Source organism: Formosa sejongensis, assembly GCF_033447105.1.
GTDB lineage: Bacteria > Bacteroidota > Bacteroidia > Flavobacteriales > Flavobacteriaceae > Formosa.
This window is the reverse complement of record NZ_JAWQUN010000021.1, coordinates 1-57,671: the sequence shown is the minus strand read 5'-3', so window position 1 is coordinate 57,671 and position 57,671 is coordinate 1. Positions and strand designations below refer to the sequence as shown.

Here is a 57,671-nt window from a genome sequence, read left to right as displayed (position 1 = left end):
ACTTGTACTGATTTAGTTGCTCAGTACAAGTTTAAAACTTCAAGCTGAAATAGAATATAAACTATGATTCAATTCTAATAACTTAAAACCCTTTTAAGTATTTAGTGCTTATTTTTCGTTGAAAACCTGAAATTTAGAAGACTTCAGCTGTATTTAAAGGTTCTTTCTTACACTATAATGTTTTTTAATTTTAAAAACACGAGAGCTCAATTCGAGTGATTTTGAGATTCGAAAAATCGTATCGAGAACCTTTTTAAATAAAAAACTGCTATTCTCGATACAAATTTCACTCATTTTCATTTGTAAAATTCACTCGAATTGACAACTTTTATCAAAATACAGAACGCGTTTTATTAATCTATATTTATACCTCATTTTTTTGATATTCTAGTAATACAATCTGACTTTTAATCCTCAAAAATTTCTGCTTCCAATTAATACTTTTACAACTTATCGCTTGGTACGATTTTCTTCATTAATCACATTTTCTGATGCTGTAGCTTCTCGAACCTCACCCACACTTTTTACGTCTAAATTGGTTGTTCCGTTAAACGTAATAACTTCTGCATCGGTTTGATTATTTAATGTAATATCAGTAGCGTGCATCTTTGCATTTTCATCGAAATTACCATAACCTTCCCAAACAGATAGTTTAATAGCCATGGTGTCTGGAATATATTCTGGAGCTTCTGTTCTTATATTTACTGTATGTCCTGTTCCATTAATTTTAGCCAATAAATTGTTTGCTAGTCCGTCTCTACTATCTAAAATAGTCATGTCTACAGACGCATTTTTAGCATCGGTATACGCAATACAAAAGGCTTCTCCATATTTAGCATCTGCGCTGCAATTTATTAAAACATCTTCGTTACCTACGTTATAGCCAGTAGCAACACAATCACGTACCACACAATCTATAACCATGTCTCCCGAGGTACTCAACCCTGTGCAAATCCCTCTTCGCATCTGCGTTACCGTACAGTTTTTTACGGTTGTGTTTTTGGTTAGATGACCCTTATAATCTGGATACATCCGTATTCCATCTTCACTAAGGGAAATGATTTCTCCAGGTAATATTTTACCATCTTCTGCAACGTTAGTCCCTTCTATATAATTCCCCTTAGCGGCGTAGAAATTCTTATCAAATCCAAAACCAGACGTTTCTGCAAGCATGGCATCGGTAGTACGTAGTAAGCCATCGACCTCACAACCTTCAATAAGCGTGTTTACTGAGCCTTGTAAAAATATACCGTGTCCCATCGCTCTCATATGGACTTTACAACCTAATAACTTTACGTTTTTCGCAGGATAGCCAACGCGAATACCATTCATTTTACGTACATTACTACCACCACTTATACCATATAAATAGCCATAGCCCCAAGGATTTGAGCCTGCTGTTCGCAACTCTACATCTTTTAAAACCACATATTCTCCAACGATATTAAACATTTTGTTCTTACTTTGATGACCGGGTGTATCGCCATACGTTTCAATATACAATCCTTCTAGTGTAATATGTTTTCCTGATATTTCTATCGCACAATACATATCATTACCATCGTCACTTTTAACTAAATCGGTTCGGCTAAACAACTTTGTATCGACCATAAACCGCACACCTTTTAAATCGTAATATGAATTATGCCCTGTGAATTCTAGAAACCTTATTTTTTCAGCGTCATCAATTTGATAATTTCCCGCTTTAAGTTTTACATGAACATTATCTTGATTTAAATACGTCTTAAATTCGGAAAGCGTATTAACTTCTATAACCGTTTTCTTTGTATCAGACGTTTGGGCATGGCCTGACAATCCAAGGGATAATACGATTAGTAAGGTTGTAATATATGTTTTCATAATGAATTGTTTTTTAAGTATGGATTAGCGTGTCCGCTGTTTTTACTAATGTTTCGTTTTTATTTTTTTATGGAAATTATTTTATAGCCTTCAACGTATTATTAACCCCTAAATCTTTAATGTTTCCAACCGATTCACCTGTGACACCAGAACTTTTATCTGATAAAATAAGAGGATATTCAGTTAAATTATGAATTTCAAAATCTGAAGCTTTAAAGTCGTTTTGATTAGGAAGATTACCGTTTAATAATCGGATATTATTTTTATCGCCACCAACCTGAATTTTCAGTCCTTGGTCTACGCCTTGACTAGAACCACGGATTGTAATTTTGTGTTCACTTCCGCCAATATACGCCACATTCCCAGAACCATTGTAATATGGTTCTTCAGAGGATATCAGCGTAATATCTGCATTATACCCTTTATCTCTTTCGTACGTAGATGCATATGCTGGACCATGCGTCACATCCGCTTTACAATTTACCAATTCGCCAGTTCCCAATGAAAATCCATTTTCGCAACCAATAGCCACACAACCTTCTACACGTTTTTTTCCTGTAGCATGAGCAATAGTCACGCCTGTCCTCATATATTTTACTGTGCAATTTAAAACCGTAACATTCGATGTGCCTCGTTTATAAAATTTGCCATCTATAATTGTTTCTCCACCATCGTACGCACGAATACCTGCTTCTCCTGTACTTAACATATAGCCTTTTGGAAGTTTGTAACCCCAAACCGTCATAAAGTCAACATCGAAAGCGGGTCCAGACGTTTCCTTTAGTATATCGTCGGTTTTACGCATTTCGCCTTCTACCACACAACCTTCAATAATTGGGTTATTCGCCGCTTGCATAAAAATACAATGCCCGTAACTTCTATGTGTGAATTTTGAATCTTTTAAATGATTAGACTCTCCGCGCACTAAACATGCACTGTGTTTTTTATGTGGAATTACAGATTTCCCGCCCTTCCCAAACGCATCGCCATAACCATACGGAAAAGAACCTTTAGTTGTGACATTAAATCCTACGACTCTATTATGAGAACCATCGATAACAATATTATTTGCTCTATGTGTTGGGTGGTCGTTAACAGAACCGACATCGACTAGCGTTAAGTTTTTCAACACATTTTTATTGCCTACAATTTGAATCTCGTACACCTGAAACTTTCCAAAGGCTTGAAACACTTTCGTATCGACATTAATGGTCACTCCAGTAAAATCGTAGGTGCTATTATGCCCTTCAAAAAGCAACAAGACTTTACTCGTGTTTTTAATTATAGTTTCCTTGGTGTAGAGTCCGTTTTTAACATCTTCGGCAGTTATGGAATAGACTCCTGGTTTCATTTTTACATGTACATGATCATCATCCAAATACGGTTTTAATTCTTCTAAAGAATTCACCATGGTTTGTGCGTGTAGCTTTACACCTGGAAATACAAATACACCTAAAAGGCATATCATATAAAATTTTAGTATTGAATTTATTTTGAAGTTGACACCTGATTTAGTCATATAAATTTAGCTTTGATTATGAGGTCTAATTCCGAATGATAAAAATACTGAAGCCCTTTGCATTTAAATATAAACTATGGTTCAATCCCTATAAATTATATGCCTAAACCCAAAAAGTGAAGCCATAGGTTTATAAAACCTCTAACTTCACTTTGATAATTTTGAAATCATAATCTGCTTGCCACTAAAAAACAAGGAACCCACAGGTAGTATTTAATCTAATTCTTTTACTTTAATATGTCTATAAATTACTTCTGCATACTCTGCTTGTAAAGCAATAAATCCAGAGGATAAATCTAAACCTCCATAAGTTGCATTAGTAATTTCGTTTATTAAAACACCATTTAAATAGTATTTTGCTGAATCTCCTCGAACTTCTACTAGCACTTGGTTCCATGCTGGTTTTTCTACATTGGTCCACTTTTTAGATCTACTATAATCATGATTTTCAATTTTAATGATTTCTCCTTCTTTTAACACATCACTATGGCAGCCTAAAATATTCCACAAATCTCCCGTATCACCTTCTTGAATTTGGTACTCTAAACTCGGTGGCCAGGCATACGTTCCAACTTGACAATGGTATAATAAACCTGCATCTCTTATTTCATCTAAGCGTGGCGCAAAACGTCGTTCTCCCCATTTAAATTCAAATTTTAAATCGTAAGTACTGTATTCTTTTTTGGTAACAGCAACTCCATAAGGGGCTGCAGTTTCTGTCCATTTATACATTGCTTTTAGTTCCTGATCTTTATATTCGAACATGGCATTTGCTTCTTCTACAGTCGCATCGCCATGAACAATAAAATCATAATTTGGACCAGACTTTTCTGAGTTCACAAAAAGATCTACCCATTCCCCTTTTTTAGACACTCGTATATCATCTAAAGTTCTAATAAGAATGTTTTTATAAGCTACACGACCATGATCGCCTTGTAATCTTAATGGCGCAAGTGCAACCTCTTCGCTTTCTATACCTTCGCGAGTCGCTCCGGTAACTTCTTTATTTTCATGAATTACAGTGCCATTTAAAATCACTTTCTCGAACATGGCATTTTTGATTTTATTACCATTTTCATCGAATCTAGGTGCTCTAAAAATAATATCGTAAGTCTGCCATTCTCCTAAAGGTAAAGTTGCATTTACTCTAGGCGGAATGCCTTCATAGCCTTTTTCATTTTTTGGTTTACTCTCGTCCCAACGTTGATAAATGGCACCACAATCTGAATATTCTAAATCTTCTTTTCCATAACTATCAAATACTTGTATTTCATATCTGCTTTGAAAATAGATACCTGAATTTGAACCTTCAGGTAGTAAAAACTCTATATGCAATTCCATATCTCCAAAAGAGGCCTTAGTTTCTAAATGTGCTGTTTTACCTGTAGCTCCATTTACAAAAGCAGCATCTCCTGTTTCATATTTAAATAATTTAGTGTTTAAGGAATCTACTTCTACAGTTTTTGCAAGAAACCAATCTCCCGTAGGCTGATTAAAATCTTGTAATGACTTGAGTTTAATTTGACCAAATGAGGTATTGATACCCGCAAGTATTAAAGTCAATAAAAAGATAATTTTACTATGTTTCATCTGTGGTTTTTGGCTATTTAGTTTATCAGTTTGTTTAAAGTGCTATTGAAATACTATACTATTTATTATTTTATTTGAGTCACTTTTCCCTCTAATTGAAATTTAGATTCCACCGTTTTCGTTGTATAGGCATCAGAGTCTCCTTTAAATCCGGGTTGCTTTCCTCCTACTGAAACCGTAAACCATCCGGGTTCCATAACTCTGACACCTTTTTTATTAATCATGGATATCTGACGTGGGGCAATAGTAAATTCTACCGTTTTGGTTTCTCCTGCTTTTAAATGCAGACGTTCAAATCCTTCTAATTGACGAATGGGACGAGGCGTAGATCCTTTCTCGTCTGTAACATACAACTGAACAACTTCATCTCCATCTCGAGATCCAGAATTACGAACCTCAACAGACACTTTTACAGATTCATTCATTTTTATTTTTTTAGGCAATTGAAGATTTTTATAATCAAAACTGCTATAACTTAATCCATAACCAAACGGATATAAAGGTTCACCCTCAAAATATCTATATGTACGCCCTTCCATATCGTAATTTTCAAAATCCGGTAATTGATCCACAGATTTATAATAGATATTTAACCGTCAGACTGAACACGTTTCAGCATCTCATTATTATTAAAATCTGAGATTCAAAAAGTGAGACTCTGAACCAAGTTCAGAGTTTCACTTTTTAATAAACATTACAACTTCACAACTACATCTGAACCATTAAAAGTAACGTTCTGATTTTTTCCTCCAACCATTTCAACAACTAAATCTATCGGTGTTTTAGAAAAATCTAAATACGCGCCATCTCCTTTAACAATATCCAGTGTTTTATTGGCTTCTGAATAGCTAAATTTCACTTCTGAATAGGTTCCGTTTTCATAATCGTAAGATGCATTATCATCCATATATAAGGTATATGTTGCATCTTTTCCTGGATAGATTTTTAGACGTAAAGGTTCGTCTGATTCCTCTGTTGCGTATTGCACTTTTGGTCCGATTGGAATGATGCTTCCTGCCTTTACAAATAGAGGTGTTTCATCTAAATCTGCTTTTACGGAAATTTCCTTACCACCTTCAATGATTTCGTTTGTCCAATAGTTGTACCATTGCCCTTTTGGGAAATACATGTCCATGTCTCGGCTTTGATATTCGGTTACAAAACCAACCATTATCGACTCTCCAAAAAATAATTGGTCTTTAATATCCCAAGTCTTTTTATCTTCTGGGTAGAAATACACCAACGGACTCATAAGCTGTTTACTGTTGGTTGTAATTTGCCATGCTTGCGAATAGATATATGGCATAAGTTGGTAACGTAAATCGATAAACTTACGTGCTGTACTTTCGAAGGCATCATCATATCTCCAAATTTCTGTTTCCGATACATAGCCATGGATTCTAAAGATTGGACTAAATGTTCCAAATTGAAACCAACGCGTTAACAACTCAATAAATTCGGGATTGGTATATTGACTATCGAACTCAGGATTTAAAGAGTTTGAATCTCTAAAGAATCCTCCAATATCATGCGTCCAATACGGCACACCAGCCATAGTAAAGTTTAAACCTGCAGCAATTTGCTCTTCAAACTGCTCCCAAGAAGCTTCAACATCTCCAGACCAAGAGGTTGCGCCATAACGTTGCTGACCAGCATAAGCAGAACGCGTTAAGTTAAACACACGCTCTTCTGGAAACTCATTTCGTCTTCCTTCGTACATCGCCTTAGTCACTAAAAGCGAATATGGATTTTGAACACTTTCGTAAGGTCCTACTGCTGTGTTTACTTTAGTATTAATTACCCCTTCTGGTTCAGTGCCATCTAACCAAATAGATTTTACGCCTTTATGAAACATAGAATCACTTAACATACGATAAAATTGCTCACTTACTTTTTCGTCATAGATATCGACATAATTACTACTTTCTATTTTTGTAAGACCATACTTTTCTTCTAAAGCTTTATTCTTTACTTCCGGCCATACAGACACCATTAAGTTCAGGTTTAAACTTGTTAATTCGTCGACCATAGCATCTGGATTTGGATATTTCGCAGGATCCCATTCTGGTCCTTTTGTTCCTTCTGGCCAATAAAACCAATCTTGTACAATATTGTCAAACGGAATTTCTTTTTCACGCATTTCACGTGCATTCGCTAATAATTCTTCTTGATTGTGGTAACGTTCGCGACATTGCCAAAACCCATAAGCGCTTTTAGCAAACATTGGTGCTTTTCCTGTTAAGTTCTGATATTCTGAAATTACAGCCTCTGGGTTTTCTCCAGCTATTAAATAATAATCTATAGCATGTCCTTTGGTACTAGAAAACACGGTTTTATTAAAATCTGGTTCGTTATAAAACAATTCTCCTGGAATTTTTGCTCCTGTATTTTGGAATACCACCTCGTACGTTTTTCCTGCTTCTAAATGTTTTTTTCCTGAATAGCGTCTTGGCATCCATATGGTTGAATAATTAATAATAGCATCGCCATTTATTTTTACACTAATTTCTCCTCGCATACGACCATCCGGACTACTAAACGCTAAGAATGTATATTCTCCTGTCTGCGTTGGCGTAAACGTTGTTGTCCGAATGTTTTTCTCTTTTGCTTCTTTTGCGGCATACAGTGCTACATTTTCTTTTTCACCACCTTCAGGAACCACCGCTTGCTCTACGACTTCTGTTTCAATGTCTTCGACAGTTGTATCAAATTGTATTTCATTCTGAGGTAAGTTAAAATCTGTAAGACTGTAATTATGCCAATAAATACCATATCCCTTAGTTGACAACAAAAACGGAATCGCTATTTCTTGATTGTACTGTTGTAAACGCATTGGGACATTCTTCCAATTCATAATACCACTTTGGTACTGCCCTAATCCATACAAACCTTCATCTCCCGCGACGAATCCCTGAGAAACGGTATGTTCTGCTTCTGGATCCACATCAATAAATGTGAATTCATTAGTTTCTGAAAGCAAATCTTTTTTATTTAAGGTTTGATATTTTATAATCCCATCGCCATCTAAGGTTACAGTTAACGAATCGGTACGTATTGTTAACATATTTTCAGTTTCTATAAGCTCCCAAGTCACATCTTGAGGCTCTAAAACCGTTACATAATCTGGAATGGTAGAAACTTCACTCCCTGACTTTATTTTTTTTACATGTATAATAGATGCATTTACAACGTCGATCGTAATAAGCGTACTATCTTGATTGACGGAAACACCATTTGCATTTTTTTCTACTTCATATTTGTATTTAGAATTACAACTAAAAACTATAATAGTTAATAGAAATAAACACATCATCTTACCTTGTTTGGAATGTATCATAAATTTCAATTTTTGCTAAGTAAATTTAGCAATCTCTGCAGTAAAACAGAGTAAAAGAAATCTATTTATGGGGTAAAGCAGGTAACAAAACAGAGGTTTTTTTGTACCATATATAACTTTACACCCCTGTACCTGAATCATTTTTATGCGTCTTAGCAAATTGTGATGGAAGAATATTAAATTCTGCTTTAAAACATTTAGAAAAATATTTCGGATTAGAGAATCCTACTTTATAGGCTATTTCAGACACGGTTAATTTATTCATTTTAAGCAATTGTACAGCACGTTTTAAACGCATACTTTTAATAAACTCTGATGGGGAATTTCCTGTTATTGAATTTATTTTCCGATACAAATGACCTCGACTCATCTCTAAAGCCTGACTTAAATCATCTACAGAAAAATTAGAATCACTCATATTTTCCTCTACGATTTCCAATGCTTTTTTAATTAATTGTTCGTCTATAGTGGTTACCGTTATTTCTGAAGGATTAATATCTAACTTTTTGCTAAACACGTCTTGTAAAGCACGTCTTTGTGCAAGCAAACCATGTATTCTAGACTTCAACACGTCTATACTAAAAGGTTTCGTTACATACTGGTCTGCCCCGTTATTAAATCCTATAACTTTATAGTCTTCGGACGTTTGAGCGGTTAATAATATTACAGGAATATGAGACGTCAATTGATTCGTTTTTACTTTTAAACAAAACTCATTTCCATCCATTTTAGGCATCATAACATCACTTATAATGATATCTGGCACATGACTTTGAGCTTGCTCAAGTCCTTCTACTCCGTCTGAAGCTTCTATGACTTTAAAATACACTTCTAAACTTGTTTTTAAAAAGGCTCTCAGATCCGTATGGTCTTCAACCAATAAAACCAAAGGCGTTTTGTTCGTGTGTTTTACCTCTTGGTGTGATTCTGTTTCTTCATGTATTACAATGTCTTTAATATGTGTTTTAACTGGACGTTTTTCTATTTCATTTTTAATAGCTACTAAAGGTATTTGAATAACAAAACAAGACCCGACTCCCATTGTACTTTGTACCGAAATTTTTCCGCCGTGTAACTCTACATATTCCTTTACCAATTCTAAACCAATCCCACTTCCGTGACCTCCTATACTGTTGCCATTATCTAATTGATAAAATCGTTTAAATATCTTATCCAATTCCGTTGAAGGCATACCAATACCATCGTCTGAAACTTCAATTTGAAAATTATTATTTTTATCCTTGCTGGTTTTTATTGAAACATGTCCGTTTTCAGCAGTAAATTTAAAGGCATTTGATAATAAATTGAAAATGATCTTTTCCATTTTATCATGATCAAACAGGGTTTCACACGCCTCTATATCTGTTTTAAATTGAAATTGAATATGTTTTTCATTAAAAAGGGAGACAAATAAAAAGGATAACTCTTTAGTAAAAGCAACGATATCTCCTGCTTCTTTTTTTAATTTTAATTCCCCTGAATCTATTTTCTGAAAATCTAATAATTGATTTACTAAGTTTAATAATCTTTTGCCATGTCGAGACATTAAACGCAATTGTGGTTCTTGTTCTGGATTCGTATTTGTTTTTAATAATTTATCTAAAGGCGATAATATTAATGTTAATGGCGTTCTAAATTCGTGACTTATATTCGCGAAGAATTTTATTTTCATAGCGTCTATGTCATGAGCTCTTTTTGCGTTATTTCTTTTAACAACTTGACGTCTTGCCAAGAATACCAAAGCCGTTAATATTAATCCATAACACATATATGCCCACCACGATTTCCAAAACGGTGGTAATATTGTGATTTTTAAAGACGTTCCTGTTTCATTCCATAAACCATCGTTATTAGATGCTTTTACTCTAAACACATAATCACCTGGATCTAAATTGGTATAACTGGCCTCACGTTTATGTCCGATATAATTCCAGTCGGCATCGAAACCTTCCATTTTATAGGCATATTCATTATTTTCTGGAGTGGTATAATTTAATGCTACAAATTCAAAACTAAGCATAGACTGATCGTGATTAAGCACCAAATTTTCGGTCTTACTGATATGCTTTGTTAAGGGAGAATGCGTCGTATTTACTTGAACTTCGGTATTAAACAACTTAAAATTTGTTAATACGATTTCAGGAATAATTTTATTATCCTCGATCTGATTTGGATTAAAAATAGTGAACCCATTATTCCCTCCAAATAACAGTTCGCCATCAGATGTTTTACAATATACAAACGATGAAAACTCATTACTTTGCAAGCCATCATATTCATTGTAATTCTTAAACGTTTTAGTTTCTGGATTAAATTTAGAGAGTCCGTTATTGGTGCTTAGCCACAAATTCCCTTCGTCATCCTCTAAAATCCCACGTACAGAATTTCCTGCCAGTCCATCTTCGGTGGTAAACACTTGAAACGTATTCGTTTCCGTATTCATTAAATTAATCCCTGTAGAAGTCCCTATCCAAAAATTGTTCTTTTTGTCCTCGTAAATACTCAAAATATAATTTTCTGAAATACTTTTATCGTCTAAATTGTCGTGCAAAAAGTGTGTAAAAGTTCCAGTATTTTTATGAAATAAATTTAAGCCATTTACAGTACCAATCCAGATATCATCTTTTTTGTCTTTGTAAATTACTTTAATTCTATTGTCTGAGATCTGATTTGCTCCGCCAGTATTCCTAAAATGTGTAAAGGTGTTTAATGTCTCATTATACACATCGAGCCCCTCGCCTACATTACCAATATATAAATTATCCTGATCTTTTAATAAGGCATATATGCTATTTGATGCTATAGAATTTACATCATCATCTTTATGTTTAAAGACAGTAAATTCACCGGTTGCTTTATCAAATAAGTTTAGACCATTTAACGTTCCTACCCATAAAAAGCCCGGTTTATCTTCTGTTATAGACAAAATATAATCGTTGCTTAAACCTAAATCATCTTGTGGGTTTGGTTTAAAATGCTGAAAACTGAGACTATCTCTATTAAATTTACTTAATGTACCATTCGCTTTTGTTCCTATCCAAATATCTTGTTCTGAGTCTTGATATAAGGCTCTAACTCTATTATTAAGTAGTCCATTTGGCGCATTATTATCTTTTACATGCACAAAAGGCTTCCTCTTTTTCACAATAACATCTACTCCCGCATCATAAGAGCTCAACCAAATATTACCAAAAGAATCTTCATAAAAACTGGTAATTGTATTACTATTAATACCTGTTGGATTATTTTTATCATAGAGTAATCTATGTGTCGTATTATTTGCTGATGAGGTATAAATTAATCCATAGTCCCTTACCGAAACCCAGCTATTTCCTTCTGAATCTGAAAAAGGGGATACTAATTTATCTGAAAATTTAAATGGTAATTTTATCTTTTCAACTTTGAAGTGGTCTTTTAATTTTAAATAATAATTGGCTTCCGAAAATGAACCTACGAGTACATCTCCGTTTGCCTGTAAATGCAAATTATCCACATTGACATCTTTTATAAGTGACTTAAATGTTGACGTTTTTTCATCGAAAACATCAAGTCCTTTACTCGTTGCAACTAACAATCCTCTTTTCGGATCTTTTAACATGCCATTTATAACATTTGAACGTAATGTATTTTTATCGCCACTAATATGTCTATAATTAGACACTTTATTTGTATTAATATCTAAAGTATACAAACCCGAATTATCGGTTGCTATCCATAAGGTGTTATTATCTACATATAAAAATTGAATGGTAAAAGTTCCGAATTCGTCCTTAAAAACGTCATTAAACCTGGTAATTTTATACGTCTCTAAATCAATTTTATTCAAGCCTTTATGTGTTCCAATCCATAACTGCTTATGCTTATCTTCTGCAAGGGCAAGTATTAAGTTATTACTTAAGGAGTGCGGATTCGTTGGAGCATATAAAAAATTTAAAAATGAATACCCATCATAGCGACATAATCCATCTTCCGTCCCAAACCACATAAAACCATCGGAATCTTGCAGCATGGTATGCACCATATTTGAGACTAATCCATCCTTTGTTGTGAGATGTTCAACGATTAAATTTTGAGCACGAATTGGAAACCAAGTAAAGAATATAATAGTGATAAGTAAACATGATTTTTTCATTTTATTATACATTTTCACTTCCACTATTATTATATTATTTACAATTACAGCTAATATTCTTTATAAAATTAAAACTATTAAAAAATTGAATTTTACGCTATATAGCTAATCTATCTCATGAAATAAATTTTACATGAAATAAGTTTTGGCTTTACTCTGTTCTATACGCATCCGAAATAAGTCGCAAAATACTAGGGTAAAACCAAGCTATGCCTATTTAAATTTTATGATTATCACTAGTCTTTTTTCAACCTTTCTCAGAAGTACTGTAAATTATAATTTTATTTATTGTTTTGGAAACCCAGTTGGTAAAGGTGGTACATTTAAAGCTTCTTTTTCATCAGGAACTCTGTTCGATGTGGTTTGTTTGTCGCCATACCAATATACACCAACACCATAGCCCATTTCGCAATCTGTCCAACTCCAAACTTCCATATCTAGTTGTAAGGATTTGCTAAATGGCATAATATCTAAAGATCGGGTTCTTAATTCGGTACTATAACCTAAAGTGTTTTTTTTGCTTGCGTTTTTTTCCTCTGTGGTTTTAATATTTACTTTATTATACACATAAGAACGAGGTTGTGCATGAAAAGGGTGTTCATAAAAATCATTGCTTTTACCTCCCCAAGAATAGCCATAATAATCTTCTGTTCCAGTTCCGAAAATAGATGGAAAATCTTCGCCATCTACCCATATTTTTTCATCACCTTCACCCCACCATCTCGCAACAGGATTCATAACAGTTAAAGCATCGCCTACATAAACCCCTCTTCCTTTAAGTATCACATAATTCCAATCTGAATAGGGCCGTGTTGCTACTGGGTATTGACCTCGCCATGCGGCATTAAAATACATACTTTCGCTATCCCAATTCCAATTTCCCACAGTTGCTTTTAAATCAACCTGGACTGCTTTTTTTCCTAAATTAACTACAGTTATCTTTCCTGATTTTTGATAAGGCATTGGCCATCTAGAGGTCATAGTACCATCTTCGCTTACAGCTATATGCCAGCCTTGATGTGGATTTAAACCGATACCACTACCAAAAAAATCACCAATAGGAGTCCAAACGGTTTGCTCGCCATCAAATTCAATTTTTAAAACAACAGAACGAGTTACCTCTAAGTTTTTATAATCTTTTAACTTTATACTCAACGCTCTAATTACAGCATTTCCTTCTGGAAGTTCTAAAGATTTTTCTTTTTTTGAACCTAATTTAGCTGTGAATGCAACTTGTGTTCCTTCAACTTTACTATTAGGTTCTAACAATAATTTCCCGATTTTCTGGGTTAAAGGCATGGTTTTATTAAAATCGTCTTTTGTAAATGTTTTAACAGGTGTATAATCATCATAAGACCTGTATGTAAAAACATAGAAGAAAGGTCTTTGTGTTGTTGTTATTTTACAACTTTTAGCATAGGGAATTGGAAAAAATGAAACTGCAGAACGTAGTGATTGATGTGCAAATGGGAACGGAATTTCTCCAGTTCCATCAAGCAATCCTAACATATTTCCTTGCAAAACAGGCTCGGTATTTCCATCTAAATAAATTTTTATTTCAATATCGGTATTCGGTTTGTCTGCACTTAAAAAAGGCATCCAAGTACGGACTAAGGCACCTGGACCTACATGATCCATTAACACCCATTCTTTCTGTCCGTTTTTTTCTTCTGTTCTAATAAAATTATGGTCGTTGTCATTATCATTATAATCATGATTATTAAACCATCCCACGGTATCATTAGGTGTTTTAGACGCTCTGTTATAACTACTTTCTTGTTTTAACCTAAAATTATCTCTTGGAAAACGTGCTACAGCATCCCTATCCACCATTTCTTTCAATAAGGATTCAAGGGTTATTTTCTCTACATTTTGAGCAGATGCTAAAAGTGTGAACACAAAAAAAAGAGCACTTAAAATTGATTTCATATTATCACCCATATAAAGACACATTTTACTTGCTAACAATTAGTTATCTTGCTCCAATTCTACATAATTATAATACACAGCGCCTTCCATGTCTCCAGCGGCATTTAAAAACCAAGTTTGAATAAATGCAGGACCTTTAGGCAAATCTTTAATACTAAAGTTTACGCCATCTGCTTCTGGATTAACAGCTTTAGTTTCATCGACATAAACGTCATCTCCATTCCATATTTTTATACGGGCTTGGGTAATATCTAGTGCTTTTCCAGGACCAGCAGCTGTGATTGTCGTTTCATTTTCTATCTCTTTTGGCCAACGACGTAAATCGAAATTGTAAGTCCCCGATTTATCAAATTCTACAGCTATAAAACCACTTCCTGTTACTCCTTTTTTCACACTCTCTTGATCCCAAATTACAGTCCCGTGAAAATCGTGTGCCAATAAATGTGATTGAGGTTCTTCTGGATGACCAAGCATAATACGTGTATATTCACTTGAACGTTCGTCTACCAACTTCCACCAGTCTTCATATTCTTGTTTTAACTCTGCAACTACAGCGTCGTTTTCTGAATCTGAAATAATATCATGTTCTTGTTTCATATCTACAAGCACATCATATAATTCCCAATCAGACACACTATCTGTTCTTACCAAACGCCATTTATGCTCTATAACATCGCCATTCCAATCATCTTTTTTAACTGATAGTTTTTTATACTTCTGCGGAAATTCCGTCCACATATCGTTAATAGTGACTGCTCTTTTTTTGTAATCCTCTGGATTGTTTGAAGAATCAGTATCTAAAAAGGGTTTAAAGCTACGTCCGCGTATTTTTAATTTTTCAGGTCTATTTTCAACATCCTCTAAATCTAAAATATCCATAAACGTCGGCAACCAATCTATATGCGCTGTTAAAGCTTCTACTTCTCTTCCTAAGCCTTCACCTCCAAGATTTCCATCTTTCCATCTTACAAAACAGGGCACTCTTGTTCCTCCATCATAATTAGAACCTTTTCCACCTCTTAAATAACCGCCATCACCATTATCTGTTGTAAACACAAGTATCGTATTATCTGCAATGCCTTTATCATCTAAAAACTTTAGCAATCGTCCGAAGTTCTTGTCTATATTTTCAATAGTTCCTTTTTTAGCACCGACACCTTCACGAGCATCTGGCGGCAACACATGTGGCGCATGAGCTGTTCCAAGAGGAATATAAGCAAAGAAAGGTTTGTCTTTTTTAATATTATCGTCCATAAAATCCATAGCGCGATTCATGAAAAAGTTCGTGGTAAATGCACCTTCAATACCATCGTCTTCATCGGTCATTTCGACTAGAGAATCGTTTACCCAAACTTGAGCGCTATTATTGGTATTTCCCCAATAATCGGGTTGCTGTCCGGTACCACCACCTTTAACCCAAGCCACCTCTTCGAAGCCTCTGTCTTTAGGACGGAATGGATAATTGTCTCCCAAATGCCATTTAAAAAACAAACCTGTGGCATAGCCGTTAGCTTTAAAAATATCGGCCATGGTAATTTCATCGGCACGCAACATATTACGTCCGTTAATGGTGTGCCACACTCCAACAACATCACTAGGTCGTCCGGTAAGTAAAGCCCCTCGTGTAGGTGAGCAACTTGGGGATACATGAAAATCTGCTAATCTTACCGATCCCTTTGCAAACGCATCTATATTGGGTGTTTGTGGCCCATTGCCTTTGTAATACGAAAACGCACTGTGGCTAATATCGTCTGGCATAACAAAAATCACATTAGGGCGCTTTTCTGTTTTTACTGATTGGGATTCTGTATTTTGTTGTTTACAAGCCCCAAGTGTAAGTGCTATACTAACTAATAGGCTCAATGTCCAAACGCGTCGTTTCATAAAATGTTTTTTCAATAATTTACACCAAACTAACACGCAAATAATAACATAGATTTAAATTATTTAAATCGCTGGCAAGCTCGTAAGGGTTTATCTATACAATGTTAACCATTAGTCTTAACTTTCTTTATAAACCATGATTCAGAGTGTATAACTTATGTTGTTTTTAAGGTGTATAGAAAGAACGCTATGATTATATTATGAATTAATCAGAAATAATGTTCTAAACTCTATGTTGTACATTCTTTTCATTTTTTCCATTGATGAAAAACGAAACTAAAAAATCTAGGCTGCATCCACCCTATCTAAATGTTATGCTTGTATCCTAAATTTCAGGAACTCGCTTTAATGAGTTTAATTATTAAAATGCGTTAGGTAAAAACAAAATTTGATAAATTAACTTCCTGACGTTTTGCTCAAACAGCCTAAAATTTTACGGATATTTCACTGCACATTTTACGATAGAATGGCTGACGCCATTGCTACGTTTCATAGTTCTAACTAACTACAAAAATCTTTACCGAAATCCGTAACTCATAACCCAGTTCCCTCCATTGGGATGACATTCTAGATTAATGTTCAATTTGTCTTTTCGAGTGATTTTGAGGTACGAAAAATAGTATCGAGAAACTAAATAAAAAAACAAGTATTGCATTTCTATCTGATTTCATTTTTTCCATTGCCAGATACTTTCCGATTAATTCACTAATTAAAGTTCTCCAAGCAGACAAAACAGAACGGAGTTTCACCATCTATTAAAAAATTGTTAGTTTTAGTAAAACAAATATTAGTTGCTGTTTTGTTAGCTTCTTATTTCATTAAAAACCAATATATTCGTATTAAATCATAATAGTTAGTATGGTCAGTTTGAGTGGAGTCGAAAACCGTTATTAAATCATCACATAGCAGACATTCAAAAAACTAATTAAACCAAAAGAAAGACATTGTTAGAGCCACAACCATCAATTGAATTATTTGGACTTGTATTACACGAGCCCGTAACAGCATTAACAGATGTTTTGGTTTCCATTATCTGTTTAGTAGCCTATATAAAATTAAATGCATTACCTCAACAAAGTCAAATTCAGGGGTTATTTAAGTATTATTTTCTTTCCATGAGTTTAGCCACGTTTTTAGGTGGAGTTTTAGGTCATGCTTTTATGCCTTATTTACCCTTTTATATGAAGCTTCCAGGATGGATTACAAGTATGTTATCTATTGCTTTAATTGAACGTGCTTTGATACAATATTCTCGACAATGGATTGATCCAAAAATTGGTGCTTTCTTTTCAAAATTGAACATCATAGAATTAGTTGTTTTTTTAATACTCTCACTGGTCACATTAAACTTCCAATTTGTACTTATTCATGCGGCCTATGGTATGGGGATAGTCGTAACAGGATTTACAGGCTTTGTTTACCTTAAAGAAAAAAGCACAGGTAGCAAGCAAATATTATATGCCATGATCTTTAGTACCATTGGAGCTATCTTTTTTGTTTTCAGAATAGGATTAAATACATGGTTTAATCATGTAGACATCAGTCATGTGTTTATGATGATCGCTTCAGTACTCATTTACAAAGGGGCTAAAAACCTTATTAAGGGCTAACTTCTGTTTTCAAGCGAATGAAATTAGCAGGACTGCCTAACCCTCATTATTTTTCTACTCCAAGCATAAGCATAGATTGTTGATTTAAAACCAATCGTATATAAAACGCAGTAAGCATAAAAACAAAAAAATAGAAGATGAAAGAAGTTGAAGAATATTGTCCTTCTAACAAACAGGATTGGAGAAAATGGCTTGAATTAAACCATATAGAAAAGGATGCTGTTTGGTTGATTTTTTATAAAAAGAAGTCACCAAATCATAATCTTAATTGGAGTGAATCTGTTGACGAATCGCTTTGTTTTGGTTGGATAGACAGTACAAAAAAAACAATTGATACTGAGAGATACAAACAATATTTCAGTAAACGGAAGGCAAAAAGTAACTGGTCGAAAGTAAATAAGGTCAAAATAAAAAATTTAATTGACCAAGAACTTATGAAGGCAGCAGGCTATAAAAGTATTGAAGTTGCAAAAGAAAATGGGTCTTGGACAATTCTAGACGGCGTTGAAAATCTAGAAATTCCGAAAGATCTAAAACAAGAACTAGCAATTTGTAAAGTAGCATCGGAATATTTCGAAAGCTTAAGCAAGTCTAATAAAAAGTCCATTTTATATTGGGTTATTTCCGCTAAAAGAAAAGAAACAAGACATAAAAGAATTATAGAAATCGTAGAAAGTGCTAGTTTACAATTGAAACCAAAACAATTTAGATAAAAAAACGGCTTACAGTCCTAGTGGTGATTTTGAGGCACGAAAAATGGTTTAGAAAAACCAAGGTATTAACTCTATTTCTTTATCCTTTTTATATTGGCAAACACTCTCGGCTCCACTCAGGACAGACAGAAACAAAAACCCACAACTCATACCCCCCTAAAACTAAAATGCTTTGGTCGTCCCTCTCTCTGGATGGCATTCTATACCGAAAGCTTATGTTAACGCCTTAAAAAAAGAATTTGCTACTGTAGTATCTCACGACCTTAAAATGCCATTGGACAATTTAATACAGACCTCTGATATTAAAAAAAAATACATGTGCTATATGGCACATGTATTTTAGTTCCCTTAAATTAGGATTAAAGGTAATATTGTTATTTCATATTTGGATAAAACACAGAAACTACTAATAGTTATATGAGCTTCTTATTTTAATTTGATGTCACTATTTAAGTATACCTTTTTTCTGAAGTTCAGCTTTTATTCCAGGTAGCATTTCTTTCGCTGCATTCATTCCTAATTCATATAATTTTTCATTGTCTTTACTACTCATTAAAGGAATACCTTTTAAGTTAGGAGCAATTAAAACATCAGCTGTTGAGGTTAATTCAGTATTAGCTTTATTTGCTGCAACCGAGTAAGATCTTATAATTACATCCTGACGATTCTTTAAGTCAACCGTAGTCTCAAAAGCCATAATTTTAACCTCAATTATATATTTTGGATTGTACTCTTTGGCTATATTAACGGGAAGATTATCAAGAACGCCTCCATCAACAAAAGTAGATCCATACATTTTTACGGGCTCAAAAATTCCTGGTATAGCACATGAAGCATTAACAGATGGAGCTATTGGTCCGGCTTTTAAAGCTACAGATTCTCCCTTCACTAGATCTGTAGTAACCGCTACAAAAGGTATCTTTGTATCTTCAATCTGAGAAACACGAAGTTGTTTACCAAGATAATCTTGCAGTTTTTTCCCTGAAACAAACCCTTCTTTCGATCTGAATAAAGAAAAATCAAAAACATCTTTTGCCGTTGTTGATTTTATTAAAGGCATAAGCGAGTCAATTTTAGGGTTGTCAGCATATAATGCGCCCACCATACTTCCAGCACTTGTTCCAACAATTAGGTCTATAGGTATTCCTGCATCTTCAAGTACTTTTATAACACCTACATGAGCCATTCCATGAAATGCACCACCACCAAGTACAAGAGCAACCTCAGGTCTATCATTAAGTACACGTGCAGTCGGTTGTGTTGCAGGATTGTCAACTACCATAAATTGTTTTGCACAAGACGATACGGCAAATAGTAAAACTAAAGAAAAGGCAATAATTGTAAACTGTTTTTTCATAATTGGAGGTTTTAGTGAGTTTCGCGAATCTAAACGTATTTGGTTTAACTCGCAACTAACAAGTATATTAAAAGAATAATAATCATTATAAAACACCTTTTATACTCCCTATGATATCATCTCCTGAAATATCGCAACAGATTAAAACGCGTTATGAAGCGTTAGGCTTAAATGGTTTATTCACTTGCCATATTCGACCTAAAATAGATTCTAAAGGTCTACTAAATTAAGGCAGATTGCACTTGGATTGTTAATGCTTCAAGACGTTACACACGCCCATAAGGGACCTATGTCTCCAATAGGCAAGCTTGCACCCTCTAAATTAATTATTTACCTTTAGGTAAATAAAAAGATGGCCATGCTGGGCACATAGAGAGTATAGTTAATGGCTGTTTTGTGCTAAAATTAAACATTTAAACGCTTAATAATCAAGTGTTAAACTAAAAATTAGACACTTCTAAACAAGCCACTAACCATTATGTCACATTCAATAAAAATTATGTAATTATAAAAATGAACGTAGAAAAATTTTTCTCATCTGAATTAATTCTTGAAAATGATTCAATTTTACTGCGCCCTTTATCTATTAGCGATATTGATGCAATAGAGCAAATTAGTTACAGTAAAAAACTGGGCGAATTTGGAGCAAGGGTAAAAAACAGAAATGATTTAATCGATTTTTTTGACTTCTGCCTAAAAGCAAAAAAAGAAAAAGAATTATATCCTTTAAAAATTATAAATCAGAAAAATAATAACCCAATCGGATTGACAATGTTTGGAAATATTAGTTTTCAAAGTAAACGGATAGAAATAGGTTGGACTTGGATTGGCGAAAAATTTCAAGGTACAGGAATTAATGCAATCTGTAAAGGACTACTTTTGGATTATTGTTTTGACAATTTAAAACTAAGAAGAGTTGAATTTAAAATAGACATAAATAACATAAAATCTCAAAAGGCAATAGAAAAGATTGGAGCTATCAAAGAGGGTCTTTTAAGAGATTATAACATGCAATCCTATGGAGAAAGCAAAGGAACTTATGTTTACAGTATTCTTAAAGATGAATGGGGAAAATCTAATTAACGGAAGGATTTATACTCAAACAGATATTAAAGTTATCCGAACAGACAAAATAGAACCTTGTACAACACCATGTATTAAAAATTGCTAGTTATAGTAAAGTCAAAGTTAGTTACTCGTTTGTTAGCTTCTGATTTTCCTTCGGAAAATCCTCGGACACAAAACCACACTATTCGAAAAGCAAAAATCTGTATTTTAGATTCCCGATTTCAAGGGAAGACAGTATCATGAGAAACCCCGAGGAAGAACCTCTAGGAATTATTATACACGGCCTTTTCTAACGGTAACGAAGTAGAAAAGATCAACTACCTTCATAAAAGCATAGCACTTTAACACCTTTTTTTTGGGGGAGACTATACAGAACAAAAACAGTTAAAATTTGGGAGATGCTGTTATCTGGAGTAGTTCCGAAATATAGGTTGTCCGCGTGCTTTAGTAATTAGCGAAAGTAAAGTTTGATTAGTTTGTTAAAAATCAGTTTGTCAGGTTTCTTTTTCTATACCCAAAAAACTAGTTCTGAATAACGGGCAGCTGATGCTGCTTACACATGCTGTTTTAAATATCCATTACATTCTTGTTTTTAGTGATAAAAACGATCTACAAACAACTAACCCCATAAACCTCATTTACAAACACCCAATACGTACGACCACTAGGTAGTACTACGTGTTTTTCAGTCATAACAGACAATCTGCTTAAAAAATTAGTATATTTATAATCAAGCTGTTACTACAATAACTCATAACTTAAGTAGTGAATTTTATGATTAACTCTATTTAATTGAAAACTGTTACTACTATTAAAAAAAAGAGAAATTATGGCAATTAATATTATTGGAGTTGGTTTGGGTCGTACGGGTACTAATTCACTTAAATTAGCAATTAATAAACTTGAACAAGGACCATGTCACCATATGGAAGGAGTTTTTAAAAATATGGATGTACAAGTGCCCCTTTGGTCGGAGGCCATAAAAGGAAATGCAAATTGGAGCGCTATTTATGAGGGCTATAAAAGTGCTGTCGATTGGCCTACAGCAGGATTTTTTCGTGAATTAATCAAGGAGTACCCAACAGCTAAATTTATATTAACAGAGCGAAGCCCTGAAAGTTGGGCTGATAGTTTTGGCTCAACCATCTATAAATTACTTCAAGGACCAGTACCTGAACATTTACAAAACTGGCTAAAAATGGCTAATGACGTAGTTGTGAAATCTGGATTTCCAATTGGGTCAGATAGAGATCAATTAATAGAAGGGTTTATTGCTCATAATAAGGCCGTAAAAGAGAGTATTCCTCAAGAACAATTACTAATATTTCAAGTGAAGGACGGATGGGAACCGCTTTGTGAATTTCTTAATGTAGCTGTACCAAATGAAGCTTTTCCGCGTACAAATAATCGTGAAGAGTTTTGGGAGTTAATAAAAGGCGCGAGTTAACTAAGAATTGTGTTAGCCATTTATATCTCTTTATAACATATAATGATTTTAATGAACAATAATAAAACACCCGGAAAAGGTGTAATAATTAGTTTTGTCTTTTATTAAAGTATAGCTAACAGCATGTAAAATTAATTGCGTGTTCTATGTGTAATCGGAAGATCCTACCTTACAAAATTACGTTAGCTGTTAGCTAAAAAAATACTTAAACCTTTGAAAACTCATCTTCAAAATTTGAAATAAAATCGTTGATATACTTTTTAGTTATATCGGATTTACGAAAAACTAAATGATGGATTCTTTTTAGTCCATTTTTGCCAATCCTTTTAAAGATTAAATCCTCTGATAATTTAAAGGATTTTAAAGCCCATTTTGGCATGCACATCATTCCCATATTAGCATCTACCATTTCCAAAGCAACTTCGGTTAACGGGATAGCCGAAATTTTGAGCGGGTTAATCTTATTTGGTTTTAAAAATTGCTCGTAAATCGAAACCGTTTCTAAAGGAAAAGAGTGAATTATTAAGTGCGTATTTAAAAAATCATTAGCGTCCACGAAGTCAACAGATTTTAAAAGATTCTCTTTATGTATAATTGCATAAATCTCATCTTCATAAATTTCTATACTTGATAAAGTATCATCTTCTGGTTTTGATGTCACCATTGCAATATCTATTTCATTTGACAAAATTTTTAAAATCGGCTGATGTGTCGCCTCAAGAATAAGATCTACATGTATTTCAGGATATAAAAGCCCCATTTTCTGAATAAAAGCAGGTAAACCTTGATAAAAACTATAGCATTCAGTACTCACTTTTATTTTGCCGACAGAACCCGTTCGTAACTGTTCTATATTTTGAAATCCTTTTTGAATACTTTCGAGAATGGAATTTCCTAGTGTATAGAGTTCATGTCCTTCATCTGTTAATTTCCATTTATTTCGAGTTCGCAGAAAAACCTTAAACCCCAAACGCTCCTCCAATTCTCTTAATTGATGACTTAAAGCTGATTGTGTTAAAAAAAGTTTTTCAGCAGAATTTGCGATACTTCCTTCTTCTGCAATTGTTTTTATTAATCTAAAATATTTGATTTCCATACGCTACAAAGTTAACAATTTAACAGTGATGATGTAGTTGAGAAAATTTCATCTATAAATTAAAAACGCTCAATTTATAAACACAAATCAAACATTCCGTTCTATCTACTTTTGTCAAAAATAACATTAGAAAGTATGCAGAAACAAATTGAATTTTATGAAAACAAATTAGTTTACGAAATGGATCCATCAGATTTATGGGACGAATTAGAACATAGAAAAAATGTTGTGGCCTTGGACGCTAGACAACCTTTTGGTTTTGAAAAGGAACATATTCCTACTGCAATCAACATTCCTCATAGAGACATGAATGAAGAAAGCACAAGACACTTAGACAAGTCTAAAACTTACGTTTGTTATTGCGATGGAATTGGTTGCAACGCATCTACTAAAGGCGCATTAAAAATGACAAAACTTGGATTTAAAGTAAAAGAACTTATCGGAGGCATTGAATGGTGGAAATTTGACGGATATGCAACCGTCGGACAAAAACCAACTCCAGGTTCACAAATGGAATGTGCGTGTTAAAACCGAATAAAATGGATATACAATACGCCAAAGAAAGTGACATACCGCAGATTATAGAACTTTGTAAAGCCCACGCCAAATTTGAACAGGCAGATTATGAACAGACTAACAAAATAGAATTATTATCTAAATTCCTATTTGCCGAAAATCCGAGTCTAAAATGTTTGGTTGTAAAACAAGAAGAGTTACTAATTGGTTACGCAACATTTATGAAACAGTTTTCGACTTGGGATACCCATTTTTATATTTACCTTGATTGTCTATATCTTAAAGAAAATAAGAGAGGAAAAGGTTTAGGAAAAATGCTTATGGAGAAAATTCAAGAGTATGGCAAGTCTGAAAATTGCACTATTATGCAATGGCAAACTCCCGATTTTAATAAAAAAGCAATAGGATTTTATAATAGCATTGGTGGTACATCGAAAAGTAAAGAACGGTTTTATCTAAATATTTAACAGCAAAAAAACCTGTTCTTTTATCTTACTTTGATAAATACACTCCTTATTTTAGAGGAGAACAAAAGGTGTATCGATTTTACTACATATCTTTTTTCATTTTTATTCGGATTATTATTTTATTGAACTCATGAGGTATTTCGCAATTTTAATTGATGAAAAGATCCTTCGACTACGCTTTGAATACACCAAGACAAAAAACTAGACTGATTTTGCTTTTCTTGAATACTACGGAAACTAAAAGTAGGTTCTTTACAGCCTATTCCTGTTTTCGTTTGTGAGAATTGATTCCAGATTTAAAAACGGTCTAAAGTTGTGTTTTTTTGTAAGCCCCTGAAACCTGTTTAGGGTAACGTCCATGTTGATGGATTTATAATATAGAATCTTTTTAGACTTAACCAAGGCAGATGTTAATAACTAAAACCAAAAATCCATGACCTAAAAACAAAAAGATCCTTCGGTCGTTTCCTTTCTCTGAATAACAGTATGGAGTAAAGCCCAATACATAAGCCTTAACAACATTAATACGTACGTTCTTCACGTATTACTTTACCATTCAACGTTTCCTTGACATCAACAGTAATGGTTTCAGAATCACTTTCTACATTACCAATAGTTATTTCTTGAATTCGACCATCTAAGAGTTCTACAATCAATTCATTCTCATTTTTAGCCGTTACCGATTTAATAACAGATTCCGTTTCGTAAGGTTCGATTACCGATAGATAACGTGTCTCTTTTCCTTTCGTTCTTACTGCTAATGTTTTTCTACGTGACGATTCATCTCCTAATGGGAAATCCCCACCTAATTTTGCATTGAATTCAACCGCTTTTAAACCAGATATATCTATGGTTATAGTTCCTGATTCTTTTGTATTTTCTGGCATTCCTGGTGTTGATTGTCCCATAAGTTCACCAGCAATTTTAATTGGCCCATCATAATAATCCTTACCTTTAGTATTTGGTACTAAAATATTCTCATATTTTAAAGGCAATGACGATACCAATACTTCCGAACCATCTTTAAGCGTTAACTTAGCATCTCCCCAAAAAATAGTATTTGTTTTTGCTTTTTGAGTTTTTGTTGTAAGCACTAGTTTCTTTTTACCTGAAATATCTAATTTAATATCTTGACTTCCCAAAACCCAAGCACTAGTACTGTCGTTAACAACTTCTACATCATCTGCAGTTATAGTATACCATAGTTTTTTCTCTACTGAAAAGGCTTCAGGTGTGGTTCCAATCATGATTTCATTTTGAATTGGCCAGGCATTAAACACATCTATTTTTAACGGACCATCCTCACTGTTTCGCATTCTAGCACCACCATTATCGCAACCTTCACCAAAGCACATTTCGAATGACGAACGTGCTGTTCCCGTAGTTTCATACCAATCGCAATCTGTTGTAAATTGCGCTGCTCCTAAAGGATCTGTACTCCATTGGTTGTCGTGTCTTAAAAACTCTTTTTTATCGGCACTTAATGTTTTAAAGCCTTTAATCTGCATGAGCCAATCGTAAGTACGAATACTATCAGATTTCGCGTAATCTGATAAGACAATAAAATCGTCCATCATAACCATCACTCTACGTTGCATAATGGAATCTGTTTGTGCTGTAACATCTCCATAAGGCGGATGATCTTCTGGAATAAATAAACTTCTACCTTCATTCCAAGCCTTATCTTCTACCGTAACAGGATCGCCACCATAAATCATTCCCATATAAGGCGGATTCATCCAACGGGATTTAGATTCTACTGCTGTAGCCTGCATCATATCTCCCGTGTAAAAAAGGGTTTTAAAACTTTCTGTAGGTTCTTGCATTTTCTCATCGACCACCACCATGTTTTTATTAATAGAGGCTTGGACTAAAAATTTATACAGATAAGAACTATACCCGTACCAATACATCTCTGGGTTATAAAAACTTCGGCCATAACGCATCATACTAATTAACTGCGTACGATCGTAATGTCCGTGTCCACCACCATGTGTTCCGTAATGCAATGCGGCCTGAATTTGATCGCGCTGTTCCCTATCTGGTGTTTGAGAGCGTAATTGTACAATTCCCATATTGTCGGCATAAGCGGATTTACTTGCTTTTTCGGACGTTACTTCTGGTAAATCAGGAACTCCATAAAGTAAATCTCTTGTTTTTCCACGTCCTATAATTCCTGCATATTCCGGATCGCGATATAAATAATAAGCCAACTCGTAATCGGCTCCACTTACACGCGTTTCTGTGGCATCGTTTACAGCAAACATAACGCCGCGATAATCTAGAAAATCGAGAGCGGCATCCCACATATCTTTAATACCTATATTGTTATTATTTAAGGTTCCCCATTTCATAAAATTCATACCATGAGCTCCCGGACGGTTTCTACGTGGTGTTAATGAATGATTAGGTGTTGTACCCAAAGGCATTAACTTATTTTTAAAATCGATTCCCCACGGCTCTAGTGAAATGGCAATCTGAGAAAACATTTGTGAACACCACAAGTTATATCCAATAGCAGCTTCATGCCACCAACCATCGTTAAGGACACCTTGTGCTAACTGCTGATAAATTCCAGCAGGCATCGTTAAAAGTTCTTCTGCTAAATACAAATCTTGAATAGAAAGTGCGCAATAAAACGCGCCTGCTAATTCACTTAAATCCCAGTTCCCGATATTACCTGCACTATTTTCTGTAATGGCAATATCAATATATAATCGAAATGAATTTTCTATTAATTGTTGGTCTTCAGCGGTTAACAAATCGGCATCCTGAATCATGTCATAACCACGAGCAATATTCTGAAAGAAGCCACCTTCTTTAACAAAATTAGCACCACCAGCTCTCCATGTTGTAGGGTATCCATTTTCTTCACTAGAAAAGCGTTTTAAAAAGAGTGCACATTTTTCTGCATATTCCTTTTTACCTGTAATCTGATACGCAATTGCTGTATTAAACATGGCATTTGCATCTTTCTCGCTGTATAAATGCTGACCAAATTGAAAATCGCGAGTAGGACCATTAGTATCTACTTTTGGAACCTCCCATTCTTGTGCTATTTTTTCATACGTTAAAGCGCCTTCTTTAGCCCAGTCGTATGTTTCCATTTTATCTCTAACTTCCTGCCATTTATCTGCCGTAAAAACAATATTTGGAGCAGGAACAGTTACAGCTGTAGTAAACTGAAGTGTTGCGGCTGCATTTCCTTTTCCGTTTGGAATGGCTTTAAGCACTTGATTTTCATGAACCCCTTCAGGTAATCTGTCAGGAACATTTACGAGAACCGTACATTTAACCACTTGAAAAGGTTGAAGTTCAATGGTGCTTGGATCAACCGTTTGAGTCATTGATTCCCAACCATATTTAGTGAATTGTAACTGCACATTTTGAATGTTTGCGGTGGTATTACTTACCTCCACTTCATATTCCACTTGTCCGCCTGCTTTAACTGATTTCCCCTGAATTGGAGCTTCAAGCGCAATAAACTCGCCTTTAGCGACACTTACATTCCGTATTTTAAGGCTTTTATTATTATCGGAATCTACCTTAATTTCAAGTTCCTTAACCGCTTGCAAGGTTGCTCCTTTTTGTCCTTCTGCTAAATCGAATAACTCCCAAGGAATATAAACCGACTGCCAACCTATACCAGTAATTTGCAGATTAGTCGTACTCACAGGATTTAATCCTCCAGTATCCGACTCATCAACTTTAAAGCTGACTACTACGCTAGCACGCGACTCTTTTTTAAGGTAAATATCGAAGGCTACACCTGCATAAGGACTCCAGTCGCTGGCATTGCCGTGTATTTGTTTAAATCCTTTATAAGATTTCTCGCCATCCGGATAGCGATACGAAATGGTTTTTCCACTAGAGAACGCACCAACGTTATGCTTATCTTTTTTGACTCCTGACCAATCGGAAAAATCAATATTTCCAATTTGTTCTCGTACCTGCGCTTGCATTGCAAAAGACATCACGCAAAGTAATATTAAGATAAAGTGTTTCATTATTTTATTAATTTTCATTTATAATTTATTATTCTAAAACTAATAGGGTCCTAAACGATTACTCTCTTTTTCTACAAAGATTTGCCACTACTGACTTTATGGAATTAGTTGTACTTAGGGAGGTACTTTTTCTATATAAGTTGAATTTTGTTTTTTGGGTTGGCCTATCGAAAATTTATCGTAAAATTTGAAGAGAAACTATCGTAAAATTTAAAGCTGTTTGAGCTAAACATATGTTTCTATATAGTTGATTTTCAGTAGCGAGTTCTTTAAATTTAGATAGTGAACGAAAAATTTAGATAAAAGTTCGTAAGCCTAGATTTTTTTGGCTTGGTTTATCCAGAGCGAAGTCGAAGGGTTTTTTTATCAATGAAAAAAAATGAACATGTAATATTATTTAGGACACGATTGTTCTAAAACATTTACTCTAATATTTCTAAACGCCACAGGTCCGTGTCCGCCTTGTAAACGGAATGGCGCACTTAGCACTTCTACATCTGATAAAGTTCCTTTGGTTGGACCTGATAATATTATGTTTTCATGCACTACAACATCATTAAGACTAACTTTATCGAATTGGGCATTCTTTATTTTTTCTCCGTTTGAATTAAATTTCGGAGCCCTAAAAATAACATGTAAACTTTGCCATTCTCCAGGTGCTTTACTCTCATTCGTACTTGGCGCATACCCTTCAAAACTTTTTTCTGCCTCTACTCTAGTGTCGTCATAGCGTTGCTGAATCCCTGCACAATCGTAAAACGTAAGATCTTGATCTTTTACGCCCCAACTATCGAAAAGTTGTACTTCGTATCTGCTCTGAAAATAAATCCCCGAATTTGAACCTTTAGGTAGCATAAACTCAAGTTTCAGTTCTATATCTTGATATGAATCTTTAGTAACGAGGTATTTGGCTTTACCATTTACGCCGTTTACGAAGCAATCACCATCGGCTTTGAATATTAAGGTTTCTGGGTTTTGCACATCCATTTGCACAGCATTCGCTTTTACCCAGTTCCCCACAGGTTGAACAAAATCGTTAAGTGAACTTAATTGCGTTTGCCCAACGATCGTATTCGAAATAAAACACAGCATGCATAACATGGGAATAAACAACTTCTTTTGTACCATAATGAAAGCGTATTTTTAGATTATTTTATTGAATATCCCCTATGTATCATAATGTAGTATTGTAATTAACTTAGTGTCCAATCGAGCGGCGTAGAAGATGGGATGTAGTAGTTTTCGCATCCGCTACCATTGACAATAAGAACCATTATAAGTTTATACGGATATATATTTTTGTAAAATTCGTTTATCTCCTTAAAGTGCTCCTGAAACCACAAATACCGCCGCATACGCATTTGGTCTATGAGCTGGAACATTTAAAATTAGTTTATCTCGCTCTTGCTTAAACTTGATTTTTTCATCGCTACCGATTAACGTTATAGATCTAATTTTTTTAGGATTGTATTGCGATTTTAATCCAAGAGCAGGAATTTTGATGTCCCCTTCAGTAGGATTTAATACTATCATATATAGCACATCTCCCTTGGTTGTAAATCGGACTTCATTCGGACCATAAGGTGGGGTATCTTTAGTTCTGTTATTAAACTGTTTATCCTCCATCTTTTTAAGGTCTTCAGGATTCATATTTGCTAAATTTTTGTTGCTAGAATTTGGATCTATAAAACTAGAATACAAATTATCGCCATGTACTTTCCATGGTTTAGAGGCATAAATGGCTTCTGAATTCAGTTGAAACCAATCCCCAAATTCATCTAAAATGAGTTTATGTTCAGGTGGAATTGAACCATCCGGAAGCAATTCTACATTCAATACAAAATTTCCATTTTTACTCACCACATCTACAAGCAATTCGATTGTACTTCTCGCATCGTGTCGGGATGGATCGTCTTTTTTATAAAACCAATGCGTAAAACTACAGATGCTTTGCCAGGGTACTGGAGAGATTTTATTCTCTACACCTTGCTCGATATCGTGTAATATTCCGGGGTCTCTACCTGGAATTTTACCAGCTATAACGGCGGTTATTTCTCCATTTTCATTTAAGTTATGATTATAAAAAGTTCGGAAGGCTTCTTTTCCATACTCACCATAAGGAAAACCACGACCATCGAACCACATATAATCTATATCGTAATTTGTTAGTAAATCTTGCATACGTAACAACCAGTTTGCTTTCCATGCTTCTTCCCATGCTGCCGTTCTTTGCTCCGGAGGTAAACCATATAAGTTTGCTGGATCGAAACCGTCCCACCACGTTCCTTTTCCATCTGCTTTGGTTAAATTTCCGTCGTAAGGCACGCCTTTATATGGTCCAGAATCATCGGAACCAAAAGCTGGTAAATTCCAATCGAAAAAACGTTCATCATGCGTGGTTACACCAAAAGGCACGCCGTACTTTTTAGCCGATTTACTAAATTCACCAATAATATCACGTTTAGGCCCCATATTAACGGAGTTCCATTCCTGATGAATAGAATTCCAATTATCAAAATTATCATGATGATGTGCTAAAGCCATAAAGTATTTAGCACCCAAGTCTTCTGTAAAGTATTTTAAAAGTGCATCGGTATCTAACTTTTCCGCTTTCCATTCATTTATGACATCTTTATATCCCACTTCTGATGGATGCCCATATGTTTTAAGATGATACGGGTAGGCATTTTTACCAAAGGTCTCTTTCCCTACATCTTGCATATACATATGTCGTGCATACCAACCGCCTCCATATTCTGGTACGGTTTGAGCACCCCAATGCACCCATATCCCAAATCGGGCATCTGTATACCATTCTGGAATCTCGTATTGTTCACTTAATGCTTCCCATGACAGATCTTTATCTTGAGAATATGAAAAAGTGCTTATAGCAACCGCAATAAAAATCAGTAGTTTATATTTTTTGTTTTTCATGATTTATATCTTTTGTGCTAATTAAGTCAACTTATTTTCAGCTGTTTATACATAAGAATAGTTGCGTGTCTGTATACGAGGATTTACTTAAAAAAAATCAAAAGTATACCACACAATATTTTCTAATCTTTTGTTTGATTTATTCTTTTGATGTTTTGTTTTTTAGTAAAAAAATATATTCTTATTCCAATTAGATTGAAAAATAAAACTACAAATACCCAAAAAAATTTATCATTCCCATTTAGCTTACTTTTAAAAATATCAATTAAATTTATTAGTGTTATTATAAGCGTTAATAGTATTGATATTAAAACGACTTTAATCAAAAAGGGATTATGATTCCTAAGTATATCATTTTGTTCTGTCTTGATTTATATGTAAAAATCTTCTGTTAGCATTAAACCCTACTGCTTATAAACCTTGTGATTACACCTCATCGTTTTCTCATTCTTCTGCAAAGCGAATCAGGTAGGTTTCTCCCTTTTTAGTTTCAAAAGACATCGTGTTTGAAGTATCGCTTTTAAACGCGATAGACTTTCCTTTTTCATCTGTTAATTTTGCCACTGAAAGGTCATCATATTTAAGGGTACACGTTCCACCACTTCGCGATAATACTTTAATAGAAGTCGCTTTTCCATCTGTCCAAACAACATCTAATTCAAAGTTACCTCGCGCTACTAAACCACTATACTGGCCATTATTCCACGCTTTAGGAAGTGCTGCTAAAGGTTCAATATATCCTTCATGACTTTGAAGAAGCATTTCTGAAACGCCAGCCATAGCACCAAAATTACCATCAATTTGGAATGGCGGATGGGTAGTCCATAGATTAGGCAATGTCTTTTCTTGTATAAATTTTGTATACACTTCATGGGCTTTTTCACCATCCTTCGTGCGTGCTCTCAGATTCATTCTGTGGGCCATTCCCCAACCTGTTGTATTATTTCCTCTCTCGTCTAAAGTCACTATAGATCCATCCATCCATTCCGGGGTAGACGTATTAATAAGTGTCCCTGGATAAAGGGCACAAAGGTGCGAGATGTGTCTATGATTCTTTTGTCCAATTTCTCCGTAGTATTCCTCTTCTCTAAATTCTTTTATCTGACCAGATTTACCAATAATAATGGGATCTAGCTTGTTGATTTCGTCTTGAACTACATTTATGAAATCATCTCTAATGTCCAAAACTTCAGAAGCTTTCAGCAAATCATTATGATTTTCCCAAACCAATTCCTGATCGAAAGTGGTTCCAGCCGTTATGTAATTGGCACCGTTATGTATTTGTTCGGGTGATGCAGAAGGGTCTACAAGAAGAAGATTATCTCCTGTAGGAACCAATGTTTTAGACAGAAACTTGCTCATGCCCAAAATAGCAGGATAGGCCTTTTCTCTAAGGAAAGTGGTATCCATTGTAAATTCGTAATAATCCCAAAACATTTTGGTGGTCAGTGCACCGGTTCCTGGGCCTGAATGTCCGCCAGGTCCTACAATTTTATATGGTGTTGTTCCTGTACCAATGGTCCAGCCATTATCAAGGCTATCTTTCGCTAGCGCTGAAGCGTGATGCTCCTTAAGATATTTGGTAGCCAAACTTTTGGCTTTAGGATGATAGGCATCAAAAAACTCGACATAAGGCGTGAATGTTTCAGCTAAATTGGAATTAAAAGCACCCCAATAATTCATTTGTATATTAATATTATGCCAAAACCCTCCCGTAAAAGGAGTCACTTCATACTGGCTCCAAACGCCCTGCAAACCACAAGGTAAAGTCCCTGCTCTAGACGTTGAGATTAATAAATATCTCCCATAATGAAACATCAACTCTTCGAGGTAATGATTACTTGGATCTAGCTTATAGTTTTCTAATACTACATTAGTTGGCTCTATGGGTGTATTTTCTGTAAACTCCAACTGCACTCTTGAAAATAAATTTTGATAGTCATCAAGATGTCTATCTTTTAACACCTCATACCCTTTATCCGAAGCCGTATTAATTAAAGCACTCACCTTATCGTGAGGGAATTTATTAGGGTCTAGCTTCTTGTTATTTACGTCTTCCTTAAAAAGCGCCTCAGTCATTTCATAATTTGTACCCGCCGCAATTAAAATGATCACGCTATTGGCATTAGACACCACTATTTCTGACTTATCTCCATTTTGAAAAGCTGTTAATTCTCCACCTTCATTAATGACTTTTATTTGCCCCTCATAATTGACACTAAAATGTTCTATAAAACCAGACATTGTAATCAAGTCATTTTCAACTTTCATAACTCCAGTCCTAGTATTTTTCTGAGTCGAATCTCGGAGATAAGGAATTTCTGGTTTGAGTGTAAAAGAGATTTTCCCTTTTTTATTGGCACTCAATTTTATAGCCATCACATTATCAGGATAGCTCATAAAATGCTCCCGAGTATATGCTACACCGTCATAGGTATAGTCAACATAAGCAATGGCTTCATTAATATTAATAGACCGGCTATAGTCTGTTGGATTTTCATGATTGAACTCCAAATTAATTTCTGCGAAACTCGTTAATCCTCCAATGCCATAAAGTCCTTCATTAGCCAATGTTTTTTCAGTTAACTGAATTCGTTCTGTATCCGTTCTACCAAAAATATTGGCACCCATATATCCATTACCAATAGGGTATGAATACAGTTCCCAATCTTCATCATAAGGATATCCTCTGGCTTTACTAATATTAAAATCGCCTCCACGGTTTGCTGAAGGCTGGTTATCCCAGACAGTGTAAATTTTCTCCGATGAAACTGGTAAAGGTGCATCCTTACAACCTAAAAATGACAGCATGAGAATTACACACACTCCAAAATGACTAACTTTTATCCTCATAATATATTTTTTCTATAACATCATTTTACTCGTTCACATAGACATACCTAATTCTACACGCATTCCCATTGCTTTTTGAATCGGTTTCCTTAGCTATTTTTAGTTCTAATTGATGCTGTTCTTTAGTTAAACCACTAGCCAACGTATAATACCATGGTAAATGAATCGATTTACTCCACTTTGTAAACAGGTTTAATATTTGCCACTCTCCTTTATCAATTCTATATTCAATAATCCCAGCATCTTGGCCAGCAGCAACGGCAATACCCACGGTATTCCCTTTAAATTTTAGTTTTAATGTACTTCCCGGAGTATCACTAATTAACATCGGTACATCTACATAATTTTCACGAAACGTCTTCCCATCGTTTGGATTCCAAGATGGATCTAATGTCCAACCTTTACTCAACTTTAAAGTAGAAACATCTAACAAAACACCGTTTTCATAACTATAAACATCTAAAGGTTTTGGCAAATTGTGAGCTGCTATTTTATCGTCAGGATCTAAATGACCCGAATAGGCTGTCTCTAAAAATGCGATCATAGAATGCGCATAAACCCCTTGTCCGAAAGGTGAAGGATGAAGGTTCTTAAAATCGTCTTTCCATGTAAACTCTCCGTTATCGATGCGTTCGGTGACTTCTAATGCGAGATTAATGGTCGGAATGTTATAATGTTTGGCAACTGAATCATGGTTTTTAATCACTTCTGGTACTTCTCCGGTACGATAGCTTTCCATTTTATCTGGATCGACAAAATACATAACCACGATATCTACTTCTGGATTCGCTTTTCGTATATGTCTAACGATACCTTCCATCCCACGAACACGCTCTGTTGATGTCCGCATATTCGTAGCATCATTTACCGCTGCTTCTTCAAATAACAAATCTATTTTACCTTTAGATAACACATCACGTTCTAGTCGAAACGCTCCAGGTGTACTTCCCATAGAAGGGATTCCTGCCGCAATAAATTCGAATTTAGTTTTAGGAAATCTATGTTCTAAATAGTCCATAATACTATCTCGCCAACCACTATTATGCGTAATCGACCCGCCAAGGAAAGCGACACGACCTGTTTTATTGCGTTCAAATTGAATGTAGCTATTCTTTAAATCACTTCGCATATTATGATATGCCGATGACACTAGTGGCGCATCCTTTATGCTGTTTCTCATAATAAAATCGACTACCATTTCAGGATCGTCAATATTATAATGATGTCCGTTGGATTTCTGAACCCCAGAGCTACAAGGCGACACTGTTGCTGTTCCGCCCAATTGAATATAATTATTTACTAATACTAATGAATTTTCATCTGGAGGAACTACGCCATCTTTTAAACTTATAGTGTGTAAAATAGGGACGTTTGCTTGCGCTAATCCGTCTAAATTATTGATAGGATTATCTGCGTACGCTTTAGCTTCGACATCTGATTTAAAACCATATTCAGTTTTTAGCGTCTCCCAATCTTTTTTACTGCCCTTACTATTTCCGAAACCTGCAGGCCAACTTTTAAAATCGCACACCACAGCATCTCCATAAATACAGGCTACTTTATCGGGGTTTTGTTTCGCCCAATTGTAGATAAATAACCCTCCGCGACTGTGACCATGTAAGGCCACTTTCGGATTTAATTGATAGGTTAACATTAGCTCTTCATAAAACCTGTTCCACACAGCTACAGCCTTTGGACTCCCAAACTGATTGTCTGTATTCACATAAGCCACATGAAATCCTTTTGCCAACAACATACTATCTATTTCGGCATGATACTCCGGAAAACGACCTCGCCATAACCAAGGATTTCCAGGTAATGGTTTATCTGGTTTTGTAAGCTGTGCATCTCGACCTTCAAATTTGAAATTAATGCGTTCGAAACCTTTCCAAGTTGTTTGAACGCCTTCACTATTATTATTTTGAGCAAAGCCCCAAGAAAAAGTGAGTATTGCCATAATAAGGACTATAAATAGGTTTTTATTTTTCATATTAATTTAAAGCACTTATTCTAGTTAATTTAAAATAATAGGCCCCAATTTCATTGTTGTCATTATCAATAAACCATGAGGACATAGATGTTTTTCCTTTGGTAAAGTTACCTTTGAATACAACCGATTTTGCATCTAACGGTACTGCTTTTTCTTCTTTCCATCCTCCAATTTTTACAATTGCTTTTTTAAAATCCATTGCTTTTCCTTCGGATATGGCTTCAACATACGTGGTTGCTTTTCTACCAGGAATACCTTCATTAATCATCAAACCAGACTCAAATGGCCAGCGACTAACTTCAATTTCATAAACACCATCACGTTCAAATTCAAGGGTGAATTCACCTCCTATAGGATTTAATTTCGCTTCTCTAATAAAATCTTGGTTCCATGGAATTTTTGAATCATGAACATGTTCGTCATGACAGGTAAGTATTACCGGGTTTTCTTTTTCTGAACCTACTATGATAACAGGAAACTGATTGAATTCTGTAGAAACTGAACTCCACCACTCGTCATAATACCCACGCATTTTGGTAACAGTCTCTGGAAATTTAGTTGCTATATCATTATTTTGACCTGGATCTGTAGAAATGTCATATAATTCAGTACCATTTACTAATCGCATGTTATTTGACATGACTGCGCTTTTTCGCCATTTAATAGGTTCTTGAACACGCTGAGAATCTGTAATTAAATAATCGCGTTGGAATACGGCATTTTCATCCAATAATAACGACGAGACATCACTACCATCCAACTCTAATTCAGGCATTTGTAAATCACAGATTGTTGCTAGTGATGGCAATATATCTAAGTGCGCTAACAAGTTATTAACATCTCGTCCGCCTGAAATTCCGCCATCTGGATAGGAGATAAAAAACGGAACTCTATGACCGCCTTCGTACTCACTATTTTTAATCCCATTCATATTAGCATTATACCCATACATCTTTCCATAAACATCTTGATATCCTGTGGCCGTACCATTATCGGTCATGAAGATTACAATGGTATTGTCTTCCAATTTCAATTGCTTCAATTTGTCTAGAAGACGTTTAAAATTATCATCTACATTAGTAATCATCCCATAAAAAACCTTCATTTCTTCTGGAATGTCTTCATTTTTATAGGTATTGTAATAGTCCTCAGGAACATTATAAGGAAGGTGAGGCGCATTAGCTGAGATATAACAAAAGAACGGTTTGTCTTTATTGGTTTCAATATATTCTATGGCTTCACTAAACCAAACATCTGTGCAATAACCTTCAACTTTTTTAGGCACACCGTTTTCAAAGTAGGTATCGTCAAAATAATCATTATTCCAATAATCTGGTGTTTGACCAACGCCTCCACCACCATGGGATAATACATGCTTAAAACCTTTGTCTTGTGGACGTGAAGGGTAATTATCACCTAAATGCCATTTCCCAAACATGGCTGTTTCATAACCATTGTTTTGAAACACATTCGCCATGGTTACTTCATTTTCACGAAGAATAGATACTCCTCCAATGGTATGCCAAACCCCTACTCTATTAGCATAACGCCCAGTCATTAATCCCGATCGTGAAGGTGCACAAGTAGGTGCCACATGAAAATCGGTTAAACGGACAGATTCCTTATAGAACTTATCTAAATTAGGTGTTTTTACAATAGGGTTTCCTGTGCATGCTAAATCCCCGTATCCTTGATCGTCAGTGATGACAATAATAACATTCGGTTTCTGTTTTGTTTGCGCCACTACCGTATAAAAACCTAAAACCATAGGTAAAAACAATAGTATTTTGGATAAGTTAGTTGTTTTCATTTTATTTTTAAATTACATTTAATTTACTTCAGACTGAAGAACGATACCCATTAAAATTATTTCCAAGTAATTTTAGCCTTTCTAGTCTCGGTATCTAACCAAACACTTGCGTGTTCAAATTCACGAGTAAAAATCCATCCTTCTGGATTAACACGTTTAAAATCTGCTTTTGGGCTCCCTAGTGGTTTATTTAATTCAGGATAATTTATTAAATTACCATCTGCTAGATTCCAACCCCAGTTCCATTGAAAATACGCATACGGTTGTGCACCAATAAGGAAACACGCTTGGTGGAATTCTAATTGATCTTTAGATTTTTGTTCCATACCATCGGTATCTGTTGCGCCAATAGTGATATCTGTTTTCCCCTTACCTTTTGCTCCGAAACGGTAAATAGACATTTTTCCAGCTTTATAAATTCGTAGCATGTCTTCCCAATCTTTTAAAAGACTTTCTTTACTCATAACATCGTCATTATAATGCTCGAACATAAAACCATCACAAGAAGGAAAAACCTCTTTCGTATTGGCAGCGTTGTTACCAATCAATATTTTATCTGGCCCTATTTCTTTTTTTAAATTAGCCATCATTTCACCTTTAGCTATTGCTATTTCAGCTATTTTATCATTAGGATAATCCATATCTAGCCCCACATTCATACGATCAATAAAAATACCATCGGCACCTGAGGTTTTAACACCTTCAGCGGCAGAGTTTACCCACCATTTACGGAAATCAGGATTCAAAGCATCAAAATAGTATGAAAATGCAGGTTTTGTTTTTTCTCTTAATTTTCCTGTCTCAGGACTAATAAAAAGAAATTCTTCTAATTCTGGGTTTTCAGCAATGCCTTCAGGAGTAAATTCGTGATTCAAACTAGGATAAGGCCATGCTAAATAAGAATTATAATAAAATAGAACTTTAGATTTAGGGTTGATTTTGTGAAACGCTTCCACTTCATACTTTGTACCTAATACTTGATCGCCAAGCTGATTGAAGGCATGTGATTTTTCGATACAAATAAAATCTGTCTTATCTGCTATAAACGCAACCTCTTTTGGTTCTAGAACACGATCAATATCACCAAAATGATAGTACATTGGTGTACTTTCCCAACTAAATTTCGGGAATAATGCGTTTGTTTCAATCATTTTTGTTGGGGCTTTTGATGTCCCGCATGAAGTCAAGCAAAATGTAATTAAACACAACATGCTGAATGCTTTTATAGATCTTGTATTTTTCATTTTCAAATTTTATTTTTTATATATTCTTGTATTTTTAATTAATTCCATCATTTTAATAATGACTATCTAGTTATAGTCCTAGACTTATTTAACCGTCTTACTGAATGAGTTTCATCATCTCATTATTATATGTGGGTCAATAAATTAGCATTGAGACCCTGAAACGCGTTCAGGGTGACGTCCGTTTTTTGACTTATTTCAGACAATTTATTTTAATATTCAATTTTAAAACCTCAATTGTATTACTACTCTTTTTAAAAGTTTTATTTATCGGATATAGATGTTAATGGTTTCGCAATTCGTCCACTTTTTTATTGGCATTATTAGCCAAATGTCTTTCGTAATCTTGGGTATATAAAGTAGCAACTGTGGTATATTCCTTTGGTAAATTATTGTAATTGGCCCAAGCAGCATCGTACACTTTTATCCACTTCTTAATGGCTTTCTTATCACCCTTCGCTTCCGCATCGGATATATTAACCACTGCTCTATAAATTTCATACAGTCGTAATCCATATTCGGCCGATCCAATAGCGTAATCTTTGGTCGCTTCACTATCCCAATGAATAGATTTCGCCAACTTAACAATTTCCTTCCATTTTGCTACAGCTTCATCTTTTTGTTCTAGATTTCGCTTTTGCCCTACGGCATCTTTAGCAGGCGCAGGCCATCCGATTCCTTGATCTCGTGTCCACCACACATCACTAATATCATTTTGCACCGTATTCCTACCACGTACAACAGCTTCTGCAGACAGTAAGCAGAGCGATCTAAATTTAGCAACATCATCTCCTTTTAAATGTAAGCGTTCTGTAGCATATCTATTAAAAATAAATGCTTCACTTTGTTCTGTATTTTGAGCCCACTGCGCCATAACCCATGCGTTTAAATCGCACCACATTTCGTTTTCAATATACGGACCATCCCAGCCACCACCGCGAGACCATGTCCAGATTCCTGCATATAAATCAGGAGTGGTTTCTACAAATTCTCGAACACTGTTTATTTTATCTTCCGGCATATTCGCATGCTCCTCGAAACCTTCAATAACACCATTGGCAATATAATTAGGATATGCACCTTTACCTTCGTATTCTCGAGCTGCTTGCACTTCTATAATTTGAGGATGACGCCCTTGGCCAATCAGTTTACTAAACGGACGTGCTCTATGGAAATCACCTTCACATTGTTTTATACTTATAATTAGGTTTTCATGAGGGTCGACAGCGTTACTCACTTCCATATAAGTGCTTTCATCTCTATCGAAGGCATTCCACGTTCTAAAAATGAGTTGCTTATTGCGTTTCACACAGATTTCTTCTCTCAAGATATTCATAAGAGGAATGATTGTTTTATCTGCACTCGTTTTATCTTGTATCGCCCCTTGATGATAGGGTGCATCATGTAAATACGTTTCTCCAATACGCACCACCAAACCATCTAGATCAGGAAATTGATCGAACATTTCGTTAATTTGAGCACGTATTAATTTCTCTGTAACCGGATTGTTAGGATCGTTAAACGTATCTTCTATTTCATATTTTTTAATGAGACGTTTTGGAAATAAGATGAGGTCTGACATCGCATAAATCGACATATCTTCAGCCTTGCATTGGGCATGCATTTTTTTTATCTGTTTAGCTTTGGCATCGACCCACTTCCGATCTTCTGACCCTTTAGGTAAAATATCAGGATCTACAGACTCCCAATTAATGGCTAATGCAGGAGATTCGAATAAGAAATAGACTTTCCCATTATAGCCCATTTCTTTAATAAATGCGGGATCATTATAATCTGAATTATACGGTGTGTCACCTGGATTATGATGTACCATATCAAGAACTAAAGGCGTATTAATTTGCTGTCCAATCGCATTGGTAAAAGTGATACTAATTAGTACGACCAATAACAACCTTAATTTATTGTAAGTATTTGAATGATTCATAGAAATGCGTGTAGAGTTTATTGAAACAACCATTTTATCGAAAACCCCGAGGTAGCTCCTCGAGGTATTCTTTGCTATTAAATCTTATTTTGCTGTGATTAAAATTTCTTGTCCTGCAACAGTTTCAATATCATACTCGAAAATCGGTTTTAAAACCAATTCTTCTAATGTTGCTTTTTTAGAAATTATAGGCTCCTTGATATCTGGTACTTGATAAAATGGATTTGGATTTACTCCTGAAGCTACTGTCATCCCATTCTCTCCATCTAATGTTAATGCATTATAAGAACGTACACGACAATTACCACCTAAAGTAGATTTTATTACCGCTGTTACAACAGCACCATTTTCCCATTCTAAATCGATAATTTCGAAACCACCTCTTGCTCTCAGTCCGCCTACAGAACCCTCTGCCCATACATCTGGAAGTGCAGGAATAAGATGAATTGCTCCATCGTGACTTTGTACAATCATTTCGGTTAAACCTGATGTAAATCCGAAGTTACCATCAATTTGAAATGGTGGATGTGCATCTAACATATTTGCATACGTTCCTCCGCCTTGTGGAGAATCTGGACGACCAACTAATTTGATTTGATCTCCCATTAATTTATACGCATGATTTCCATCTAGTAATCTTGCCCATAAATTAATTTTCCAGTTCATAGACCATCCTGTTGAAGGATCTCCACGCTGAATTAAAGTATTTTCTGAACCTTTAAATAATTCAGGATTTCTATATGGAGAAAATAAGTTAGATGGGTATAATCCGTATAAATGAGAGACGTGACGGTGTTTGTCTTCCGGATCGTCTAAATCGTCCATCCATTCTTGAATCTGATTGTATTGTCCTATTTTTAGTGGAGGTAACTTTGTTAAGGTTTCTTCCATTTGTTTCACTAAGTCGGCATCTACATTCAACACCTTTGCAGCAGCGATTGTTTTTGTTAACATATCGAAAACCAACTGACTATCCATAGAGGCACTTTCCACGATATTTACACTTTTCGGACGCCCTTTAGGTGCATGTTCTGGTGAAATTGTTGGCGAAATTATTAACCATCCGTTTTTTGGATCTGGCGTTAAAAAACTCATACAAAACTCTGAAGCGCCTTTCATTGCAGGATATACAGATTCCAAATACGCCACGTCTCCGTTAAACATATATTTTTCCCATAAATGCTGTGCCAACCAAGTTCCTCCTGTGGTCCACATGCCCCAAGTTGCACCATCTACTGGTCCTGTAATTCTCCAAAGATCTGTGTTATGATGTGTCACCCAACCGTCTGCGCCATACATTACTTTTGCTGTCTCTTGTCCGGTAACCGAAAGGTCTTTTACCAAATCGATTAAAGGATCGTGCATTTCGGATAAATTAGTTACCTCTGCAGGCCAATAATTCATTTCAGTATTAATATTCACCGTGTAGGCACTTTTCCATGGTGGTGTTAAATCTTTACACCAAATCCCTTGTAAGTTTGCTGCTTGCCCACCTGGTTGAGAAGAAGAAATTAAAAGGTAACGCCCAAACTGAAAATATAAAGCCGCTAAGCTAGGATCGTTTACCGTGCTAAATTCTTTAATTCTAACATCTGTCGGTTTATCGTCATATTCAGAAGTCCCTAAATCTAAAACCACTCTATTAAAGTACTTTTTATAAAAATCTGAATGGTTAGTTTTTAATTGTTTGTAGTCCTTCTTTTCTGCTTTAGTAATGTAATCTGTTGCTTTTTTATGCGGATCTCCACTAACATCATTATAATTCACAAAATTAGTAGCTATTGAAATATAAAGCGTAACACTATTGGCTTTAGAAACCTCAAGTGTATTGTTTGCAGCTGTTACACTACCACCTTCGTTTACAATTTTAACGCGCGATTGAAATTCTACTTTCCCTTCAATAGGGGCTGCATTTCCTAATCTTTTATTTAAATTATCACTTCCAAAACCAACCATTTTCAACACATTATCGCCTTCTGTAGACACGGTAACTTTTGCAGGTTCTGGACGATCCATGTCGGCAGTAAAACTTAATTCACCATCTTTATTTGCGGTTAATCGCATTACAATAACTTGATCGGTGAAAGACGTAAAGATCTCACGTTTATATTCTACCCCATTCGCGGTATACGTTGTTGTATTTACGGCATTTACGATATCTAATGCGCGATTATAATTTGAATATTCACCTTGATTTAAAAAATCTAGTCTTAAATTCCCAACCGTTTCATAAGGCATTCCATGCGATGTCTTAGAAATTATTTTAGCATTCGCCAGGTTATGGGCAGCTTCAAATTCGCCATTAAATAACAATTTTCTAATTTCTGGAATGGCAGCTTTTGCTTCTGGATTATCGTTTCTGTGAGGTCCACCAGCCCAAAGTGTACTTTCGTTTAATTGAATATTTTCATGTTCAGGAAGTCCGTAAACCATAGCTCCCAAACGCCCATTTCCTATAGGCAATGCTTCATTCCAATCGGCAGCAGGAGCATCATACCATAATTCTAATTTAGGTTGAACTTTTGAGTTTTCTTGATCGTCTACATTTTGTTTTGAATTACTATCATCACAGCTATATAAACTAAAAAGCAGCAATACAAACAATGCTTTTAATAGGTTAATCCCATTTACATGATCTGCTAAATAATGCTTTGGTATTCGTAAAGCAATAGGTTTTGGTGAATTCATTAGTCATTTTTTTTAGTTTGTTTCTCTTTTCTTAATCCAATAACAATATCGTTTTTTAATTCATTTTTTGATATAAATTAAAGGTCATTGAGTATAAATTATGAGTACTTAACACCAGAATAGTACCAGTCTCACCAAACTGTACCCTAGCATCGTCGTTTTTTATAATTTACCGCGCTGAAAATTCAACAGTCACCTCAACCCATATTTTATTTTTTATTGGACTCCTCTTTTAAATGAGAACATATAAATTGAGTCGCATAATCGTTAATTTCTTCTATAGATGGAGAAATATCTGACCCCTTAAAACTATGTCCTGCATTTTTAATGGTTAACAATTCGACGTCTGCATTTTTTTCATTTGCAACTTCTACCATATATGTGGAATTAATGATGGGTAAGGTCGTGTCTTTTTCTCCATGCAATAATAAAATTGAAGGACTACTTTCTGTTAAAAGTTCGGTTGGACTAAGTAGTTTTGCCAACTCAGGTTTCTCATTTAAGGGCGCTCCTAAAAGGCGAACAAAAAGCGTTTCATCTTCAAAAATAGAACCAGGCCTTAACTCAGGATTAACACAGGACGTAAATGGAAAATAAGCCGCTACACATTTAAATTCAGGATAAAAACCTGACAGCTCCAAATCGCCTATAAAATCAGAATTATCTCCTAAGGCTGTAACAAGACTAAGATGTCCTCCGGCAGAACCTCCCCAAACACCATAGTTTTCTGTATCTAATTTATACTGCTCGGCATGTTTTAATAGAAACCTTGCGGCATCTTTAGCATCGACGACAGCATCATAAGCCGTAGAATTCCCACGAGCTTTCCGATATTCTATTGTTGCACAAACAACGCCATGATCTAAAAGCGAATTCAGAGAGCGAAGATATGATTTCAGTAATATATTATATTGGCTTCCTCCTGCCCAGCCACCACCGTGCACATGTAGCATCCATGGGTTTTCAGGCTGAATTTTACTGGAATCCGGATAGAAAATAGTCATTTTTAACGCCACACTATCTACCGTTTTATACACGACAACTTCTTTCTTTTTAAACGTCTCCAGAATGGCTTGTTCTTCTTTATTTTGTGCTAATCCTGATGTTTGCATGGCTAGAACACAGAACAACAAAACAGCAGCTTTGCCAAATTTATTTGTGATATTAATTATTTTCATAACTTTTGCTTATTTATAATCGTGTCCTAAATAATATTATATGTTCATTTTTTTCATTGATAAAAAGATCCTTCGACTTCGCTCTGGATAAACCAAGCCAAAAAAATCTAGGCTTACGAACTTTTATCTAAATTTTTCGTTCATTATCTAAATTTAAAGAACTCGCTACTAAAAATCAACAATATAGAAACATACGTTTAGCTCAAACAGCTTTAAATTTTACGATACTTTCTCTTCAAATTTTACGATAAATTTTCGATAGGCCAAACCAAAAAACAAAATTCAACTTATGTAGAAAAGTACCTCCCCCAGTACAAGTAATTCCATAAAGTCAGCAGCGGCAAATCTTTTTGAAAAAAGAGATTAATCGTTTAGGACGATATTGGTTTATTTACTAAAACACTCTATAGTTGTTAATTCTGTACTCCCACCTCTTTCGCTACAACCAGAAGCGATATACAGTTTCTTTTTATACCAAATAAGCTGTGTACCATGTCTTCCTGTATTTAATGACGGTAACGTACTCCACGTGTCTGTTTTTGTGTTTAACACCTCGACTTCATCATGTGCAGAAACCTGCGTCATACTTTCTCCGCCTGTAAACAAAATAGAATCGCCAATACATATAGAGGTACACCCTGCACGTTCTGTTGGAACGTGTTTATCTAAAGTACTCCATGTCCCTGTTTTAAAATCATAGACATCAATTTCTGAAACGGTTATATCCATAACTTTTTTAATATGTCCAGACGAACGTCTACCTCCTAAAAGGTATAATTTATCATTACAAATCACTGAGGTTGCATGATCTCTTGCTCTTGGCGCATCTGCTAGTTTTTCCCAAGTCCCTGTTTTAAAATCGTAAACATCGAACCATGTTACATGTCCATCCCAATGTCCGTCTGTAATACCACAGGCAATATAAAGTTTATCTTTATAGACATTAGCTGTTGTAGATGCTCTAGCTCTACCTTTAGGCATGTTAAATCCTTTAGACCAACTATCTTTTTTAGGGCTATAAATATAGGCGTTTTCCAAAGGTGTTTCATGAGGATATTTTCCTGTATGCGCACCTATAGCGTAAATATTATCTTTATATGAAAATCCTTGAAAATGATGAATTTCTATTGGTGGTTTTGCTCCGCTAGTCCATGTATTTGTCTTTGGATTAAAAATGGACACATCCTGAACACGTCTTCCTCCTAAGAGATAAAACTTTCCCTCTACTTCAATAAAGGCAGCTTCATGTCGCGCTACAGGATCTCCATTAGTTTCAAGTGTTTTCCATGTGTAATTTTCAAAAGATTGGGCAGATACTTGCTGAACAAAAACAATTAATACTAGACAAGTCCATCTTACTAAAACATCGTACATAATAAATCTATTTTTTTTATATTATTCATTCTATAAAACCTAAAAAGGTATAAAAAAAAGCCCAGAAGTGATTCTGAGCTTTTAAAAATTTAAGTTGAGTTTTTGCACTTGGTTAAAGTGTCCTTACAACTTTACAATTCTTTTAGAAACACTTTTAGCGTTGTCTTTTACATTTAGGATATAAATACCACTAGACAGTTTAGATACATTCATTTCAAGTTTAGAGCTACTAGCATTCATTTCCATAACTTTTTGACCAGCAACATTAAATAAAGCGACTTTAGTTTGAGCGATATTTAAATTGTTTTTCTCTAAATTAATAGAAAGAAAATCTGTTGTAGGGTTTGGATACACACTTACGCTTAAAGCATCAACATCGCCTACAGAAAGTGGCTGACTATTAGTAAATTGAAATGCATCGATATTAAATAAATATCTAGATTCAACTTCTGGATCAAGCACAAACACGAAATAAACATCTTGATTTTCTGAAATTCCACTAGTATTTACAGGTACTGATACAGTTACAAATGAGTTCCAGTTTCCGGTATTAATTATATCAGATGTTCCAATAAGAGTTCCATAAATAGAACCCAATCTAATTTCAACATATCCACGACCATTAGGTGCTGCAGCTGATATATTAATACCATCGGCACAATTAATATCTTGATCTAAAAATGCAAGCCAAGATGCTGTTTCCACATTTCCAACAGTTTCATTCTCTTGTATTACTAAAGCATCAGACATACTAGAAGCATATTGAGCTTCAAGAAAAGGATAGGACGTTGGACAGTCTTGTGCAGACGCAGATAAGCTTGCCGCGAAGATTAACACAAAGCTTAACGCTTTGATGGCATTTGAAATAAATTTTAAAGGTAGTTTTTTACAATCCATAATTTTAAGTTTAATAATTAGTTAATAATGTTTGATAAAAGTATTCATTATCATAACATTAGACTCTAAACCATAGGTCAATCACTATAAATTAGCACCTATTTTTAAGTGGGAATCGCTATAAAACCAGGGATCTATCTTGATAAACGTAAAGGAAGATCGTTTCTCTCTAATAAAAGTATTTATTACTTTTAGATTAACTATTTAGGAACCATAACTTCTTATATTTTATTAAAAAGAAATATTTTTATTACTTATTATTGATATAGCACAATACCTATACAAATATTCGTTTCTAGTCATAATTGCTATTTAGCCGTCAAGCTGAACCCGTTTCAGCATCTCATTATTTTTAGTATAAAGAAATTAAAAAAGAGAGCCCCTAAAATCAAAGATTCTTTAATTTAAAATAAAACCTAAGTATAAAGGCGTTTAGAGTGACGTGCATTCTAGTCCTATTACAAACAATCAATAGACCTGTTTACGTCGTTTTAAGAAACCAAAATCATGCTTCTTTAAATTAAAAATCTCAGTAGCCCCTAAATTGAGATGCTACTGAGATTTTTAATTGGTTTATAATTTGTAATGCCTTTTTACAACGTGATTACAAAACAGTAAACTTTTCTTGAAGATGAATATCTACAGACGAACTCCCGATTAATATTTCGAAAGTTCCAGGTTCTACGGTCCAATTCATATGTTTATCTAAGAGCTCTAAATCTTCTGGTTTTAACGTAAAATGAACTGTTTTCGTTTCTCCTGCCTGCAAATGCACACGATCAAATCCGCGAAGTTGCGATTCGTAAGTTGTTACACTGCTCACTTCATCTTTTAAATACAATTGAACCACTTCGTCTCCTGCGCGTTTCCCAGTGTTTTTCACTTTAAATGACACTTCAATATCACTTTGAGATTGCTTCGTTTTCTGATTAATAACTAAATCACTATACGCGAATGTGGTATAACTTAAGCCATACCCGAAAGGATATAACGGACCTAATACACGTGTGTTTCCATAACCATTCGGCCCTGCTCCTGGTTGACCTGCTTGCGAGCCTGGTTTATATGGAAAATTTAATGGAATTTGCCCTACAGATTTTGGAAAGGTAACGGTTAGTTTACCGCCAGGATTATAGTCTCCAAATAACGTTTCGGCTATAACTTCTCCTGCCGCTGTACTCGGGAACCAAGCTTCTAAAATAGCTGGTAAAAATTTATTTTCCCAATTAATTGTCAAGGGTTGCCCATTTATTAGGACTAATACAACAGGTTTTCCTGTAGCATATAATGCTTGTACCAATTGAAATTGACGTCCTGGAAGCCCTAAACTTGTTCTGGATTTGGTTTCACCTACACGTTTTTCATCTTCACCAACTACGGCAATTATAATATCAGATTTTTGGGCTTGTGCTACAGCCTCTGCTATACTTGCTTCTTCTGAAGCAGAAAGCGGTGTTGGAATAATTTCGCTTCCTGGCCAATCTGGATCTACGATATCACACCCTTTTACATAAGTGACTTCAGCTTTATTTTTTGCGTAATTTTTAACGCCTTGATATACGGATGTCGACGGGTTAAACGCTGGACCATAACGACTATACGTAAAACTCACTTGGTCTGCTAAAGGTCCGGTAACCAATATATTTTTAAGTGCATTAACATCTAAAGGGAGTAAATTATTTTCATTTTTTAAAAGCACTAACGACTCTCTGTTGATTTGTTTTGAAAATGCTTCATCGGCGTCAGTGTGTACTAAATCATCTGAATCTTTTGGATTTTCAACATAAGGCTGATCAAACAATCCTAATCTGAATTTCACTTTTAAAACATCTGCAACTCTATTATCGATGGTTTTCATTGAAATTTTTCCTTCATGAATCAATTCTCGTAAAGGTTCTATATACGATTCTGGAGTTCTAAAGGTCGTTCGTACATCTAAACCAGCTTCGACCACTTGTCTAACGGCTTCCTTATAATCTTCAGCAACATGATGTTTTTCTGACACATATTCTACCGCTTCACTATCTGAAACCACATACCCATCAAAACCATATTGTTCTCTAAGTAATTCGGTTAAAAAATAACGGCTTGCCGTAATTGGAACCCCGTCATAATCGTTATAACTACTCATCACGCCCATAGGATGTGCTTCTTTAATGACACGTTTAAAGGGATATAAATGAATTTGATGCATTTCTCTTGGCGCCACATGCGGATCTGTACGTGCATCGCCATCTCGAGCTCCTTTTGGAACACTATACACTGCGAAATGTTTTAAGGTCGCTGCGACACCTTGCGATTGGATACCTAAGGTCATTTGTTTCCCCATTTCGGCAATATGATATGGATCTTCGCCATAACATTCGAGCACTCTCCCCCAACGCGGATCTCTAGCCACATCTAATATAGGTGCATATACATTTGTATATCCTAAAGCCTTGGCTTCTCTCCCAACCATGGTTCCGGCCTGTAAAACCAAATCTTTATTCCATGTACTACCAATACCAATAGGCGCTGGCAAGGGTGTTGCTTTTTCATGACACAAACCATGTACACCTTCGTTGGTAAAATCGACAGGAATACCTAAGCGTGTTTCTTCAATAAACCACTTCTGAACTGTATTTATCGCTTCGGCATGTGTGCTATAAGGGTACGCATATGGTGAATGCGTCTTTTCCTGATTCCAAATGGTATTTAAGTGTTCGTCGATATTTGCGATACCATCTTTCCAAACGCGATTCTTCCAGGCTTCAGTTGGTAATTCATCTTCTAAAACACGAGCATAACCGTATAGGGTTGCCATTTGACATGTTTTTTCATCAACATTCATTAACGAGATTAGATTTTCTACACGATCATCAATAAGCGCTTTAGGATCTTCATACACATCCATCACCCCATTTTTATTGAAATCTATCCAATCTTTATGATATATTTTTAAACCGTCTCCCTTAAAAGAAGACATTATAAATACACTTGCCAAAAGGACTACTATAGTTTTACTTTTCATTTTTAGATAGGTTTTTTAGTGCTTCAGGGTTTTCCATAATAGCTTTTGCATCTTCTGGATTTGTTTTTTGTATTCCAGTGAGTAAATAAATAATCATTCCTGCATCCGAAGGATCGAAATCCCCTTTTTTAATACATGTTTCCTGTCTTTTATACAACCAATCTAATTGTTTAGTAACAGATTTTGATTCTTGTCTTATGGCTAAGGTATTAATCCAATCGAATTTATCTATCGATGCTTTCATACCATCATAATCGTCTCCACCATTTTGATTTATAATTCTATCGCAAATCAATCCGTCGTCTTCAAAACTAGATTTTATTTCTTTCCATGTCCATCCCGAATGCTGTTCCCAATCGTTTGGTTTGTCAGAATGATTATCGTTCCAACTGTGATGAGATATAATACGAACAAATTTCAATTTAGAAACATCTGCTTGACTAATCGCACTGCCCACAACCTGCATTGGGCCCGCTGCAATAATCGTTAGTGGATTGTCCGGTGTAGACTTATTTATTTCTTTAGTTATAGCCTGAATGGCTTTTGTAGAATCGGCTACTGCTTCAATAAAATTGGTCGTATTAAAATGAAACACCTTCTGACCTTCCAAAGCACTGATTTGCATTTCTTTTTCTGCATTTTTATGATCGTGATTACTCCCCCAAATGTGATCGCTAAAGGCGTAAACCGTTAAACTATCTTGCAGTCCGCTTGCTGCCAATAAAGCCAATGAAAAAGGTGTTGCTGCCCAGTCGTCATGATCGTGTTCATTTCCGTCGGAACTTATAACAATGCGACCATTAGTGTATGGGATCGTTTGTGCACATAACGTGGCACTTAAGGTAAAGGCTAAAATAAGAATGATATAGTTTTTCATATGAGTATGCGTTTTAAAAGCGGTTAAAAGGGACTAAAACTTGGGTAGTATAAAAATAGGCGTATATCATCGGAAGATGCCCACCTAAACTAGAATGAATTTGTAATCTGATATTCGGATTTAACACGGAAGTGTCTACCACTGTGTTTAGTGCCAAAGTTAATTGATTTGCTATTTTTTTAAAAGCATTGCCTTTAGAGCATTCGGTTTTCAGATGCTCTGCAGTACGGTAGCATAACATGGAAAAAACACCACTTAAAACGATGGTTCTGAAAACGGTCATATTGTATTATCTTAATTAAAGTTAATAATACAAGTATAAAAAGTCTTAAGTTATAATTTTATAAATCATGAATCTAAAATCATAACTTAAAACCCATTTTACATAAAAGATTGCAATATCTCCAGATTAACTCTTCATTTCTGGAGCTTCACCATTATTTTCTGAATCTTGACTTTTATTTTTTTCAACATACTCACTTGGCGTCATATTGTATAATTCTTTAAACGTTTTTCCAAAATAAGCTGCTGAATTAAACCCAGCCAAATGTGTAACTTCTTTTATGGTATTTGCATCTTGCAACAACAAATCTGATGCATATTTTAAACGAATAGTTCGAATAAAATTACTCGGATTTTGTCCGGTAATAGATTGTATTTTTCTATAAAATTGGGAACGCCCTATACCTACTTCTTTAAGTAAGTGTTCGAGTTTAAATTCGGTGTTACTAATATTATCTAATATAATTTTCGTTGTCTTTTCTAAAAAAGCCTCATCTATAGAATTGCTCGTCGCTTCGCTTGGCGCAATAACAGCACCTAGCTTAGAGAATTTTTCTCTAATAACACGTTTAGATTCAAGCAGATTCGCAATTCTAGCTTTTAATACATTTAGGTTAAAGGGTTTTCCTAAATATCCATCTGCACCTGTTTTATAACCTTCAATCCGGTCTTCTTCAAGTGCTCTTGCTGTTAATAAAATCACAGGAATATGACATGTTTCAAACTCCGATTTAATCCTTTTACAAAGTTCAAAACCATCCATTTTTGGCATCATAACATCACTAACTACAATGTCTGGATAATGCTTTAAAACCTTTTTCAAACCTTCTTCTCCGTTTACAGCTTCAATAATTTCGTAATGGTCTCTTAATTCGTTTTTTAGATGCTCACGTAACTCTTTGTTATCTTCAACAATCAATACTTTAGGAAAGTCTTTTTTCTCTGTCGATGATTCCTTATCGACAATTTCTTGAGTATCTTCAGAAATAAGCATATCGTACTCGACAGATTTCATAGAGTTAATTAAGAATTCATCCTTAATATCTTCTACAACGCTAGATTCTGCTTTTTTATTATAAGGAATTCTAACTACAAATTTACTTCCTTTTCCAAACTCACTTTCCACAAAAATTTCACCGCCGTGCAATTCTACAAGACCTTTACTAAAATTTAATCCGATACCTGTTCCCGTTTTGTTAATATCCACATTATAGAATCTAGAAAACACCTTTTTCAGTTGTTCTTTATCAAGCCCTATTCCTGTGTCTTCAACAATAATTTCAATATAATTTGTTAGCTTTTTATGCTTACCAATTATTTTTGAACCGCTTTTCTTCTCTAAAACCTTATTTACAGACACATTAATTTCGCCTCCATTATTTGTGAATTTAATTGCATTTGAAATTAAGTTTGTAAGTATTTTTTCAACTTTATCAAAATCATAAAAAGAAAATAATTGATCGGATGATGTGGTAAATGTATACTCTATATTTTTCTTTGTTGCCAATCCTTGAAACAGTGAGAAAATATCGTTACTAAACTTAATTATATCGCCTTTTTGTACTTGTAAAGGCGCCATACCCACTTCCATTTTTCTGTAATCTAATAACTGATTCACCAAATACAATAAACGTCTGGCACTACGCTGAATAGAATGTGCAGATGTTTTAACCAACTCAGGATCGTCTATTCCAGATATTAATTTATCTAACGGATTTAATATTAAAGTTAATGGCGTTCTAAATTCGTGAGATACATTAATAAAGAACTCTAATTTCATTTGGCCGAATTCACGTTCTTTTTCATCCTTAATTCTGTTAGTGAAGAATCGGTTTAAATACCATAGCAAGCCTATAAATAAAATAGCATAAATTGTATATGCACTCCATGTTTTCCATGGTGGTGAATTTAACCTGATATCAATTGAAGAAATTGGTGCACTATCCCAATCTCCATTTACAGAAGCTTTAACTTTAAAAGTGTATAAACCTGGTTGTAAGTTTGAATAATTTACAGATCTATTTATCCCTGAACGAATATATTCATTATCTAAACCTTCCATTTTATAAGCATATCTTACTTGCTCTTGATTTTGGAAATGAAGTGCGATAAAATCAAATGATAAGTTAGTTTGATTATAGTTTAATACCAATTTTTCGGTTTCGGAAATAGGTTTTGATAAAACAAACTTTGTATTAATACGTTCGCCAGCTTTAATATATTTATTGTTAACCTTTAAAGCAGAAATTTTAGGATATAGTTTAGTTGATGTTGTAATTGTAATATCTGAAGGCTGAAAAATATTAAATCCATTAATACCTCCAACAATTATACGACCGTCTTTTGTACGATCTATAGATTTACTTTGGTATTCGACACCTTGAATTCCATCGTGTGTATTAAAATTTTTAAACTGATCCGTTTCTGGATTAAGGAATGACAACCCACTCTTAGACGTTATCCAAAAATTATGATTTAAATCTTCTTTAATTCCAGTAATTAAATTGTTTGGTAAACCTTCTTGTGAAAAATAAGATTTAATCAAATTCAAATCTGAATCTAATTTAAAAATACCATTATCTGTACCTAACCAAATATGATGAAGATGATCTTCGGTTATATAATTAATACGATTTCCTGTAATGCCATTAATATTAACACTTTTAAAATCAATTTTTTCAGGAATTCGCTGACTTAAACTATCTAAATTAACATAATTTAAACCTAAAGCTGTTCCCAATAATAAGCGATTTTTAGAATCGATAATTAAAGAAGGAATGAAATTACTGAGCAATCCAGACTCTGTATTATCACCAATTTTATAATGATAGAATGTTTGATCATTCATATCATACACATCTAATCCCTCGTCTAATAAACCAAACCAAATTCTTTGTTTTTTATCTTCTGCACCAGACCAAACCGAATTTTGCCCGACTGTGGCAGTATTCAATTCACTATGTTCAAAACGTTTAAATTTATGCGTTTCTGGATCGAATCTATTTACACCTTTATCTAAAGTACATACCCAAATATAGCCATCGCTATCTTCAAAAGTATACATGATTTTATTAGAACTCAGTGAATTAGTATCATTCGGATTAGAACTAAAAGATTGAAAAGTTCTATCGGCTTCCTCAAATAAATTTAAACCACCATTGTAAGTGCTTATCCAAATTCTTTGTTTTGAGTCTTGTAAAACCGATTGTACAATTTTTTCATTTAAACCGCGTTCCCTTCCTTCTTGGTAATAATAATGTCCGAAGCTTGATTTTTTAAAATCTAATTTGCTAACACCTTCATTATAAGTTGCAATCCAGAATACTCCATCTTTATCTTCTATTACTTTTGAAACTTGATTGTTTGGTAAGGAAAATGGGTCGGAATTATCATGTTTTAAGTGCTGTAATTGTCCGTTGGTTTTGTCGTAAAGATATATTCCATATCCATCGGTTAACATCCACACAATTCCTGAACTATCTTGATAAAAATTATAAATAGGGATACTTTTTTCGGTTAACGAAATTTGCTCGAATGTGTTTTCTAAACGATTCCAAAAAATAATATTAGACATATCGTTTCCTATCCAGAAATCATTATCTGAATCTATATACAACCGTTTAGGAATATGATCTAATTCATAATGCGATTTACTTCTAATTAAAATACGATCGAAATTATTTGTTTCTAGATTATATTTATTTAGGTATTCTCCATTTGTTTCAACCCAAACGACTCCATTTTTATCCTGTACTATAGAATTTATATTATTATTATCAATCGTATTCTTATCTATACTATCGGAATAATAGTGGACAAATTTCATTTTATGTGAAATCGTATCCGTTTCTGTGAAATTTATTTTAACCAAACCACTATTGGTTCCAACCCACAACTCATTTTCAATTTCATCATATAAAAGTGAATTGACAATTTTACGAGGATTAATATCTTTTAAAGGGGCTTCGTAAAGTTTAATTTGAGCAAAAGTCTTAGTGTTTTTATTGAAGAAGTTAAGACCGTTGTTTGTGCCAATCCATAAATTACCATTTGAATCTTCCTTAATAGCATTAATTCTATTGTTACTTAAAGATGTAGAATCATTTAAAACTTGTCGGAATATTTCAAATTCATAACCATTATATTTGTTAAGGCCATCTATAGTTCCAAACCATAAAAACCCATCACTGTCTTGGAATACTTCCAAAACGGAGTTACTAGAAAGCCCATCTTCGTTATTTAAATTTTCAAACTTTAAATTTGCAAATTGGCCAAAAATAAGATTACAATAAAAACATAATACAACAAAATATAAATTCTTACTCATTCCATAGCTATTTTGTGAATTCTGCAATATTACTAAAATTTAACAGAAAGATATATTTAGTTATACACCAAAATTGAATAATTATTCATAACACTCATGTATAAACAATAGATTTACACAGTTAAAGACCTCATTATCATTATTTTAATGAAACTATAAAATTAATAAATTTTATATAAAAAATATTCGACACAAACTATTCAATAAGCATATCTCTTTTATTGAAAAGGACCATAATTTATATCATACCTTTCATTTTAGCACTTAACAGTACTATAACTAGTATTACCAAAATTCTATAAATTTAAACCCATCTGCTAGAAATTATGAGATATAATTTTGCTTAAACATATAAACGTCTAGAACATTCAAGTTTTGAGTTTTTAATCTAACAATTTCTAAATAAGGTGAAACAAGCCACCATAAAAGGATTAAATTGTAAAGAGATATACGTTATATTTATAGATGAAATACCAAAGAAAGAAACATAGAGTTATCAAATTGAAAACACTTTTAGTTCACTGTTAAAATAAATTTTTAAAACTTTCCTCTTTTACCCCGATCCAAGGTTTAGAGGAATTATTTAGAATTAAATAGGTGGAAATATCTTAATAAAGACACTGAAATAATAGAAAAAACAAAACCGGAGTTAAAGTAATACGAGGACCAAATAATGAATGAACTTAAATTTTAATATATGAAATTGGTCAATAGTAATGAATCAAATTGATGTAAAATTGTTCATTAATATTTTATAAATAACAAGTAAATTTAATCTTGAATTTAAAAGTCTCTAGTTAAATAGTTAGTGTTTTTATTACAGTAAACTGATACACTAAATTGTCTAGAAATGAAACTGAAATTACATAAAAAGGTTTCTACAGAATTATGACCGACTTAGAAACTAAAGTAAAATTATTGTTATAATTTTAACCGCGAATAAAACCAATATTTTAGTAACTTAAAAAGACAGCATATTAAAAAACAAGTTGTAGTATTAAACATCTTAAGAAATAAACTATGACCAATTAATACTTTTACAGAACCATATGCATTACTTCTTTATTATTTTTCGAAAAATGATTTTTAGCATAAAAACAAGCAATAAAAAATAACTTTAGAGAGTTGAACTAACTCAAACCATACATTTATACAATTTAGTCCCGTATATAAATGGAAACAACAAGTATCAGGAAGGGAGACACTAACTTTTTTTCGGTTTCTAAGGAGAAAGAAAATCAGTTTCAATGATGCTAAATATTATTTAGGTAAATACATACTCGTATCGAAACAAAATGGGTCAACTATAAAAAATTGGGGATAATGTTAGGATCAAGCACAAAAGTTGTGTGTGTGAATTGAAATAAGATCGCGATTTTTGTAAAAAAAACTCAAATTGGATAATTACCTAGAATTACTAAAACTCATACTTCCTGAGTTTCTCGTCGATCACTTTGATTTAATCAGAAACACTAAAAATGGAGAAGTCATGCATTTATATTTCGAAGAACGCAACACGATACCTAAAGAAGAATCAAGTAGAACGCTCATAGCACACGGATTCCATAAAGAAGTTACTATTCAAGATTTTCCTTTACGAGGAAACACCGTTTACCTCCACGTAAAAAGACGTAGATGGATTGATAAAAGTACTAAGGAAGTCGTTCAAAGAAATTGGAATTTTGTAGCACAGGGAACACGTATGACCAACGAGTTCGCTGATTTTTTAA

General features: G+C 34.4%; 35 protein-coding genes. 8 read left to right on the top strand and 27 right to left on the bottom strand.

All coding sequences use genetic code 11. The features are described from left to right. Positions 1 to 450 precede the first annotated feature (450 nt). The 8 genes from R6X41_RS15865 to R6X41_RS15830 all read right to left on the bottom strand — a co-directional run bounded on the left by R6X41_RS15865 (position 451) and on the right by R6X41_RS15830 (position 16,251). Positions 451 to 1,860 carry a right-handed parallel beta-helix repeat-containing protein gene (locus R6X41_RS15865; protein ID WP_318501331.1) on the bottom strand — a complete coding sequence of 470 codons (1,410 nt, stop codon included), beginning with the start codon at positions 1,858 to 1,860 and terminating at the stop codon, positions 451 to 453. 76 nt (positions 1,861 to 1,936) lie between these two features. Next, positions 1,937 to 3,328, bottom strand: a complete 1,392-nt coding sequence (locus tag R6X41_RS15860; RefSeq protein ID WP_318501330.1) for a hypothetical protein — start codon at positions 3,326 to 3,328, stop codon at positions 1,937 to 1,939. Positions 3,329 to 3,592: 264 nt separating this feature from the next. Beyond that, positions 3,593 to 4,969 (bottom strand): 3-keto-disaccharide hydrolase, encoded by a 1,377-nt coding sequence (locus tag R6X41_RS15855; RefSeq protein WP_318501329.1) that lies wholly within the window; start codon positions 4,967 to 4,969, stop codon positions 3,593 to 3,595. A 65-nt stretch (positions 4,970 to 5,034) separates the two neighbouring features. After that, complete coding sequence (locus tag R6X41_RS15850) at positions 5,035 to 5,541, bottom strand: fibronectin type III-like domain-contianing protein (protein ID WP_318501328.1); 507 nt, start codon at positions 5,539 to 5,541, stop codon at positions 5,035 to 5,037. A gap of 122 nt (positions 5,542 to 5,663) precedes the next feature. After that, a complete protein-coding gene (locus R6X41_RS15845) occupies positions 5,664 to 8,306 on the bottom strand; it encodes a glycoside hydrolase family 31 protein (RefSeq protein ID WP_318501327.1) in 2,643 nt (880 codons plus the stop codon). A 118-nt stretch (positions 8,307 to 8,424) separates the two neighbouring features. Continuing rightward, complete coding sequence (locus R6X41_RS15840) at positions 8,425 to 12,438, bottom strand: hybrid sensor histidine kinase/response regulator transcription factor (protein WP_318501326.1); 4,014 nt, start codon at positions 12,436 to 12,438, stop codon at positions 8,425 to 8,427. 285 nt (positions 12,439 to 12,723) lie between these two features. Next, on the bottom strand, positions 12,724 to 14,367 hold the full coding sequence (locus R6X41_RS15835; protein ID WP_318501325.1) for a glycoside hydrolase family 172 protein: 1,644 nt from the start codon (positions 14,365 to 14,367) through the stop codon (positions 12,724 to 12,726). A 39-nt stretch (positions 14,368 to 14,406) separates the two neighbouring features. After that, the gene (locus R6X41_RS15830) at positions 14,407 to 16,251 is read right to left on the bottom strand and encodes a sulfatase-like hydrolase/transferase (protein ID WP_318501324.1); all 1,845 of its coding nucleotides are present in this window, start codon (positions 16,249 to 16,251) and stop codon (positions 14,407 to 14,409) included. A gap of 944 nt (positions 16,252 to 17,195) precedes the next feature. Between R6X41_RS15830 and R6X41_RS15825 the strand changes: the two genes are divergently transcribed. From R6X41_RS15825 to R6X41_RS15815, 3 genes are all read left to right on the top strand, one after another. After that, positions 17,196 to 17,861, top strand: coding sequence for a DUF6962 family protein (locus R6X41_RS15825; protein ID WP_318501323.1), 666 nt, complete (start codon positions 17,196 to 17,198; stop codon positions 17,859 to 17,861). Between the two features lie 137 nt (positions 17,862 to 17,998). Then, positions 17,999 to 18,574, top strand: coding sequence for a YdeI/OmpD-associated family protein (locus R6X41_RS15820; RefSeq protein WP_318501322.1), 576 nt, complete (start codon positions 17,999 to 18,001; stop codon positions 18,572 to 18,574). A 172-nt stretch (positions 18,575 to 18,746) separates the two neighbouring features. Further along, positions 18,747 to 18,917 carry a hypothetical protein gene (locus R6X41_RS15815; RefSeq protein WP_318501321.1) on the top strand — a complete coding sequence of 57 codons (171 nt, stop codon included), beginning with the start codon at positions 18,747 to 18,749 and terminating at the stop codon, positions 18,915 to 18,917. A gap of 102 nt (positions 18,918 to 19,019) precedes the next feature. Here the strand turns inward: R6X41_RS15815 and R6X41_RS15810 are convergent, their stop codons facing one another. Beyond that, positions 19,020 to 19,931, bottom strand: coding sequence for a patatin-like phospholipase family protein (locus R6X41_RS15810; protein WP_318501320.1), 912 nt, complete (start codon positions 19,929 to 19,931; stop codon positions 19,020 to 19,022). A 513-nt stretch (positions 19,932 to 20,444) separates the two neighbouring features. Between R6X41_RS15810 and R6X41_RS15805 the strand changes: the two genes are divergently transcribed. Together R6X41_RS15805 and R6X41_RS15800 are read left to right on the top strand one after the other, a co-directional pair. Next, positions 20,445 to 21,014 carry a GNAT family N-acetyltransferase gene (locus R6X41_RS15805; protein WP_318501319.1) on the top strand — a complete coding sequence of 190 codons (570 nt, stop codon included), beginning with the start codon at positions 20,445 to 20,447 and terminating at the stop codon, positions 21,012 to 21,014. Positions 21,015 to 21,828: 814 nt separating this feature from the next. Continuing rightward, entirely contained in the window at positions 21,829 to 22,446 is a 618-nt protein-coding gene (locus tag R6X41_RS15800) for a sulfotransferase family protein (protein ID WP_318501318.1), read from the top strand. Between the two features lie 205 nt (positions 22,447 to 22,651). On the opposite strand, the gene R6X41_RS15795 is transcribed toward R6X41_RS15800, so the two are convergent. Further along, the gene (locus R6X41_RS15795; RefSeq protein ID WP_318501317.1) at positions 22,652 to 23,542 is read right to left on the bottom strand and encodes a LysR family transcriptional regulator; all 891 of its coding nucleotides are present in this window, start codon (positions 23,540 to 23,542) and stop codon (positions 22,652 to 22,654) included. 135 nt (positions 23,543 to 23,677) lie between these two features. Here R6X41_RS15795 and R6X41_RS15790 point away from each other — a divergent pair, with 135 nt between their 5' ends. Together R6X41_RS15790 and R6X41_RS15785 are read left to right on the top strand one after the other, a co-directional pair. Continuing rightward, the gene (locus R6X41_RS15790; protein ID WP_318501316.1) at positions 23,678 to 24,070 is read left to right on the top strand and encodes a rhodanese-like domain-containing protein; all 393 of its coding nucleotides are present in this window, start codon (positions 23,678 to 23,680) and stop codon (positions 24,068 to 24,070) included. Positions 24,071 to 24,081: 11 nt separating this feature from the next. Next, a complete protein-coding gene (locus R6X41_RS15785) occupies positions 24,082 to 24,525 on the top strand; it encodes a GNAT family N-acetyltransferase (RefSeq protein ID WP_318501315.1) in 444 nt (147 codons plus the stop codon). 521 nt (positions 24,526 to 25,046) lie between these two features. On the opposite strand, the gene R6X41_RS15780 is transcribed toward R6X41_RS15785, so the two are convergent. The 17 genes from R6X41_RS15780 to R6X41_RS15700 all read right to left on the bottom strand — a co-directional run bounded on the left by R6X41_RS15780 (position 25,047) and on the right by R6X41_RS15700 (position 55,941). After that, positions 25,047 to 28,532 (bottom strand): alginate lyase family protein, encoded by a 3,486-nt coding sequence (locus tag R6X41_RS15780; protein WP_318501314.1) that lies wholly within the window; start codon positions 28,530 to 28,532, stop codon positions 25,047 to 25,049. A 393-nt stretch (positions 28,533 to 28,925) separates the two neighbouring features. Beyond that, positions 28,926 to 29,660, bottom strand: a complete 735-nt coding sequence (locus tag R6X41_RS15775; protein ID WP_318501313.1) for a 3-keto-disaccharide hydrolase — start codon at positions 29,658 to 29,660, stop codon at positions 28,926 to 28,928. Between the two features lie 192 nt (positions 29,661 to 29,852). Then, positions 29,853 to 31,466: an alpha-L-fucosidase gene (locus R6X41_RS15770; RefSeq protein ID WP_318501312.1), complete on the bottom strand. Its 1,614-nt coding sequence runs from the start codon at positions 31,464 to 31,466 to the stop codon at positions 29,853 to 29,855. Positions 31,467 to 31,588: 122 nt separating this feature from the next. Further along, complete coding sequence (locus R6X41_RS15765; RefSeq protein ID WP_318501311.1) at positions 31,589 to 31,792, bottom strand: PLDc N-terminal domain-containing protein; 204 nt, start codon at positions 31,790 to 31,792, stop codon at positions 31,589 to 31,591. Positions 31,793 to 31,910: 118 nt separating this feature from the next. Continuing rightward, a complete protein-coding gene (locus tag R6X41_RS15760) occupies positions 31,911 to 34,319 on the bottom strand; it encodes a glycosyl hydrolase family 95 catalytic domain-containing protein (protein WP_318501310.1) in 2,409 nt (802 codons plus the stop codon). Positions 34,320 to 34,344: 25 nt separating this feature from the next. Further along, a complete protein-coding gene (locus R6X41_RS15755) occupies positions 34,345 to 36,276 on the bottom strand; it encodes an SGNH/GDSL hydrolase family protein (protein WP_318501309.1) in 1,932 nt (643 codons plus the stop codon). A gap of 34 nt (positions 36,277 to 36,310) precedes the next feature. After that, positions 36,311 to 38,119, bottom strand: coding sequence for an arylsulfatase (locus tag R6X41_RS15750; RefSeq protein WP_318501308.1), 1,809 nt, complete (start codon positions 38,117 to 38,119; stop codon positions 36,311 to 36,313). A gap of 56 nt (positions 38,120 to 38,175) precedes the next feature. Beyond that, positions 38,176 to 39,363 (bottom strand): putative glycoside hydrolase, encoded by a 1,188-nt coding sequence (locus R6X41_RS15745; protein WP_318501307.1) that lies wholly within the window; start codon positions 39,361 to 39,363, stop codon positions 38,176 to 38,178. Positions 39,364 to 39,646: 283 nt separating this feature from the next. After that, positions 39,647 to 41,308, bottom strand: a complete 1,662-nt coding sequence (locus R6X41_RS15740) for a hypothetical protein (RefSeq protein WP_318501306.1) — start codon at positions 41,306 to 41,308, stop codon at positions 39,647 to 39,649. A gap of 84 nt (positions 41,309 to 41,392) precedes the next feature. Continuing rightward, positions 41,393 to 43,996, bottom strand: a complete 2,604-nt coding sequence (locus R6X41_RS15735) for a glycoside hydrolase family 95 protein (RefSeq protein ID WP_318501305.1) — start codon at positions 43,994 to 43,996, stop codon at positions 41,393 to 41,395. Positions 43,997 to 44,205: 209 nt separating this feature from the next. Further along, positions 44,206 to 45,174 carry an alpha/beta hydrolase gene (locus R6X41_RS15730; protein ID WP_318501304.1) on the bottom strand — a complete coding sequence of 323 codons (969 nt, stop codon included), beginning with the start codon at positions 45,172 to 45,174 and terminating at the stop codon, positions 44,206 to 44,208. A 387-nt stretch (positions 45,175 to 45,561) separates the two neighbouring features. Then, positions 45,562 to 46,548, bottom strand: coding sequence for a Kelch repeat-containing protein (locus R6X41_RS15725; RefSeq protein WP_318501303.1), 987 nt, complete (start codon positions 46,546 to 46,548; stop codon positions 45,562 to 45,564). A gap of 123 nt (positions 46,549 to 46,671) precedes the next feature. Continuing rightward, the gene (locus R6X41_RS15720; RefSeq protein ID WP_318501302.1) at positions 46,672 to 47,445 is read right to left on the bottom strand and encodes a T9SS type A sorting domain-containing protein; all 774 of its coding nucleotides are present in this window, start codon (positions 47,443 to 47,445) and stop codon (positions 46,672 to 46,674) included. 604 nt (positions 47,446 to 48,049) lie between these two features. Continuing rightward, complete coding sequence (locus R6X41_RS15715; RefSeq protein WP_318501301.1) at positions 48,050 to 50,455, bottom strand: glycoside hydrolase family 3 N-terminal domain-containing protein; 2,406 nt, start codon at positions 50,453 to 50,455, stop codon at positions 48,050 to 48,052. Next, on the bottom strand, positions 50,445 to 51,332 hold the full coding sequence (locus R6X41_RS15710) for a hypothetical protein (protein WP_318501300.1): 888 nt from the start codon (positions 51,330 to 51,332) through the stop codon (positions 50,445 to 50,447). The genes R6X41_RS15715 and R6X41_RS15710 overlap by 11 nt, the downstream gene beginning before the upstream one ends. Before the next feature lie 13 nt (positions 51,333 to 51,345). Beyond that, positions 51,346 to 51,615 carry a hypothetical protein gene (locus R6X41_RS15705; RefSeq protein ID WP_318501299.1) on the bottom strand — a complete coding sequence of 90 codons (270 nt, stop codon included), beginning with the start codon at positions 51,613 to 51,615 and terminating at the stop codon, positions 51,346 to 51,348. A 126-nt stretch (positions 51,616 to 51,741) separates the two neighbouring features. Then, positions 51,742 to 55,941, bottom strand: coding sequence for a two-component regulator propeller domain-containing protein (locus R6X41_RS15700; protein ID WP_318501298.1), 4,200 nt, complete (start codon positions 55,939 to 55,941; stop codon positions 51,742 to 51,744). 1,396 nt (positions 55,942 to 57,337) lie between these two features. Between R6X41_RS15700 and R6X41_RS15695 the strand changes: the two genes are divergently transcribed. After that, positions 57,338 to 57,671: ISAon1 family transposase N-terminal region protein (locus R6X41_RS15695; protein ID WP_318501297.1), on the top strand; the 334-nt coding region annotated here is incomplete at its 3' end.

What these genes read in the sequence shown, in the direction of transcription:
- R6X41_RS15735 (WP_318501305.1), bottom strand. Translation starts at nt 43,996, where the DNA reads ATGAATTCACCAAAACCTATTGCTTTACGAATACCAAAGCATTATTTA.
- R6X41_RS15760 (WP_318501310.1), bottom strand. Translation starts at nt 34,319, where the DNA reads ATGAGGATAAAAGTTAGTCATTTTGGAGTGTGTGTAATTCTCATGCTG.
- R6X41_RS15845 (WP_318501327.1), bottom strand. Translation starts at nt 8,306, where the DNA reads ATGATACATTCCAAACAAGGTAAGATGATGTGTTTATTTCTATTAACT.
- R6X41_RS15715 (WP_318501301.1), bottom strand. Translation starts at nt 50,455, where the DNA reads ATGAAAAGTAAAACTATAGTAGTCCTTTTGGCAAGTGTATTTATAATG.
- R6X41_RS15750 (WP_318501308.1), bottom strand. Translation starts at nt 38,119, where the DNA reads ATGAAAACAACTAACTTATCCAAAATACTATTGTTTTTACCTATGGTT.
- R6X41_RS15755 (WP_318501309.1), bottom strand. Translation starts at nt 36,276, where the DNA reads ATGGCAATACTCACTTTTTCTTGGGGCTTTGCTCAAAATAATAATAGT.
- R6X41_RS15710 (WP_318501300.1), bottom strand. Translation starts at nt 51,332, where the DNA reads ATGAAAAACTATATCATTCTTATTTTAGCCTTTACCTTAAGTGCCACG.
- R6X41_RS15700 (WP_318501298.1), bottom strand. Translation starts at nt 55,941, where the DNA reads ATGAGTAAGAATTTATATTTTGTTGTATTATGTTTTTATTGTAATCTT.
- R6X41_RS15865 (WP_318501331.1), bottom strand. Translation starts at nt 1,860, where the DNA reads ATGAAAACATATATTACAACCTTACTAATCGTATTATCCCTTGGATTG.
- R6X41_RS15705 (WP_318501299.1), bottom strand. Translation starts at nt 51,615, where the DNA reads ATGACCGTTTTCAGAACCATCGTTTTAAGTGGTGTTTTTTCCATGTTA.
- R6X41_RS15725 (WP_318501303.1), bottom strand. Translation starts at nt 46,548, where the DNA reads ATGTACGATGTTTTAGTAAGATGGACTTGTCTAGTATTAATTGTTTTT.
- R6X41_RS15800 (WP_318501318.1), top strand. Translation starts at nt 21,829, where the DNA reads ATGGCAATTAATATTATTGGAGTTGGTTTGGGTCGTACGGGTACTAAT.
- R6X41_RS15855 (WP_318501329.1), bottom strand. Translation starts at nt 4,969, where the DNA reads ATGAAACATAGTAAAATTATCTTTTTATTGACTTTAATACTTGCGGGT.
- R6X41_RS15805 (WP_318501319.1), top strand. Translation starts at nt 20,445, where the DNA reads ATGAACGTAGAAAAATTTTTCTCATCTGAATTAATTCTTGAAAATGAT.
- R6X41_RS15820 (WP_318501322.1), top strand. Translation starts at nt 17,999, where the DNA reads ATGAAAGAAGTTGAAGAATATTGTCCTTCTAACAAACAGGATTGGAGA.
- R6X41_RS15730 (WP_318501304.1), bottom strand. Translation starts at nt 45,174, where the DNA reads ATGAAAATAATTAATATCACAAATAAATTTGGCAAAGCTGCTGTTTTG.
- R6X41_RS15790 (WP_318501316.1), top strand. Translation starts at nt 23,678, where the DNA reads ATGCAGAAACAAATTGAATTTTATGAAAACAAATTAGTTTACGAAATG.
- R6X41_RS15835 (WP_318501325.1), bottom strand. Translation starts at nt 14,367, where the DNA reads ATGAAATCAATTTTAAGTGCTCTTTTTTTTGTGTTCACACTTTTAGCA.
- R6X41_RS15780 (WP_318501314.1), bottom strand. Translation starts at nt 28,532, where the DNA reads ATGAAACACTTTATCTTAATATTACTTTGCGTGATGTCTTTTGCAATG.
- R6X41_RS15860 (WP_318501330.1), bottom strand. Translation starts at nt 3,328, where the DNA reads ATGATATGCCTTTTAGGTGTATTTGTATTTCCAGGTGTAAAGCTACAC.
- R6X41_RS15770 (WP_318501312.1), bottom strand. Translation starts at nt 31,466, where the DNA reads ATGAAAAACAAAAAATATAAACTACTGATTTTTATTGCGGTTGCTATA.
- R6X41_RS15745 (WP_318501307.1), bottom strand. Translation starts at nt 39,363, where the DNA reads ATGAAAAATACAAGATCTATAAAAGCATTCAGCATGTTGTGTTTAATT.
- R6X41_RS15720 (WP_318501302.1), bottom strand. Translation starts at nt 47,445, where the DNA reads ATGGATTGTAAAAAACTACCTTTAAAATTTATTTCAAATGCCATCAAA.
- R6X41_RS15775 (WP_318501313.1), bottom strand. Translation starts at nt 29,660, where the DNA reads ATGGTACAAAAGAAGTTGTTTATTCCCATGTTATGCATGCTGTGTTTT.
- R6X41_RS15740 (WP_318501306.1), bottom strand. Translation starts at nt 41,308, where the DNA reads ATGAATCATTCAAATACTTACAATAAATTAAGGTTGTTATTGGTCGTA.
- R6X41_RS15840 (WP_318501326.1), bottom strand. Translation starts at nt 12,438, where the DNA reads ATGAAAAAATCATGTTTACTTATCACTATTATATTCTTTACTTGGTTT.
- R6X41_RS15795 (WP_318501317.1), bottom strand. Translation starts at nt 23,542, where the DNA reads ATGGAAATCAAATATTTTAGATTAATAAAAACAATTGCAGAAGAAGGA.
- R6X41_RS15810 (WP_318501320.1), bottom strand. Translation starts at nt 19,931, where the DNA reads ATGAAAAAACAGTTTACAATTATTGCCTTTTCTTTAGTTTTACTATTT.
- R6X41_RS15830 (WP_318501324.1), bottom strand. Translation starts at nt 16,251, where the DNA reads ATGAAACGACGCGTTTGGACATTGAGCCTATTAGTTAGTATAGCACTT.
- R6X41_RS15785 (WP_318501315.1), top strand. Translation starts at nt 24,082, where the DNA reads ATGGATATACAATACGCCAAAGAAAGTGACATACCGCAGATTATAGAA.